At 60.2% G+C, this 56,448-nt stretch carries 55 protein-coding genes, 1 tRNA gene and 2 pseudogenes (2 of these 58 only partly in view); 25 read left to right on the plus strand and 33 right to left on the minus strand.

Going from position 1 to position 56,448, the window contains the following annotated elements:
* On the plus strand, window positions 1-1,485 hold the 3' portion of the coding sequence (locus D8780_RS10465) for a M23 family metallopeptidase (RefSeq protein ID WP_121646518.1). The gene continues 468 nt to the left of window position 1, outside the view; 1,485 of the gene's 1,953 nt are visible here — the last part of the coding sequence; its start codon lies off the left edge, out of view; it ends in the stop codon at window positions 1,483-1,485.
* 68 nt (window positions 1,486-1,553) lie between these two features.
* Here D8780_RS10465 and D8780_RS10470 read toward each other — a convergent pair whose 3' ends face one another.
* On the minus strand, window positions 1,554-2,933 hold the full coding sequence (locus tag D8780_RS10470; protein ID WP_121645532.1) for a L,D-transpeptidase: 1,380 nt from the start codon (window positions 2,931-2,933) through the stop codon (window positions 1,554-1,556).
* Window positions 2,934-3,177: 244 nt separating this feature from the next.
* Here D8780_RS10470 and D8780_RS10475 point away from each other — a divergent pair, with 244 nt between their 5' ends.
* Entirely contained in the window at window positions 3,178-5,193 is a 2,016-nt protein-coding gene (locus D8780_RS10475; RefSeq protein WP_121645533.1) for a putative bifunctional diguanylate cyclase/phosphodiesterase, read from the plus strand.
* 55 nt (window positions 5,194-5,248) lie between these two features.
* Here the strand turns inward: D8780_RS10475 and clpB are convergent, their stop codons facing one another.
* From clpB to D8780_RS10505, 6 genes are all read right to left on the minus strand, one after another.
* Entirely contained in the window at window positions 5,249-7,852 is a 2,604-nt protein-coding gene (gene clpB, locus D8780_RS10480) for an ATP-dependent chaperone ClpB (protein WP_121645534.1), read from the minus strand.
* A 283-nt stretch (window positions 7,853-8,135) separates the two neighbouring features.
* Entirely contained in the window at window positions 8,136-8,897 is a 762-nt protein-coding gene (locus tag D8780_RS10485; RefSeq protein ID WP_121645535.1) for a DUF4167 domain-containing protein, read from the minus strand.
* 323 nt (window positions 8,898-9,220) lie between these two features.
* Window positions 9,221-10,087: a peptide chain release factor N(5)-glutamine methyltransferase gene (gene prmC / locus D8780_RS10490; RefSeq protein WP_121645536.1), complete on the minus strand. Its 867-nt coding sequence runs from the start codon at window positions 10,085-10,087 to the stop codon at window positions 9,221-9,223.
* A complete protein-coding gene (gene prfA, locus D8780_RS10495) occupies window positions 10,084-11,157 on the minus strand; it encodes a peptide chain release factor 1 (protein ID WP_121645537.1) in 1,074 nt (357 codons plus the stop codon). Before prfA ends, prmC begins: the two co-directional genes overlap by 4 nt.
* 4 nt (window positions 11,158-11,161) lie before the next feature.
* Window positions 11,162-13,423, minus strand: a complete 2,262-nt coding sequence (ptsP, locus tag D8780_RS10500; protein ID WP_121645538.1) for a phosphoenolpyruvate--protein phosphotransferase — start codon at window positions 13,421-13,423, stop codon at window positions 11,162-11,164.
* Window positions 13,424-13,498: 75 nt separating this feature from the next.
* Window positions 13,499-14,773 carry an aspartate kinase gene (locus tag D8780_RS10505; protein ID WP_121645539.1) on the minus strand — a complete coding sequence of 425 codons (1,275 nt, stop codon included), beginning with the start codon at window positions 14,771-14,773 and terminating at the stop codon, window positions 13,499-13,501.
* A 213-nt stretch (window positions 14,774-14,986) separates the two neighbouring features.
* Between D8780_RS10505 and ubiG the strand changes: the two genes are divergently transcribed.
* On the plus strand, window positions 14,987-15,733 hold the full coding sequence (gene ubiG, locus D8780_RS10510) for a bifunctional 2-polyprenyl-6-hydroxyphenol methylase/3-demethylubiquinol 3-O-methyltransferase UbiG (RefSeq protein ID WP_121645540.1): 747 nt from the start codon (window positions 14,987-14,989) through the stop codon (window positions 15,731-15,733).
* Window positions 15,734-15,739: 6 nt separating this feature from the next.
* On the opposite strand, the gene D8780_RS10515 is transcribed toward ubiG, so the two are convergent.
* From D8780_RS10515 to D8780_RS10530, 4 genes are all read right to left on the minus strand, one after another.
* Entirely contained in the window at window positions 15,740-16,195 is a 456-nt protein-coding gene (locus tag D8780_RS10515; RefSeq protein WP_121645541.1) for a DUF1178 family protein, read from the minus strand.
* A 6-nt stretch (window positions 16,196-16,201) separates the two neighbouring features.
* Window positions 16,202-17,035 (minus strand): carbon-nitrogen hydrolase family protein, encoded by an 834-nt coding sequence (locus D8780_RS10520; protein ID WP_121645542.1) that lies wholly within the window; start codon window positions 17,033-17,035, stop codon window positions 16,202-16,204.
* A complete protein-coding gene (gene grxC, locus D8780_RS10525; protein WP_121645543.1) occupies window positions 17,032-17,304 on the minus strand; it encodes a glutaredoxin 3 in 273 nt (90 codons plus the stop codon). Before grxC ends, D8780_RS10520 begins: the two co-directional genes overlap by 4 nt.
* Window positions 17,305-17,380: 76 nt before the next feature.
* Complete coding sequence (locus tag D8780_RS10530) at window positions 17,381-18,223, minus strand: ComF family protein (RefSeq protein WP_245412322.1); 843 nt, start codon at window positions 18,221-18,223, stop codon at window positions 17,381-17,383.
* Window positions 18,224-18,340: 117 nt separating this feature from the next.
* On the opposite strand from D8780_RS10530, the gene D8780_RS10535 reads away from it, so the two are divergent.
* The gene (locus tag D8780_RS10535) at window positions 18,341-19,174 is read left to right on the plus strand and encodes a methyltransferase domain-containing protein (protein ID WP_121645544.1); all 834 of its coding nucleotides are present in this window, start codon (window positions 18,341-18,343) and stop codon (window positions 19,172-19,174) included.
* On the opposite strand, the gene D8780_RS10540 is transcribed toward D8780_RS10535, so the two are convergent.
* From D8780_RS10540 to D8780_RS10550, 3 genes are all read right to left on the minus strand, one after another.
* Complete coding sequence (locus D8780_RS10540; RefSeq protein ID WP_199699592.1) at window positions 19,175-19,345, minus strand: Flp family type IVb pilin; 171 nt, start codon at window positions 19,343-19,345, stop codon at window positions 19,175-19,177. It lies immediately after the preceding gene.
* A 43-nt stretch (window positions 19,346-19,388) separates the two neighbouring features.
* Window positions 19,389-19,721, minus strand: a complete 333-nt coding sequence (locus tag D8780_RS10545; protein WP_121645545.1) for a hypothetical protein — start codon at window positions 19,719-19,721, stop codon at window positions 19,389-19,391.
* A 97-nt stretch (window positions 19,722-19,818) separates the two neighbouring features.
* Entirely contained in the window at window positions 19,819-20,823 is a 1,005-nt protein-coding gene (locus D8780_RS10550) for a helix-turn-helix domain-containing protein (protein ID WP_121645546.1), read from the minus strand.
* A 135-nt stretch (window positions 20,824-20,958) separates the two neighbouring features.
* Here D8780_RS10550 and D8780_RS10555 point away from each other — a divergent pair, with 135 nt between their 5' ends.
* Window positions 20,959-21,972, plus strand: a complete 1,014-nt coding sequence (locus D8780_RS10555; protein ID WP_121645547.1) for an alpha/beta hydrolase family protein — start codon at window positions 20,959-20,961, stop codon at window positions 21,970-21,972.
* Between the two features lie 41 nt (window positions 21,973-22,013).
* On the opposite strand, the gene mutT is transcribed toward D8780_RS10555, so the two are convergent.
* The 4 genes from mutT to D8780_RS10575 all read right to left on the minus strand — a co-directional run bounded on the left by mutT (window position 22,014) and on the right by D8780_RS10575 (window position 25,484).
* Window positions 22,014-22,421 carry an 8-oxo-dGTP diphosphatase MutT gene (gene mutT, locus D8780_RS10560; protein WP_121645548.1) on the minus strand — a complete coding sequence of 136 codons (408 nt, stop codon included), beginning with the start codon at window positions 22,419-22,421 and terminating at the stop codon, window positions 22,014-22,016.
* Entirely contained in the window at window positions 22,418-23,197 is a 780-nt protein-coding gene (locus D8780_RS10565) for a GNAT family N-acetyltransferase (protein WP_121645549.1), read from the minus strand. The genes mutT and D8780_RS10565 overlap by 4 nt, the downstream gene beginning before the upstream one ends.
* Before the next feature lie 12 nt (window positions 23,198-23,209).
* Window positions 23,210-24,451 (minus strand): bifunctional glutamate N-acetyltransferase/amino-acid acetyltransferase ArgJ, encoded by a 1,242-nt coding sequence (gene argJ, locus D8780_RS10570; RefSeq protein ID WP_121645550.1) that lies wholly within the window; start codon window positions 24,449-24,451, stop codon window positions 23,210-23,212.
* A 163-nt stretch (window positions 24,452-24,614) separates the two neighbouring features.
* Entirely contained in the window at window positions 24,615-25,484 is an 870-nt protein-coding gene (locus D8780_RS10575) for a peptidylprolyl isomerase (protein WP_121645551.1), read from the minus strand.
* A 277-nt stretch (window positions 25,485-25,761) separates the two neighbouring features.
* Between D8780_RS10575 and secA the strand changes: the two are divergent.
* Window positions 25,762-28,234: pseudogene (gene secA, locus D8780_RS10580) on the plus strand (preprotein translocase subunit SecA); the annotation flags it as partial.
* A gap of 176 nt (window positions 28,235-28,410) precedes the next feature.
* Window positions 28,411-28,500, plus strand: a pseudogene (locus D8780_RS16055) (SEC-C metal-binding domain-containing protein); the annotation flags it as partial.
* Window positions 28,501-28,569: 69 nt separating this feature from the next.
* On the opposite strand, the gene wrbA reads toward D8780_RS16055, so the two are convergent.
* Window positions 28,570-29,169 carry an NAD(P)H:quinone oxidoreductase gene (wrbA, locus tag D8780_RS10585; RefSeq protein ID WP_121645553.1) on the minus strand — a complete coding sequence of 200 codons (600 nt, stop codon included), beginning with the start codon at window positions 29,167-29,169 and terminating at the stop codon, window positions 28,570-28,572.
* Window positions 29,170-29,402: 233 nt separating this feature from the next.
* Here wrbA and D8780_RS10590 point away from each other — a divergent pair, with 233 nt between their 5' ends.
* Together D8780_RS10590 and D8780_RS10595 are read left to right on the plus strand one after the other, a co-directional pair.
* Entirely contained in the window at window positions 29,403-30,833 is a 1,431-nt protein-coding gene (locus tag D8780_RS10590) for a lipopolysaccharide biosynthesis protein (RefSeq protein WP_121645554.1), read from the plus strand.
* Window positions 30,830-32,116 (plus strand): GNAT family N-acetyltransferase, encoded by a 1,287-nt coding sequence (locus D8780_RS10595; protein WP_121645555.1) that lies wholly within the window; start codon window positions 30,830-30,832, stop codon window positions 32,114-32,116. Before D8780_RS10590 ends, D8780_RS10595 begins: the two co-directional genes overlap by 4 nt.
* 7 nt (window positions 32,117-32,123) lie before the next feature.
* Here the strand turns inward: D8780_RS10595 and D8780_RS10600 are convergent, their stop codons facing one another.
* From D8780_RS10600 to D8780_RS10635, 8 genes are all read right to left on the minus strand, one after another.
* The gene (locus D8780_RS10600) at window positions 32,124-32,537 is read right to left on the minus strand and encodes a DUF4112 domain-containing protein (protein WP_121645556.1); all 414 of its coding nucleotides are present in this window, start codon (window positions 32,535-32,537) and stop codon (window positions 32,124-32,126) included.
* A 149-nt stretch (window positions 32,538-32,686) separates the two neighbouring features.
* Entirely contained in the window at window positions 32,687-32,890 is a 204-nt protein-coding gene (locus D8780_RS10605; protein WP_199699593.1) for a hypothetical protein, read from the minus strand.
* Window positions 32,891-32,910: 20 nt separating this feature from the next.
* A complete protein-coding gene (locus tag D8780_RS10610) occupies window positions 32,911-33,090 on the minus strand; it encodes a hypothetical protein (protein WP_121645558.1) in 180 nt (59 codons plus the stop codon).
* 1 nt (window position 33,091) lies between these two features.
* A complete protein-coding gene (locus D8780_RS10615) occupies window positions 33,092-34,981 on the minus strand; it encodes a nitric oxide reductase activation protein NorD (protein WP_121645559.1) in 1,890 nt (629 codons plus the stop codon).
* Window positions 34,982-34,986: 5 nt separating this feature from the next.
* The gene (locus D8780_RS10620; protein ID WP_121645560.1) at window positions 34,987-35,784 is read right to left on the minus strand and encodes a CbbQ/NirQ/NorQ/GpvN family protein; all 798 of its coding nucleotides are present in this window, start codon (window positions 35,782-35,784) and stop codon (window positions 34,987-34,989) included.
* Window positions 35,785-35,788: 4 nt separating this feature from the next.
* Window positions 35,789-37,159 carry a cbb3-type cytochrome c oxidase subunit I gene (locus tag D8780_RS10625; protein WP_121645561.1) on the minus strand — a complete coding sequence of 457 codons (1,371 nt, stop codon included), beginning with the start codon at window positions 37,157-37,159 and terminating at the stop codon, window positions 35,789-35,791.
* A gap of 11 nt (window positions 37,160-37,170) precedes the next feature.
* Window positions 37,171-37,623, minus strand: a complete 453-nt coding sequence (locus D8780_RS10630; protein ID WP_121645562.1) for a c-type cytochrome — start codon at window positions 37,621-37,623, stop codon at window positions 37,171-37,173.
* A 234-nt stretch (window positions 37,624-37,857) separates the two neighbouring features.
* A tRNA-Leu gene (locus tag D8780_RS10635) sits at window positions 37,858-37,942 on the minus strand.
* Between the two features lie 112 nt (window positions 37,943-38,054).
* On the opposite strand from D8780_RS10635, the gene D8780_RS10640 reads away from it, so the two are divergent.
* Together D8780_RS10640 and D8780_RS10645 are read left to right on the plus strand one after the other, a co-directional pair.
* The gene (locus tag D8780_RS10640) at window positions 38,055-38,636 is read left to right on the plus strand and encodes a YqaA family protein (protein WP_121645563.1); all 582 of its coding nucleotides are present in this window, start codon (window positions 38,055-38,057) and stop codon (window positions 38,634-38,636) included.
* Window positions 38,637-38,645: 9 nt separating this feature from the next.
* Window positions 38,646-39,146, plus strand: coding sequence for a disulfide bond formation protein B (locus tag D8780_RS10645; protein WP_121645564.1), 501 nt, complete (start codon window positions 38,646-38,648; stop codon window positions 39,144-39,146).
* A 6-nt stretch (window positions 39,147-39,152) separates the two neighbouring features.
* On the opposite strand, the gene D8780_RS10650 is transcribed toward D8780_RS10645, so the two are convergent.
* Window positions 39,153-39,710: an HNH endonuclease gene (locus D8780_RS10650; RefSeq protein ID WP_121645565.1), complete on the minus strand. Its 558-nt coding sequence runs from the start codon at window positions 39,708-39,710 to the stop codon at window positions 39,153-39,155.
* 195 nt (window positions 39,711-39,905) lie between these two features.
* A complete protein-coding gene (locus tag D8780_RS10655; protein ID WP_121645566.1) occupies window positions 39,906-40,547 on the minus strand; it encodes a DNA-3-methyladenine glycosylase family protein in 642 nt (213 codons plus the stop codon).
* A gap of 57 nt (window positions 40,548-40,604) precedes the next feature.
* Here D8780_RS10655 and gluQRS point away from each other — a divergent pair, with 57 nt between their 5' ends.
* A complete protein-coding gene (gene gluQRS / locus D8780_RS10660; RefSeq protein WP_121645567.1) occupies window positions 40,605-41,540 on the plus strand; it encodes a tRNA glutamyl-Q(34) synthetase GluQRS in 936 nt (311 codons plus the stop codon).
* Here gluQRS and D8780_RS10665 read toward each other — a convergent pair.
* Window positions 41,515-41,811: a hypothetical protein gene (locus D8780_RS10665; protein ID WP_121645568.1), complete on the minus strand. Its 297-nt coding sequence runs from the start codon at window positions 41,809-41,811 to the stop codon at window positions 41,515-41,517. The genes gluQRS and D8780_RS10665 overlap by 26 nt on opposite strands.
* A gap of 102 nt (window positions 41,812-41,913) precedes the next feature.
* On the opposite strand from D8780_RS10665, the gene D8780_RS10670 reads away from it, so the two are divergent.
* A complete protein-coding gene (locus tag D8780_RS10670) occupies window positions 41,914-42,804 on the plus strand; it encodes a DMT family transporter (protein WP_121645569.1) in 891 nt (296 codons plus the stop codon).
* On the opposite strand, the gene D8780_RS10675 is transcribed toward D8780_RS10670, so the two are convergent.
* Window positions 42,740-43,618, minus strand: a complete 879-nt coding sequence (locus D8780_RS10675) for a YihY/virulence factor BrkB family protein (protein WP_121645570.1) — start codon at window positions 43,616-43,618, stop codon at window positions 42,740-42,742. The two genes, D8780_RS10670 and D8780_RS10675, sit on opposite strands and share 65 nt — an antisense overlap.
* Window positions 43,619-43,794: 176 nt before the next feature.
* On the opposite strand from D8780_RS10675, the gene D8780_RS10680 reads away from it, so the two are divergent.
* The 9 genes from D8780_RS10680 to D8780_RS10720 all read left to right on the plus strand — a co-directional run bounded on the left by D8780_RS10680 (window position 43,795) and on the right by D8780_RS10720 (window position 51,484).
* Complete coding sequence (locus D8780_RS10680) at window positions 43,795-43,989, plus strand: twin transmembrane helix small protein (protein ID WP_121645571.1); 195 nt, start codon at window positions 43,795-43,797, stop codon at window positions 43,987-43,989.
* A 28-nt stretch (window positions 43,990-44,017) separates the two neighbouring features.
* Window positions 44,018-44,599 (plus strand): cob(I)yrinic acid a,c-diamide adenosyltransferase, encoded by a 582-nt coding sequence (locus D8780_RS10685; RefSeq protein ID WP_121645572.1) that lies wholly within the window; start codon window positions 44,018-44,020, stop codon window positions 44,597-44,599.
* A gap of 26 nt (window positions 44,600-44,625) precedes the next feature.
* Window positions 44,626-45,375, plus strand: coding sequence for a rhomboid family intramembrane serine protease (locus D8780_RS10690; protein WP_121645573.1), 750 nt, complete (start codon window positions 44,626-44,628; stop codon window positions 45,373-45,375).
* Window positions 45,376-45,648: 273 nt separating this feature from the next.
* Entirely contained in the window at window positions 45,649-46,398 is a 750-nt protein-coding gene (locus tag D8780_RS10695) for an electron transfer flavoprotein subunit beta/FixA family protein (protein ID WP_121645574.1), read from the plus strand.
* Between the two features lie 27 nt (window positions 46,399-46,425).
* Complete coding sequence (locus tag D8780_RS10700; protein WP_121645575.1) at window positions 46,426-47,355, plus strand: electron transfer flavoprotein subunit alpha/FixB family protein; 930 nt, start codon at window positions 46,426-46,428, stop codon at window positions 47,353-47,355.
* Between the two features lie 156 nt (window positions 47,356-47,511).
* Entirely contained in the window at window positions 47,512-48,390 is an 879-nt protein-coding gene (locus D8780_RS10705) for a 3-hydroxybutyryl-CoA dehydrogenase (RefSeq protein WP_121645576.1), read from the plus strand.
* Between the two features lie 19 nt (window positions 48,391-48,409).
* Complete coding sequence (locus D8780_RS10710; RefSeq protein WP_121645577.1) at window positions 48,410-48,880, plus strand: DUF4442 domain-containing protein; 471 nt, start codon at window positions 48,410-48,412, stop codon at window positions 48,878-48,880.
* A 32-nt stretch (window positions 48,881-48,912) separates the two neighbouring features.
* Window positions 48,913-50,229: a saccharopine dehydrogenase family protein gene (locus D8780_RS10715; protein ID WP_121645578.1), complete on the plus strand. Its 1,317-nt coding sequence runs from the start codon at window positions 48,913-48,915 to the stop codon at window positions 50,227-50,229.
* A 1-nt stretch (window position 50,230) separates the two neighbouring features.
* Window positions 50,231-51,484: a type III PLP-dependent enzyme domain-containing protein gene (locus D8780_RS10720; RefSeq protein WP_158598488.1), complete on the plus strand. Its 1,254-nt coding sequence runs from the start codon at window positions 50,231-50,233 to the stop codon at window positions 51,482-51,484.
* On the opposite strand, the gene D8780_RS10725 is transcribed toward D8780_RS10720, so the two are convergent.
* Entirely contained in the window at window positions 51,481-53,040 is a 1,560-nt protein-coding gene (locus D8780_RS10725; RefSeq protein WP_121645580.1) for a putative bifunctional diguanylate cyclase/phosphodiesterase, read from the minus strand. The two genes, D8780_RS10720 and D8780_RS10725, sit on opposite strands and share 4 nt — an antisense overlap.
* A gap of 240 nt (window positions 53,041-53,280) precedes the next feature.
* Window positions 53,281-53,952: a thiol:disulfide interchange protein TlpA gene (gene tlpA, locus D8780_RS10730; protein ID WP_121645581.1), complete on the minus strand. Its 672-nt coding sequence runs from the start codon at window positions 53,950-53,952 to the stop codon at window positions 53,281-53,283.
* A 35-nt stretch (window positions 53,953-53,987) separates the two neighbouring features.
* Between tlpA and argH the strand changes: the two genes are divergently transcribed.
* The 3 genes from argH to lysA all read left to right on the plus strand — a co-directional run.
* A complete protein-coding gene (gene argH, locus D8780_RS10735; RefSeq protein ID WP_121645582.1) occupies window positions 53,988-55,391 on the plus strand; it encodes an argininosuccinate lyase in 1,404 nt (467 codons plus the stop codon).
* 69 nt (window positions 55,392-55,460) lie between these two features.
* A complete protein-coding gene (locus tag D8780_RS10740; RefSeq protein WP_121645583.1) occupies window positions 55,461-55,760 on the plus strand; it encodes a hypothetical protein in 300 nt (99 codons plus the stop codon).
* 2 nt (window positions 55,761-55,762) lie between these two features.
* Window positions 55,763-56,448: the 5' portion of a diaminopimelate decarboxylase gene (gene lysA, locus D8780_RS10745; protein WP_121645584.1), read on the plus strand. Its footprint extends 580 nt past the window's final position; the window shows 686 of its 1,266 coding nt (coding positions 1-686); the start codon lies at window positions 55,763-55,765; its stop codon lies off the right edge, out of view.

The raw sequence follows: 56,448 nt of genomic DNA on the forward strand, positions 1-56,448 counted from the left end.
AGCGAACCGACGGGCGAAATCTACGGCGCAAAGATCGAGAACGCCGTGACATTGCGACTTTCGGACTTTCCTCTGGGCAAAAGTGAATACGACACCGATTCGGAATTGTCGGTAGAAGAGGTCGAGACGGTCGTACGCGACACGGGCGGCCTCCTGGTCGCCGAAGGAGATACACAGGTCGCGGCCCTCCCCTTCGTCAATCCGCAACGCTTCGGCGAGACGGATCCGATCAAGGCCTTGCTCGGCGCCATTCCGGACAATGCGCGGATCGTTCCGGAGAATGTCTCGATCGCCTATCAGGATCATATGGGCCGGCCGAGTTTCAGCGAGAGCATCCTGAAGGCCGAGCAAGAGGTACCGATCGGCACATTGCTGGCCCAGTCGGGCTATGACGGAGCCGACGCGAAAGGCATGTCTGAAGCCGTTTCCACCCTTCTTCGCGGCGACACACTGAAGGCCGGTTCCATTATTCGGGTCGGGCTGGAAGAAGACGGCTCCGACAGTCACATCGTCCGCATGTCGCTCTATGACGGCCGCGACCACATTCTCACGGTCGCGCTCGACGATCGGCGGCAATATGTGCCGGCGGAAGAGCCAAGCCGCACGCCCACTCTCGAACTCGCCTATGCGAGCGCCGAAGGCTCTTCACAGGCCCGGGCCTTGCCGACCCGCACCAATCTTCCGACCGCCTACGATGCCATCTGGCAGGCGACGAGCGGTGAAGGCCTGTCGCGTGAGATGACGCGGGAACTGCTCCGCATTCTCTCCGCTGACGTCGACTTTCAGGCGCCGATCCAGCCGGACGACCGGATAACCGTTCTCTATTCGCACCCCGAAGAGGATGGCGAGGCCTCGGAAGACAGCGTCCTGCTCTATGTGAATGTCGACATGAACGGCAAGGAGCGCGGCTTCTACCGGTTCACCACGCAGGATGGCGAGACGGATTTCTTTGACTCCGAGGGGCGCTCCGCTCGTCAGTTTCTGCTTCGCAACCCCTGCCCGAAAGGTCGGTTTACGTCGGGCTTCGGCATGCGGCGTCATCCCGTATTGGGCTATAGCCGGCTGCATAGTGGTGTCGACTGGGCGGCCCCGCGGGGCACACCCATCATCGCGTCGGGCAACGGCGTGATTGAAAAGGCGGGCTGGGCCGGTGGTTATGGCCGACAAACGGTCATCCGCCATGCCAATGGGTACAAATCGAGCTACAACCACCAGAGTGCGATTGCCAAGGGCGTAAAGCAGGGCGCGCGCGTTACCCAGGGCCAGATCATCGGCTATGTCGGCTCCACCGGCCTCTCCACGGGCCCGCACCTGCATTACGAAGTCATGGTCAATGGCTCGAAGGTGGACCCGATGCGCGTCCGACTGCCGAACGGCCTTGTCCTGAAGGAAGATGAGCTGGCGCGGTTCGCAACGGAACGATCGCGCATCGAGGCAATTCTCCGCCAGCGCGAATCGCAGCAGGTCGCGGCGGCCACCAACTAGGCAAACCCAGGCGAGCAACGCGGCGAAAGCGCGTCGCCCCGCCGCCCGAACATCCGCACCGGACGGTCTTACTCCTCGAACTGAACCACCGTGCCTGGCTCGACCATTTTGGCGAGTTCCGTCGCATCCCAGTTTGTGAGCCTGACGCAGCCATGGCTGGCGGTCTTGCCGATCTTGCTGGGTTCCGGCGTTCCATGAATGCCGTAAGTCGGCTTCGACAATGCGATCCAGATGGAGCCGACAGGGCCGTTCGGCCCCGGCGGAATTGTCAGGATCTTATCGTTCTCGCCCTGCTTGAAGTTCTTGTTCGGGTCGTAGGTGTAGTTCGGATTGAACGCGATCCGCTCGACCTTGACCGTGCCGGAGGGCGAAGGCGTATCGGACGAGCCGATTGTCGCGGGGTAACTTGCAACGAGACGGCCTGCGGAATCATAGGCGACGACCTGCTCCCGCCCTTTGTCTGCGACGATCCTCGCGACCTTTCCGGATGTCGCGGAACCGGTATTGGCTACCCGTATCGTTTGTCCCTGCCGGTCGAAATCGATGCCGGGATTGAGTGCGACGAGAAAATCCTCATCCATATGGAAACGCTCGGCGATGGCTTCCTTCGCCGAGGTGTAGCGCATCCCGGGCATTGCAGCCTTTTCACCGTAATCGCTGGGTATAGCAGCGACGTAAGGACCGGCGACATCTTCGGCCGTAATCGTGTAGTCCTCGAAGGCATCACCGCCCCGCTCCGCGAGGGCCGCGTCAATCGCCTCCTCATTGGTAAAATCGACTAGTTCGCCGGTGAGTTTTCGCCAGCTATCCATGGCATAGAGCATGTTCTGCCCTTTAACGCCGTCGATCACACCCGGGGATGCGCCGACGCGATCCAGCAGAATCTGCGCCTTCGCGACCGTCATTTTGCCAAGCGGCAGGTCCGCCGACGCTTTTGGCGCTTCCACTGTCGGATCGTCGACTGCGTCGGGCAGACCGGCATCTGCCGGGTCTTGGGTAGAGGCCATATCGGAAGGCAAGGGCTGCGGATCCTGCACCGGCTCGCTCTCGTTGGGCTCGGGAACGACCGGTACCTGATCGGCCACCGTTCCACGCCGCTGGCGCAGACGCTGTTCGGCCTGCTCCCTTTCCGCGCGCATGGCTTCGCGCATTTCACGCCGCTCGCGTTCAGCCTGTCGTTCGGAGCGAATGATATCGCGAATCTCCGATTCCCGATCCAGCCTTTGCCAGTTCTGGTCGGTGGGCGCGTCGTAATAGGGCTCGGGTGGAAGTTCCCGGACATCGGATGGCGGCTGGACAGTCAGGACCTCTCCGGTGGCCGGATCGAGAAAGATGCGCTCCCCGTTTCGGCCGATAACGACATCGGCCGGTATCTGCGCCTGCGCTGCTGGCATCATCAGCGCCAGAGGGATCGCGCTAGCGGCAAGAAGGAAGAGAGGTATGCGCATTGTTCGGACTCCGATTTCTCCGGGAATCATAGCCAAATTAATATGAACTGAGCATGAAAATGTCTGGCGGCGCCAGATTTTGACCGCTCAAATCAGCAACTTCGATAACTCACAATCGATGTAATTGTTCTCTGCGCCGAAAAGGATTCGCTAGCGGTGATGAAACAAGCTGTCCCGCTGTTAAGAAAAATTTACGTTATGTATTTCTAAATTAGGTATATTATCACAGATTGACAGGGTCTTCATGAGAGAGAGCTGGAGACATAAACCGTCCTTTTTTCTGAAGAATGGCTTCCTTCTGGCTATATTGGCCATTTTCACCTTTGAGGCGCTCTATTCCTATCGTTCGATCGACAGGCTTCTGGACGCGCACGGGCAATATACCGCCAGGCAGTGGGCGGACGCCTTCGTCCTTCAGGAGAATTTGACGAACACCCTTCTTTCCGGTGCGGAACTTTCCGACCAGGAACAACGATCCCTGACGCTGATCGCCAATGAGGGAAGTGTCTTCCGATTCAAGTTTTTCGATTTGGATGGAGAGCTGGTTTTCTCCTCCGAAGGAGAAACAGGCCCTAGCGAATCTCTCACCGCCCACGCCCCCACTGCAGCGTCGCGTCTGTTTGAAGGCGAACCCTACATTCGACTCGACGAAGGAGAGCCGGGATCCGACCTGCCGGCCTATTATGCAGAAGGATTTGTCCCGCTGTACCGATCAGGAGAGATTGCGGGCTTCGCGGAGGTCTATGTCGACCAGACCGAAAGCCGGTCTGTTCTACTGAATACGCTCTATCCCAGTCTCTGGCTGACCCTCTCACTTTGCATCGTCGCAATTCTGCATGTTCTTTATACGGCCTGGCTGATGCGCCGGGAGCAGAGTGCGAACGATCGCGCCCATCACCTCGCAAGACATGACGTCCTGACCGGGCTCCACAACAGAGATGTCTTCGTCGCGACGCTTCAGGAGCGGATTGCAGGCAAACGGAAGAGCGATCCGGGCATCGCCATTCACATGATCGATCTTGATGGCTTCAAGAACATCAATGACCGCCACGGCCATGGCATCGGTGACGAACTTCTTAGGACCGTTGCGGACGTCCTGCTTCGCAATATCCGGTCGGAGGACCTGCTCGCTCGTCTGGGGGGCGATGAGTTCGTGGCCATTCAGGCGAATGTTGACAACCGACAGCAGGCGATCGATTTCGCCAGCCGCATGGTCGCCTCCGTCCGTGAGATCAGGCAGGTCGGCAATGTAGAAATCCGGCTCAGCACCAGCGTCGGCACCTACCTTCTCGACAGCATGGTCGGTACCGAAACGGAAGACATCGTCCTGTCACGGGCAGATGCGGCGCTTTACCACGCCAAAGGCGAAGGGAAGGATCAGGTCGCTATCTTCGAACCTGAGATGGAGGACTTGGTCCGCTCTCGGCAGCTCTTACGAAGCCGGCTTGTGGAGGCAATCGAAAACGAAACGCTGGAAGTGTTTTACCAACCTCAGCACGAGGCCAAGACCGGGCGGCTTTGCGGCTTTGAAGCTCTGGCGCGGCTACAGGACGGCGAAGGCGGGTATGTCTCTCCCTATATTTTCATTCCACTGGCGGAAGAACTGCGCCTTATGCCCCGCCTTGGTGCCCTCATCCTCGAACAGTCTTGCCGCGATGCGGTTGAATGGCCAGACGACCTTTACCTCGCGGTCAATCTGTCGGTTCAGCAGTTTGAAAAAGGTCTGGTCGATGTTGTCAGGAATGCGTTGGAATCCTCGGGCCTTAATCCGCAACGCCTTGAGCTCGAAATCACCGAGAGCATGTTCATCCAGGACCATGACGTGCCCTCGATCGAGCGGCAATTGCATGAACTGAAGAAGCTCGGCGTACAGATCGCGATGGATGATTTCGGAACGGGCTATTCCAGCCTGAATTCACTCTGGCGCTTCCCTTTCGACAAACTCAAGGTCGATCGCTCGGTCGTTTCGCAGATCGATCAGAGCACGACGGTAAACTACATTCTCGATACGATAGCAGCCCTTGGACGCACGATGCGGCTGCGTGTCACCGCCGAAGGCGTCGAGACGGAAGCGCAGCGGACCCTGGCGATACAGGCAGGGTGCGACGAGATTCAGGGCTATTTCTACGCCGCGCCCATGGCAGGCAAACGTGTCAAAGAGCACATTTCGCAAGTCCTCGCCGGAAAGGCCGCGGGCGCTGACGATATCTCTAGCCCGCCCGCAGAAGCGAAGACAGCGGACGATGACCAATTGACCTGAAAAAAGGGCCGCCTTTTGAAGGCGGCCCATCTTCTCATCCATTCCATTCGCGCAATCACGCGGCTTCCTGCTTTGCCGCATCACTGGTCGTGAAAACCAGCCTGTCGGAGCCAGCGCCAACTTTTACGCGAGCGCCGTCGAAGATATCGCCCATGAGAATCTTCTCGGCGAGCGGATCCTGCAGTTCCTTCTGCATCACCCTTTTCAACGGCCTTGCGCCATAAGCGGGGTCGTACCCCTTCTCGGCCAGCCATTCGATGGCGTCCTCGCCCAGCTCGAGACGGATCTTGCGATCGGCCAGAAGCTTCTCCAGCCGCTCCAGCTGAATCTTGACGATTGCACCCATATCCGCTCGGCGAAGCCGATGGAAAAGAATGACCTCGTCGATCCGGTTCAGAAATTCCGGGCGGAACGCGGATCGAACCACACCCATCACCTGATCGCGAGCCTCGTCGACATCCTGATCCTCGCCGAGATTGACGAGAAATTCCGCTCCTAGATTGCTGGTCATGATGATCAGCGTGTTGCGGAAGTCCACGGTTCGTCCCTGGCTATCGGTCAGCCGGCCATCGTCCAGCACCTGCAGCAGCACGTTGAAGACGTCGGGATGGGCTTTTTCCACCTCGTCGAACAGCACGACCTGATAGGGCCGGCGCCGCACTGCCTCGGTCAGGACACCGCCTTCATCATAGCCGACATAGCCGGGAGGCGCGCCGATCAGCCGCGCGACGGAATGCTTCTCCATGAACTCGCTCATGTCGATGCGCACCATCGCGCTTTCATCATCGAACAGGAAGTTCGCCAGCGCCTTGGTCAGTTCCGTCTTGCCGACACCCGTCGGGCCGAGGAACATGAAGCTGCCGATCGGCCGGTTGATATCCTGCAATCCCGCGCGAGCACGCCGCACGGCTTTGGAGACCGCCTGCACCGCCTCGCCCTGGCCGACGACGCGCTTGGCGATCTCGTCTTCCATGCGCAGCAGCTTGTCACGCTCGCCTTCCAGCATCCGGTCGACCGGAATACCGGTCCAGCGGGAGACGACGGCGGCGACATGATCCGGCGTCACCGTCTCCTCGACCATCGAACTGGTGTCGCCTTCGCGCGCTTCGGCTTCGGCGAGCTTACGCTCCAGGTCCGGGATACGACCATAAGCCAGTTCGCCCGCCTTCTGGAATTCGCCGGAGCGCTGGGCGATCGCAAGATCGTTCCGAGCTTCGTCGAGTTGGCGCTTCAGATCGGCGGCAAGACCCAGCTTCTCCTTCTCGGCCATCCAGGCGCTCGTCAGGGAATCGCTCTCCTCTTCCAGATCGGAGAGTTCCTTCTCCAGCTTGGAGAGGCGATCCTTGGACGCCGCGTCCGTTTCCTTCTTCAACGCTTCACGCTCGATCTTCAACTGCATGATGCGCCGGTCGATCTCGTCCAGGGCTTCCGGCTTGCTGTCGACCTGCATGCGAAGGCGCGAAGCCCCCTCATCGACGAGGTCAATGGCCTTGTCCGGCAGGAACCGGTCCGTGATGTAGCGGTTCGAGAGCGTAGCTGCGGCAACCAGAGCCGAATCCGAGACACGCACCTTATGGTGCTGTTCGTATTTTTCCTTCAAGCCACGCAGGATCGAGACTGTATCTTCCACCGTGGGCTCGTTGACGAAAACGGGCTGGAAGCGGCGCGCCAGAGCTGCGTCCTTCTCGACATGCTTGCGATACTCATCGAGCGTCGTGGCGCCGACACAGTGAAGTTCGCCGCGCGCCAGAGCCGGCTTCAAAAGATTCGACGCATCCATCGCGCCGTCAGCCTTACCGGCTCCGACAAGCGTATGCATCTCGTCGATAAACAGCACGATCTGACCATGAGCGGCCTGCACTTCCGAAAGAACGGCCTTCAGCCGCTCCTCGAACTCGCCGCGATATTTCGCGCCGGCAATCAAGGCGCCCATGTCGAGTGCGAGCAGCCGCTTGTCGCGGAGACTCTCCGGCACGTCGCCACTAACGATGCGCAGTGCAAGCCCTTCGGCAATGGCTGTCTTACCGACACCCGGCTCGCCGATGAGAACGGGATTGTTCTTCGTGCGGCGGCTCAGCACCTGAATGGTACGGCGAATCTCGTCGTCACGGCCGATGACCGGATCGAGCCGGCCCGCCTTGGCGTCTTCCGTCAGATCGCGCGCATATTTCTTCAGAGCGTCATAAGCCTGTTCGGCGGATGCGCTGTCAGCGGTGCGGCCCTGACGTACTTCCTCGATCGCCTTGTTCAAGGCAATCGGAGTGACGCCGGCCTTTTTGAGCATATCGGCCGTCTTCGCACTCTTCTCGACCGCAAGCGCAGTGAGAAGCCGCTCGACCGTGACGAAGCTGTCACCGCCCTTCTTCGCAAGTTCTTCCGCCGTCGCCAGAACCTTGGCGAGCGGCTGGCTCATATAGAGCGAAGCGCCCGAGCCCTCGACCTGCGGCAGAGCGTTCAAAGCGGCGTCGACAGCCATGCGCACGGCTTTGGAATCGCCCCCGGCGCGATCGATCAGCGAGGTGGCAAAGCCTTCCTCGTCATCGACCAGCACTTTCAGGAGATGTTCGGGCAGAAGCTGCTGATTATTACGTGTAATCGCAGCCGTCTGCGCAGCCTGCACGAAACCCCGCACACGCTCGGTGTATTTTTCCATATTCATTTTTCGGTCTCCTTCCCCTCCCCGGCCCTTATGGCGCCGGCTCGGCAGATGAATGACTGGAAGCCCTTGAAGGCGCTTCCGGTTTCAAGACTGATATGGGTGTGGAGAAAGCCAATTCCAAGCGTCGCTCAGCGCTTTTATATCCCCTCACCGAGTGCCCCGTCAGCGAAACGCGGCAGAGCGCCAAACCGGTTACGAAAGCAGCTTAAGACGACTCGAATAGAAAAAGCCGCGGCGCGGACGCCACGGCTTATCAAATCATCTGCCGGTCGGACAGGAGCGATCAGCTATTGGCCGCAAGCGGCAGATCTCCGCCCTCATCCTTGCCTTCCGGAGACGCGCTTTCGTCGCTCTGAGCCGAACGGCGCGGGCGACGGGTCCGGCGGACCTTCGTCTCGCCATCCGGCTCGGCTTCGGCTTCCGTCTCCGCCTTCTTGCGGCGGGTCCGGCGCGGCTTGGGCGCCTCTTCCTCAGAGTCCGACTTTTTGGCGCCACGGCGATCGGCCTCGGCGGCTATCTCGGCCGGTGATTGTGCGGCCGCTGGCTGCGCAGGCGCATTGTCATCGGCGTCCGAATTATCGTCATCATCGGAGCTATCCGACCCATCGTCATTGTCCGCACGATCATCGCGGCGGTTGCGACGGTTTTCGCCGCGTCCGCGTCTCGGCTTGTCATCGGACGATTCGTTGCGGATCTCGGGACGATCGTCCTCATTATCCTCATCATCGCTATTGGCCGATTCGGACTCGCGCTGCGCATCGCGCTGGCGTTGCGCTTCCGCATTGGCGGCCATCGCTCCGGCGATGATGCGGTTATAATGTTCCGCATGCTGGAAATAGTTTTCGGCCATCACCCGATCGCCCGAGGACGTAGCGTCCCGCGCCAGGGCTGCGTATTTATCCGCGATCTGCTGGGCAGAACCGCGAATCTTCACGTCAGGGCCGTTACTCTCATAACTACGCGAAAGGGGATTGGGACCCTTGCGATTATTGCCACCACTATTATTCCGCCCACGATTGCGGCGGTTTTGCTGGTTTGGCCTCATCGATAACTCTTCTTTGAATTCATCCTACATCGGGATGGGAACCGGCCTTTGCCGGCCTTCGCTGCCGCAACGGCGAAGCCGCGCGTCAAGCCATGGCAACTGTCCGACACAGCGCATCCGACAGTCTGTTGATCCGTTACTCTCGGGTCTCTCGCCGGAAGCCCCCAGCCTTGCAACGCGTATAAGTCGCGATTGCCGACGAAACCGCCGTCTTCATTCCTGCTTGCGCTTTGAAAGCCGGAGACGGCAGAAGCGACGTGCTTCATTCATCCGGTGCCTCGAACTTAATCACTTTTTCGGACTTTGCCAAGCCCCAAGGGCATTTAGCCCTCTTTTCGCGTTGTTTTGAACAGCATAGCGCGCAGCACGCCATTCAGATCAGGACGGGTTTCGAGGCAATCGAACCCGCGCGCCGCAAAGATCGCAGCGACATCGGCCTGCTGACCGATGCCGATCTCGACCACGACGGCACCCTCCGGATCAAGATATCCGGCGGCGTCCTTTGCGATCGCGCGATACGCATCGAGCCCGTCACCGCCGCCGTCGAGCGCAAGGTGCGGATCGTGCCGACGCACCTCTTCGTCAAGCTCGCCGATGATTCGGCTCTCGATATAGGGCGGATTGGAAACGATCAGGGAAAAATGGCCGCGGACATTCGAAAACCAGTTGGACTGAACTGTCGAAAAGCGCTCCTCCAGCCCATTCGTCCCGGCATTGCGCATTGCCGTCTCAAGCGCGCCCGCGCTGAGATCGACACCCAAGGCTCTCAGATCTTCGCGTTCTGCGAGCAGTGCCAAGGCAATGGCCCCCGTGCCCGTGCCGAGATCAAGGACCGTCGGCGCCTGATCGTGATCATCGATGCTATCCAAAGCCGATAGTGCGAGTTCAACCAGTGCCTCGGTGTCATTCCGGGGTTCGAGCGTATCCGGCGAAAGCGCAAGATGGAGGCCGTGAAATTCCCGCCAGCCGAGAATCCGATGGATCGGCACGCCGGAAGCCCGTGCATGGGCGCGGTCCATCACCTCCTGGCACGCCGTCTCTTTCACATCGCGATTGGGATCAGAGATCCATTCGGCCGTGTCGAGCTGCAAGGTCCCGAGAACGAGCTTTCTCGCCTCGTCGGCGGCATTCACGATATCCGCATCACTGATGATACCGCGCACCGCCGTCAGCAGCGCCTGCAGCTTCATGTCATTTCTGCCAGCAGCGCCGCCTGGTGATCGGCGATCAGCGCGTCGATCAGTTCATCCAGTTCGCCCTGGATCACCCGATCAAGCTTGTAGAGGGTCAGATTGATGCGGTGATCCGTCACTCTGCCCTGCGGAAAGTTATAGGTACGAATCCGCTCCGAACGGTCGCCCGAGCCGACCTGCGCCCGCCGCGATTCGCTCCGCTCCGCATCCGCCTGGCTGCGTTTGGCGTCATAAAGACGCGCGCGTAGGATCTGCATGGCGCGGGCACGGTTCTGGTGCTGGCTCTTCTCCGACTGCGTGACCACGATCCCGGTCGGCAAGTGCGTAATTCGAACGGCGCTGTCCGTTGTGTTGACGTGCTGGCCGCCGGCCCCGGAGGAGCGCATCGTATCGATACGGATATCATTGTCGTTGATCTCGACATCCACCTCTTCGGCCTGCGGCAGGACGGCAACGGTTGCGGCGGAGGTGTGGATGCGTCCGCCGGCCTCGGTGGCGGGCACACGCTGCACGCGATGAACGCCGGATTCGAATTTCATCTTTGCAAAGACGCCACGGCCGGATACCTCGGCGATAATCTCCTTGTATCCGCCGGCCTCGCCTTCCGACACGGAGTCGATCGCAACCTTCCACCCCTGCTCGGCTGCGTAACGCTCATACATGCGAAAGAGATCGCCGGCGAAGAGCGCGGCCTCGTCCCCACCCGTTCCCGCGCGGATTTCAAGGATGACATTGCGCGCATCCGCTTCGTCCTTCGGCAACATCTGCAGCCGGAGGTCATTCGTCAGCGCCTCGATTTTGTTGTCGAGTGTATTCGCCTCGGCGTCGGCCATGCGGCGCATCTCGCCATCGCTGCCCGCGTCGGCCAGCAATTCATCGATCCCCTTGCGCTCCTGCTCCACCTCGCGAAGCTGGCGGATCGCCGCGACGACCGGCTCCAGCTCGGCGTAATCCGCCGCCGCCTTGCCATATCGCTCGGGCGCGGGGCCGGCGGCCAGTTCCGCCTCCAGCATCTGGAAACGTTTCTCGACAGCATCGAGGCGGGCGGTGGGAAGGCTCTCCGTCATGATCCTACAGCGTCAACCCGCTCTCATTGGCGTAATCCTTCAGAAACGCCCGGATATCCTGCCTTTCCGCGTGATCGATCGCCGTGTTCAACCGCTCCGTCAGATCGTCGAGACGGACATCCCGCAGACAGGCCTTCACCGGACCGATCGAGGCGGCACTCATCGAAAGCGTACGAAAACCGATGCCGACAAGCGCGAGGGCGGTCAACGGCCGGGACGCCATCTCCCCGCACAGGGAAAGCGGAATGGACAGGCGTTCACAATCGCGGACAATATGGCGCAAAGCCCTCAGAAAGGTGCATGACAGCACGTCGAAGCGATCACCCACGACCGGGTTGCCGCGATCGGTCGCCATGATGAACTGGAACAAATCGTTCGAACCAACGGAAATGAAGTCGACCAGACCCTTCAAGCGGTCGAGCTGCCAGATCAGCGAAGGCACTTCCAGCATGATTCCGACGGAAATTTCCGAAGGCAGCCCATAGCCATGACGCTCCAGATGGCTCTTCTCCCGCTCGATAAGGTCCCGTGCCTGTTCGATTTCGGACGCCTCGGTCACCATGGGAAGCATGAGTGAAAGCTTCTGCCCTCGGGCCGCCCGCAGCAGCGCACGGATCTGCGTCCGGAAAAGCCCGGCCCGGTCCAGCGTCAGACGAATGGCGCGCCAGCCCATGGCGGGGTTTTCTTCATTCGGAGCGTTGCGGAAGTAAGGCAGCACCTTGTCGCCACCAATATCGAGTGTGCGGAAGAGAATCGACTTGCCATCAGCCTTGTCGATCACCTCGCGATAAAGCTCTTCCTGGCGGTCGGCCCGGGGAAAGGTCGAAGCGACCATGAACTGGAGTTCCGTACGGAACAGGCCAATTCCATCGGCGCCGCATGCTTCAAGCTGCGACATGTCGACCACGAGGCCAGCATTCATCATGAGTCGAATGTCGACGCCGTCGACGGTGCGGGCCGGCTTGTCGAGCAGCGCCTGATACAATTCCTGTCGCTTGGCGCGGAAGCGAACCTTCTCCGCATAAAGGCTTTCCAGGTCCGCCGGCGGACGCAGATGCACGCGGCCCTCATCGCCATCGACGATGATCGCATCCCCGTTCTCACTCATCGACACGACGCCGCGCGTCTGACCGGTCACGGGGATTCCCATGGCCCGCGCCACGATCGAGATATGGCTGGTGATCGCGCCATCCTCCAGGACGAGACCACGAATGCGATCGCGCGGATAATCCAGCAACTCGGCGGCGCCCATGGTGCGCGCGACAATGACGTTGTCGTCAGCCGCCAGAAGTTCTTCACGTCCCCCGCCGACAAGCTGGCGCAGCAGGCGGTTCGCCAGATCGTCGAAATCGTTCATGCGCTCGCGGATATAGGGATCCGTGACATGGATCATTCGCGCACGCGTATCGTTCTGAACCTTCTCGACGGCGCCCTCTGCCGTCAGCCCGTTCTGAACCGCTTCTTCGAGTCGCCTGACCCAGCCCGTATCGTGGGCGAACATGCGATAGGCTTCCAGCACGGCCCTGTGTTCGCCGTCAGCCGCGATTTCCTCGCGGTTCAGCATGTCATCGATGGAAACGCGCAAATGGCCCAGCGCATCGTGCAGCCGGCCCGATTCGATATCGACATCTTCAGCAAAGAGATTGGTGACAACGATGCGTGGCTCGTGCAGCACCACATAGCCGAGACCGACCCCGTCCGAGATCCCCACGCCTTCGAAGGTCGCAGGACGACGCATGTCCAGTTCGATACCGGCCCGGGACAGATTGGCCAGATCGCCACTCGCCATCATCTCGGCAAGCACCATCGAAACCGTCTGCAGCGCTTCCAGTTCTTCCTCGCGATAGACACGCTTCGTCTTGTTCTGGACGGTCAGAACGCCAAGCGTACGTCCGGCGCGCAGCACTGGCACGCCCAAGAAGGATGAAAATGCCTCCTCGCCGGTTTCCGGCAGGTAGCGGAAGGCGGGGTGTTTTTCGGCTTCCGGCAGGTTCAGTGTACGGGCTGTCGCTGCGATGGTGCCGACCAAGCCGTGACCGACGCGAAGCGACGCCAAGTGGACCGCCGACGGATTAAGGCCCTCGGTCGCATAGAGCTCGAGCACTTCGTCGGCGCGCAGCACGTAAAGCGAGCAGACTTCGGCCACCATGTTGCGGGCGATTTCCGCCACAATCCGGTCGAGCCGCGTCTGCGCGTCCAGAGGCTCGGCCATCAGTTCGCGCAGACGGCGAAGCAGGACCCTGGGGCCGACCGCAAAGTCTGTCATGACTTTTCTCCCCTCCTGCTAGCGCCTTGTCAGCCGTCGATGATCCGGCTCGACTTGGCGAGCCGAGATCGATGTTTACTTACCGTCCAGACCGTAGGCCGCATGCAGCGTACGCACCGCAAGCTCCGTGTAGGCCCCGTCAATCAGGATCGAAATCTTGATCTCGGACGTGGTGATCGCTCGAATATTGATATTACGTCCGGCCATCGCCTTGAAAGATGTTGCCGCGACACCGGTATGACTGCGCATACCGATACCGATCACGGAAACCTTGGTCAGGCCGCCCTCGCTTTGAATGGCGTCGAAGCCCACCGTTTCCTTCGCGTCGGACAGGATTTTGACGGCGCGTTCCAGATCGCCTGACGGCACGGTGAAGGTGATATCGGTGGTCGCGCCATCTTCCGAGATATTCTGCACGATCATGTCGACATTGATATTGGCTTCGGCCAGGGGGCCGAAAATGCCAGCCGAGACGCCTGGCCGGTCGGCGACGCGCCGCAGAGAGATCTGGGCCTCGTCCTTGGCGTAGGCAATACCGGTTACCGTTTCCTGTTCCACGATCTCATCCTCGTCGCAAATCAGCGTTCCTGGCGGGTTATCGAAATCGCCCATTCCGGGCGCATCGGGGTCTTCGAAGGACGAACGCACGAAGGTCCGCACGCCCTGTGTCATCGCGAGTTCGACCGACCGCACCTGTAGTACCTTGGCGCCGAGGCTGGCCATTTCCAGCATTTCTTCGAAAGTCACTTTCGGCAGACGGCGGGCCCGCGGCTCGATCCTCGGATCGGTCGTATAGACACCGTCTACGTCAGTGTAGATATCGCAGCGATCGGCCTTGACCGCCGCGGCAATCGCGACCGCCGACGTGTCCGAACCGCCGCGTCCAAGCGTGGCGATTCGGCCATCGGGACCGATGCCCTGAAATCCGGCGACAACAGCAACCTGACCCTGGCTCATGCGTTCCATCAGCCGCGCGCCTTCGATCGAGTCGATACGCGCGGCGCCATGGGCATTATCGGTCTTCAGAGCGATCTGCCAGCCTTGCCAGGATCGTGCATCGACACCCATCGACTGAAGAGCAATGGCGAGCAGACCGCTTGTCACCTGTTCGCCCGAGGCGACAACGGCGTCATATTCGCGCGCATCGTAAAAGGAAGCGTCTGCACCGGCGACTTTCGGCATCTTCTCGACCCAGCCGACAAGTTCGTTGGTCTTGCCGGCCATTGCCGAGACCACGACAGCCACCTCATGGCCAGCATCGACCTCCCGTTTCACATGGCGTGCAACCACATGAATACGATCGAGATCGGCAACCGACGTGCCTCCAAATTTCATTACAATGCGCGCCATGGCGAGCGGTACTCTCCCTTTGTATCAGGGTGCCGGCAGGCAGCGTCGGGCCATATCCCCCTTCAGACGCCGCCCCACGTGAAAGCGCGCCGGTGGGCAGGCCGGCGCGATCCGCGGTTCCATAGCCAAAAGGGGCCTTCGAAGCAAGGTCGACGGCTTGACTTGCAGCCACGACTTCCCGATGTCACTGCTGACAAGCACAGGATGCGTAGAATGAATGCGACAAGCGCCACGACCATCGACTCGGCCGAAATCGACCACTTCTCTTCGCTAGCGGCGGAATGGTGGAACCCGACGGGCAAGTTTCGTCCGCTTCACAAGTTCAACCCGGTCCGCTTGCGCTATATCCGCGACGAGGTAGGCCGCCAGTTCGGCCGCGACCTGAATGCGGAAAAGCCATTCGAAGGCTTGCGCTTTCTGGATATTGGTTGTGGCGGCGGCCTCCTGAGCGAGCCGATGCGGCGGCTTGGTGCCGAAGTTGTCGGGGCGGACGCCTCGGAAACCAATATCAAGGTGGCAAGCATCCACGCCGAACAAACGGGCCTCGACATCGACTATCGGGCGACGACCGCCGAAGCGCTGGCCGATGCGGGAGAGCAGTTCGACGTCATTCTCAACATGGAAGTGGTCGAACACGTCGCCAATGTCGACCTCTATCTGAGGCGCTGCGCGGAGATGGTGAAGCCGGGCGGCCTGATGTTCGTTGCCACGATCAACCGAACGATGAAGGCCTATGCGCTGGCAATCGTCGGCGCGGAATACGTCCTTCGCTGGCTGCCCAAGGGCACCCACTCCTATGAGAAACTTGTGCGGCCCATGGAAATCCACGGCCCGCTTTCCGATCGGGGATTGCTGCGCCGGGAGATCACCGGCGTCGTCTACAGTCCTCTCGCCGACCGCTGGGAGCCGAGTCGCGACACAGACGTCAATTATATGGTTCTCTACGAACGGCCGGAATAAAAGTAGTCAATTCTGGTCTTCAGGAATATCCGGTATCGGAAGGACGGGCACGCCGTCCTCCAGGAGCGATTTGACGTCTTCGGACTTGGCAGAACCGTAGATCTTCCGTTCTTCCGCTTCGCCAAAGTGGATGCGCCGCGCCTCCTCGGCGAAGTTTTCGCCCACATTGGTGGCGCCGGATTTCATCTCGCGGACCATCTCCGCCATCTTGCGCATCATCTCGGCTTGGGGACTGTCCGGGACGAGGCCGACCGACTGCGGTTCAGGCGAAGCGGCCGCCAAGGCCTGACTCTTCTTAGTCGCCTTCACTGCCGGTGCCATCAGGGACTTCGTTACCGATGTCGAATGACAGAACGGGCAACTGACAAAGCCCTTGCTGTTTTGCGAGTCGAAATCGTCCGAAGAGCGAAACCATCCGTCGAAATCATGTCCGTCGATACAGCGCAGAGCGTAATGAATCATCGATGTTCAGCCGGTCACCTGGAGGGTGAAATCCCTGCCATTGCTAAGATTGGGAATGGCCGCTCGCTGCGCGGCAACGGCGCTCATATCGATATCTGCCATGAGGACGCAAGGCTCATCGTGTCCCGCATCGGCAATGATAGCTCCATCGGGCGCGACAATGAGCGAGTGGCCATAGGTTTCTCGCCCATCCTCGTGCTGTCCGCCCTGGGCTGCAGCAATGACGAACGCGCCGTTTTCGATGGCGCGGGCGCGCAGCAACGTATGCCAGTGCTTCTCACCCGTCTGCCTGGTGAAGGCTGCGGGCACGGTGAGAATATCGGCGCCGGCCTGCGCCTGCGTTTTAAAGAGATGCGGAAAGCGCAGATCGTAGCAAACCGAAAGCCCGATCGTACCGAGCGCTGTTTTCGCCACCACCGCTGCCTCGCCGGGGCTATAGGTCCGTGATTCCCGCCAGCTCTCGCCATCGGCCAGATCGACGTCGAACATGTGGATTTTGTCATAGCGAGCCAGAAGCGACCCGTCCGGCCCGAAGAGAAAAGCTCGATTGGCGACCTTCCCGTCATCGAGCAAAATAGCCGTCGAACCGATATGCAGATGGATCGACAGTTCAGCGGCCAGGCCCGCAGCTTGCGCGACAAGCGGATCGCTCTGCTCGGCACGAACCTTTTGCAAAAGGCTGTCACGGCTCCGTTCCAGCATGCCCGTCATTTCGGGCGTCTGAACATAATGAGCCCCCTGCCCGGCCGCTTGGCGCACCATTTGGTCAAAATCCCGCAAATTGTCCTGCGGATCCCGGCCCGATCGCATCTGCACGCAGGCGGCAGTCAATACGGTCATGACGAAGCGTCTTCGCCTTTCAGGATGGGATCGAGCTTGCCCTGACGATCCAGGGCATGAATGTCGTCGCTTCCTCCGAGATGGCGATCACCGACAAACACCTGCGGATAGGTCGATGCGCCGCCGGCGCGCTGGATCATTTCCGATCGACGTTCTGGATGCTCCGTCACGTCGATCTCTTCGAAGGCGACGCCCTTGCTTTTCAAAAGGCGTACGGCGCGGGTGGAATAGCCGCAAAACTGACGGGTGTAGATATCGATCTGCGGCATTGCGAACTCCTGGGAATGGTCGAATTATTTTCGCACCGCATATAGGTCGCCTTGCCTTCACGCCAAAGGGTAGCATTCAAGCCACCCGCCCCTCCGGCAGGACCCGCGAGAAGGTGAGAACGTCCACACTGCCCGCCCCGCCCCTCAGAACCGCCCGGCTGGCCGCCGTCACAGTTGCGCCGGTGGTGTAGACATCGTCGATCAGCAGCACCTTCCGCCCCGACAGTAGAGGGAGAGCTGCGTCCGGCACAATGAATGCACCCCGCACATTCTCACGACGTTGGCCGCGGGTAAGCCCGACCTGCCTTGGCGTCGCGCGTCTGCGAACGAGGAGTTCGGGATGGAAGGGATTGCCGCTCTGATTCGCAATGGCGCGCGCCAGTTCCGCACTCTGATTGAAACGCCGGCCAAGAAGCCGCCGGCGATGCAGGGGCACGGCCACGATCAACTGACAGTCCGCGAGCAGTTCATCTCCCGCACGCACCATCCATGCAGCCATCCATCGTGCCAGATCGGTCCGATCCCGATATTTCAGGGCCGATACCAGGCCTCGCGCCGGCCCGTCATGCACCACCGCAGCGCGCGCCCGCTCAAAGACCGGCGGAGCCGCCAGGGCTTCGGCGGACACGATCCCGCCTCCCATCTCGACCGAAAAGGGCGTACCGAGCACAGGACAAAGCGGGGTCTCGATGGCGCGCAGCTGTGGCCAGCACCCCGCACAGAAGGTGCCCGGCGCGCTGACCTCCCTTCCGCACTCCAGACAGGCCGGAGGGAAGAGCATGCGGGTAAGCCCATCACCCACCCGGATGACAACGCGACTTAGCTGCTTCGCCGCCGATGGTTTCCGCTCCATCGGTTCGCCGCAGGGGAGGTCGGCGGTCCCATCGACCGGCAGCCACACATCGGGATGATCTTTCATCGTCTCCTCCGGGCCGAAAGGCAGGGCCGTCTTGCGACCGAGCCTTCGCGCCTCTAGCTAGAGCCGACAGAGTTTCGCATCATCGTCGATGCGCGGCAATCATCGGAGACTCCAAGCATGTTCGACAGCCATCAGGTCCGCGCCCGACGGAAACGCGCCGACGCGATGGCAGTAGAGGGCGCCGACTTTCTTGCCAGGCTTGTGTTGGACGATCTCGATGAACGCCTCGCGACCGTCATACGAACCTTCGACGAGGTGAAACTGCTTGGAGATAGAGCATCCGTCGATCTGGCAGCGGTCCTGAAGCAACATGGCCACGGATCGAAATCGATCGAAGCCATCGAGTTCACCGGCGACGATCCCGCACGTCTAGGCGAACAAACGACGGACCTTATCGTGTCCTTCCTTGATCTTCAGGACGTCTCCGATCCGGCAGCCTATCTCGCCAGTTGCAGGCGCGCCCTTCGGCCCGACGGTCTTTTTCTAGGGGCCTTTGTCGGCGGTGAGAGCCTGGGCGGACTACGCGAAGCGCTTCTCATTGCAGAAACGGAACAGAAGGGAGGCGCCAGCCCTCGGGTGCATCCGGCCATCGCGCTACGCGATGCGGGCGCCCTCCTCCAACACACCGGCTTCGCCTTGCCTGTCATCGACAGGGAAACCACCACGGTTCGCTATGATAGCCTTTTCAATCTGATGCTCGATTTACGCGCGATGGGTGCCACCAATGCGCTGGCCAAGCGCAGTAGACAGGGGGTGACGCGCACGCTTCTCGGCCGGGCAGCCGAAATCTATCAGCAGCGCAATGGCGATGAGGACGGACGGGTCCGTGCCGTGTTCGAGATCATCTGGCTGAGTGGCTGGGCGCCCGACAGCAGCCAGCAGAAACCTCTGAAGCCGGGTTCGGCAAAGGTCAGCCTTGCGAGCGCGCTGGGCGAACTGGACGGTGAGTGATCACATACCACTGATGGAGGAAGACACCGACATCATGATGGAGAGCGCCCGCCCGCCGCTGGTCTGAAGTGTCAGAAAGAGGGCCACCGCAAGCAAAGCGCAGAGCAGACCATATTCGATGATCGTAGCGCCTTGGCTGTTACCGAGGAAATTGCGTAGCAATTCGATCATCTTGGTCCTTCCCGCCTTGCCGGGTAGCAGTCGGAGAGGGCGATTAACATTCACTTGGTGTCCCGCCGGCGGAAGGCAGACAGAGAATTTCCGGCAAGGGCGAAAGAACACTTCGACGCAGAATGAATGTCGTCCCGCTGCGGGGCGAGGATGTCACGGAACCCGTCGATATCCTGTCGAGATTTTGAAAAGCGGGAGACTGAGGCCGCTGTGCATATTGCATCGCCTTTTTCTCGGCGACCGGTGCGAGGAACAGCGCAAGCATGACACCGGCCGTGCCGAAAAGCAGTGCAGCGCGCAGAATGCCGAAACTCATCCGCATGACCGTCGACTCGGTCCGATCATTCAGCGGCGTAAGATCGACACCCCTGTTCATCACGCAACTCCAGAATTTCACGCGAACAGACGGGCTCGCAATACTCTTGCAGAAGATCGCACCGTTACATGAATAGGCCGTTAATCACTGGCAAACGTCAGGGAGCAGCATGTGCCCCCTGCCACTCGCTGGGCGACAGGCCGGTAATGCGTCGAAATTCACGGTTGAAGTTGGACTTGGTGGCAAACCCGCTCGCATAAATGGTTTCGGTGACAGGCGTGCCCTGACGCAACAGCACGCAGGCATGGCGAATTCGATAGTCATTGACGTATCGGGAGACGTTCTCACCCGTATGGCGATTGATCGTCGCGGATAGTGCCTTGATCGGAACGTGGATGCGATGCGCCAGACGCGTCAGCGTCAGATCGGCATCCAGGTAAAGCTCCTCGTCTCTCAACAGGTGATCGAGACGCTCCATCATCTGCCTGTCTTCGGCATCGGTTTCGGGAAGCGAAGACGCAGGCTCGTCGTCGAATGTCTCACTCGCCTCTCCCAAGCCGTCGCTCGTCAGGCCCAGCGCGGCAATTGCAAGGAGGGCCAGCGAGGAAAACGAACTGACGATCAAAGCGCGCAGATCAGGGCGATCATTTGCCATCGCGACGGCAACCAGACCGTCACTGAGGGCCGAAAGAATCAAGGCCGCAGCCAATGCCTGCCAGACATGGACCGGCACACCCCCGCTCTCTATCCGAGCGAGCGGCAGGTCGCCCGACTGGCGCTTCAACACGAGCAGAATGGCAACGCCGTAGCCAACAAAAATTGCAATCACGACTGCATCGACAGTCATCGGCGCGAAAGCGACGCAAAAGGCGGTGAAGGCGGGCGCGAGGAAGTGCGCTGCATCCTGCTTCGGACGAAGGGTTCGAAAGAGCGAGGTCCGAAAGGCGACCCAGGCGAGCGGCGGGATGAATGTCGCTGTCACCGGCGCGATCGGTCTGATGGCGACCCCGTAATAATGGACCAGCGATATCACCAGTCCCTGCAAAGCGCAGGCGGCGAGCAGGGCCCAGTACACGTAAAGCCGTGAGCCTTTGATCATCAGACGAAGAAGCAGATAGGCGACGATAAGCGAGACGATGAGGGGGATGGGTAGGGTAATCATGAAAAGCCTGAAACGCAGAAGTCTCCACTTCTTCGTTCTTTAACCGGTTCGTGACGACCTGAAACCCGTTTCAGGACGCGTATTTCTGCCAATTGCGCAATGTCGGCTATCCACATCACGAAAAGGAAACTGCCGATGCGAACTTTTATCGCCGCCACACTAGCTCTCATCATGACAAATGCAGCCTCAGCCGACCCCGTCGCCGGTTACGACCGGCTGGACGTTCGCGTCTCACACCGCGCTTATCCCGTCGGAGCGTCCGTCTGGTATCCGGCCGGCCGCGAAACCTACGTGATCAAAATCGGTGACAACCCCATATTCAAGGGCACACCCGCCTATGTGGGCGCAGCAGTCGCTGAGGGCCGCTTCCCTCTCATCCTCTTTTCCCATGGCTCGGGCGGCAACATGGATAACGCCGCATGGCTCTCTTCCGCCCTCGCCGCAAAGGGCGCGATGGTCCTCGCCGTCAATCATCCCGGCAGCACTTCGGGCGACTCTTCACCGCGTCGATCGGTCCATCTGGACGAAAGGGCCTCCGACCTTTCCGGCGCGCTGGATGCCCTCCTCGCCGACCCGGCCTTTGCGCCTCATATCGATCGCAGCCGCATCGTCGCGGTCGGCTTTTCGCTGGGAGGCGCGACGGCACTCAATCTGGCAGGTCTGCGCTATCAGAAAGCACCGGAGCATCCCTACTGCGAAGGTACGGCAAATCGGGATGACTGCATTTTCTTCGCCAATGGCGGCATCGACTTCACGGATCTGCCTGATGGCTTCAGCGCCGATATGCGCGATGAGAGAGTGACTGGGGCCGTCGCCATCGACCCCGCCTTTACGGAAATCGCCGATCGGCGCAGCGTAGATGAAATGCAGCTTCCCATCGCTCTCATCAACCTAGGAGACGAGCATCGCCTCGCTCCGGTGGACGTCAGCGAAAATGGCAGCGATCTCGTCCATCGTCTGCCTGATGCGACATACTCAGTCCTTGCGCCAGCAGTGCATTTCACGTTTCTGGCCCCATGCAAGGATGCCGGCGCTGAACTACTCGCGGCGGACGATGACGACCCTGTCTGCGACGACCCTGCCGGGACCGATCGTGAGAAGGTTCATCGGCAGATCGCCGAAAAGATCGCTCATTTCGTTGGCCTGTAGGACCATGGCACCGCGGGTCGCCGTGCCAGACATCCGCCGCCTCAGAGAAGATCCTGCAGGATCGGGATAAGCGGTTCATCGGCCGGAGGCATTGCATAATCACGCAGCGCCTTCGGCCGAACCCATTTGATGGCTTGGCCTTCCCGGCCCCGCGGCGTTCCCGAAAAGCGCCGACAGACGTAAAGCGGCATCAGAAGATGGAAATCGTCATAAGCGTGAGAGGCAAAGGTCAGCGGGGCAAGGCACGCTGTCTGCGTCACGACGCCGAGTTCCTCATCAAGCTCCCGGATGAGAGCCTCCTCCGGCCGTTCACCCTGCTCCACCTTGCCACCGGGAAACTCCCAGAGACCCGCCAGCGCCTTGCCTTCCGGCCGCTGCGTCAGGAGCACGCGACCGTCTGCATCGACCAATGCACAGGCGACGACGAGAAGAAGACGCGGGTCACTCACGCACCGTCCTCCGGTGCGCGCATATAGAAATAATCATAGACGGGCTCGAAGCCGAGCGAGCGCGACAGCGCCACCGAAGCCTTGTTTTCGACTTCCACCTGTTCCCAGACACCGGCGGCCTTGCGTTTCTTCGCCCAGGAAAGAACGCCACGCATCAGCTCTCCGCCGAGCCCCTCGCCCCTAAGGTCCTCGCTGACATTCAACTCGAAACAGCCGATCATGTCGCCCTGGCGCACACAGATGACGCTGGCCACCGGCCCGGCATCCTTCTCCAGAAGAAAAAGGAAGTTTGGCGGCTCGATCCTCGACAGGACAGCCCGGAGGTTGTCACCGCGCCGGATGGATTGTGCGCCGATCACCTCATGCGCGGCGACAAATTCGTCTGCCTTCACGCGGCGCAATCCCGGCGCATCGAGATCGTCCCAATCCCCGACGTCGCGTGAGTAGATCGAAACCCGACTCTCCGGCGTCCAGTCCCGCTCGGACAGCGCATCGACGATGCGCTGCGATGCAAGGGGTGCGATCAGAAAGCGCGGCGTCTTGCCAGCGCGTCCAAAACGTTCGACCGCCCTATCGATCCGCGATGCGATGTCCGCATCGTCGCTTGGATCGAGCGGCGTGACGCAGTTCTGCCGTTTCGCCGCGCAGTCGCTCGATAGCCGCAGCGCCCAAGCGCCATCATAATGCAGGGTTTCAGCAGGCCACGCCTGCGCACCGGCCGCCGTGAAACGGCGCGCAACGGTCAGAGGAGCCGTGGGGACCGTATATCGTGCCATGAAAAGCGCCTGTCAGCTTCTATAATCGCCGTTGATCGCGACATATTCCTTCGTCAGGTCACAGGTCCAGATCGTAGCAGACCCGTTGCCGATATTGAGATCGGCCGTAATGACGATCGTGTCGTTCTTCATGTAATCGGATGTTTCCGCTTCGGAGTAGGACGGATCACGCTCCCCTTCAAAAGCCACGCGAATATCGCCGAAATAGACGGCCAGCCGGTCTCGATCGGCCGGTTCACCGGCCTTTCCGACAGCCATGACCACCCGGCCCCAATTCGCATCCTCGCCCGCCACGGCGGTCTTCACGAGAGGCGAATTGGCAATCGAAAGGGCGACCTTGCGAGCGGAATCCGCACTCTGCGCCCCCTTTACCCGGACCTCAATCTCCTTGCGCGCGCCTTCACCGTCGCGGACGATCTGGCGGGCCAGATCTTTCAGCATGGCGTCGAGCGCCTGACGGAACGGGCCCAGGCGCTCATCATCGGCTTCGGTGATGCGCGGCGCGCCGTTCTCTGCCGCGGCGCCGGTCGCAAAGAGAAGGAGGGTGTCGGACGTCGAAGTGTCACTGTCCACGGTGACCGAGTTAAAGCTGCCTCCTACGCTTTCGGCAATAAGAACCTGGAGAACCGGAGCGTCGATCGGCGCATCCGTTGCCACGAAGGACAGCATGGTCGCCATATCCGGCGCGATCATGCCGGCGCCTTTGGCAATTCCGTTCAACGTCACGATATGGTCGCCGAGCGCGACCGTCGCGGTAGCGTATTTGGGATAGGTATCGGTTGTCATGATGGCTTCGCCGGCTTCCAGCCAGCGATCGGTTTGCGCACTCTCCACCATGCCGTCGAGAAGACCGGAGAACCGGTCCGCTGCCAGAGGCTCGCCAATCACCCCGGTCGAAGCGAGAAAGACTTCTGTTGGCGAACAGCCGATCGCCTTCGCGGCCGCAAAGGCAGTCACTTCCGTCGCTTCGCGGCCTTTGCGGCCGGTAAAGGCGTTTGCATTGCCGGAATTGACAACGAGAATCCGAGCCGTGCCGTGCTTCAGATTGGCCCGGCAGAAATCGACCGGCGCAGACGGGCAGCGCGACTTTGTAAAGGTGCCCGCAACCTGCGTGCCTTCCGCAAAAGCCATGATCATCAGATCCGTTCGGCCGCGATATTTGATCCCGGCCTCCTCGGTGGCGATGGTCACGCCTTCTATGGGAGGCATGGCAGGTGTCGTTTTCGGCGCGAGCGGAGAAACTGGGTGGCTCATATATGAACTTTCAATGAAGGCCGGTCATGGCCAATATGGCGGCAAGACTTGCCCGAGCGGGAAACAACATGCAAGCCGAAGCGGCCGAAAGCGGCCAAAGAAAAAGCCGGCACAGTTTGATGCCGGCTTCTTCATTTCCAATAAGATAGAACAGGCCGAAGGCTTACTGCTCTTCCGTGCTCTTGCTCTCTTCCAGCGCGTTCAGCTCCTCCTCGAGAGCCGGATCACCGACCTCGATTTTGGCCGCCGCACGCGCGTCCTTCACCGTCTCGGTGTAACGCTTGACCAGCAATTCGCTGCGAAGCTGATCCTTGATCTGCTCGAAGGCCGGCGGCTCGGCGTTACGCTTATCCTCGACCTTGATGACGTGATAGCCGAACTGCGTCTTTACCGGCTCCTCGGTAATGGAGCCCGGTTCAAGCGCGAAGGCAGCCTCTTCGAACTCAGGCACCATCTGGCCGGCACGGAAGTAGCCGAGATCGCCGCCGCTCGGGCCCGATGGGCCGGTGCTCTTTTCCTTGGCCACCGTTTCGAAATCGGCGCCGCCTTCAATCTCTTGGATGACCTGGCGGGCTTCGTCTTCGGTTTTCACGAGAATATGACGCGCATGGACTTCCTGCTGTTCCGGCATGTCCGAGACACGCTCATCGTAAAGCGCCTTGAGGTCTTCGTCCGTGATCTCCTCGGCCAGTTCCTTCTGCATGTAGAAGCCGTGCAGCGCACGCTCGGTCATGAAGGCGATGCTGCTCTGGAACTCTTCGTCCTTGTCGAGGTCCGCTTCGCGCGCCTTGTCCGCCATCAGCCTGATCTCGATCAGGGCGGCGAGGGCCGCCGCGTCGCGCTTGTCTTCCGGGATACGTGCGAATTGCGGGCCGAGTTCGCCCATCGCCATTTCAAGCTGCTGACGGGTGATGGGCGATCCGTTGATCGTCGCAACCGTCTCGGCTTCGTCCTGGGCCAGAACTGGCGAGGACAGACCAGCGGCCAGAACGGCGCCGGCGAGAAAGGTTCGGGCGGGACGGAATAAAAACATGAAAGGCTCCGGATTGATTGAATGGCCCTGTCGAGAGCATCCCGAACGGGACCATTCCCGGACCATCGCCCGCCTTGTGCGAGCGTTGACATCACATAGGGCCACTCTTATCTCTCCGCCACCAGCGCGTCCACCCGGCCTACGGGCCTTTTGGATTGCGATTTGGAAAGGTTTTCAGCGTCACCGCGGCCCCGCGCGGCAGGCCACGCCCGCCCTTACACGGCGGCGGCAAAAGGCCGGACGCAACAGGAAGAGGCGCGGGGCGGAAAGGACCAAGATGGTCAGTCTCGGCGGTTTCGCGACAAAACTCTTTGGATCATCCAATGATCGTCGCATCAAGAAGCTTCATCCTCTCGTCGACAAAGTAAACGGTCTCGAAGACGAGATTGCTGTTCTCTCCGACGACGAACTCAAGGCAAAGACGGATGAATTCCGTAAGCGGCTGGAGGATGGAGAATCGCTCGACGATCTCTTGCCGGAAGCATTCGCCGTCGCCCGGGAAGCATCCAAGCGTGTTCTGGGCATGCGGCCATTCGATGTTCAGATCATCGGCGCCAAGATTCTGCACGAAGGTTCGATCGCGGAGATGAGAACAGGCGAAGGCAAGACGCTGGTCGCGACCCTTGCCGTCTATCTGAACGCGCTGGAAGGCAAAGGCGTTCACGTCGTCACCGTGAACGATTATCTGGCCAGCCGTGACGCCGAGCAGATGGGGCGCCTTTACGGCTTCCTCGGCATGAGTACGGGCGTCATCGTTCATGGAATGAACGACGATCAGCGCCGCGAGGCTTACACCTGCGACATCACCTATGGCACCAACAACGAACTCGGCTTCGACTATCTGCGCGACAACATGAAATATGAGCGTGGGCAGATGGTTCAACGCGGCCATCGCTACGCCATCGTCGACGAGGTAGACTCCATCCTGATCGATGAAGCCCGGACGCCGCTCATCATTTCCGGCCCGCTCGATGACAAGTCGGACCTCTACGTCAAAGTGAACGCCCTCATTCCGAACCTGACCGAGGAGGATTTCGAGGTCGACGAGAAGCAACGCACCGCGACCTTTACGGAGGAAGGCACGGAGAAGATGGAGAACCTGCTCCGCGACGCCGGCCTGATGCAGGGTAATGGGCTTTACGATGTGGAGAATGTGGCGCTCGTCCACCACGCCAACAACGCGCTGCGCGCCCACAAGCTCTTCACCCGCGACAAGGACTACATGGTCAATCGCGGCGAGATCGTCATCGTCGACGAGTTTACCGGCCGCCAGATGCCGGGGCGCCGGTTCTCCGAGGGCCTCCACCAGGCGCTGGAAGCCAAGGAGCAGGTCGATATCCAGCCGGAAAACCAGACGCTGGCCTCGGTTACCTTCCAGAATTATTTCCGCATGTATGACAAGCTGGCAGGCATGACCGGCACAGCCGTGACCGAGGCGGAGGAGTTCGGCAATATTTACGGTCTGGACGTCGCCGAAGTGCCGACCAACCTGCCGATCATTCGCGCCGACGAGGATGATGAGGTCTACCGTACGGCAGAGGAAAAATTCGCCGCGATCGTCGAAGAGATCAAGGCGGCCAAGGAAAAGGGGCAGCCGACCCTCGTCGGCACGACCTCGATCGAAAAGAGCGAATATTTGGCCCAGCGGCTGAGAGAAGCCGGCTTGAAAGAGTTTGAAGTTCTGAATGCGCGCCAGCACGAACGCGAAGCGTTCATCGTCGCGCAGGCCGGTGTTCCGGGATCGATCACCATCGCGACGAACATGGCGGGCCGCGGTACCGATATTCAGCTTGGCGGCAATCTTGAAATGCGTCTCGCCGAAGAGCTCAAAGAGATGCCGGAGGGCGAAGAGCGGAAAGCCGCCGAAGAGCGCATCCGCAACGAAGTCGCCGAATTGAAGAAGAAGGCGCTTGAGGCCGGTGGTCTCTATGTGCTGGCCACCGAACGCCATGAAAGCCGGCGCATCGACAATCAGCTGCGCGGCCGCTCCGGCCGTCAGGGCGATCCGGGCCGCTCGAAATTCTATCTGTCCCTTCAGGACGATCTGATGCGCATCTTCGGCTCCGAACGCATGGATGGCATGCTTCAGAAGCTCGGGCTTCAGGAAGGCGAAGCAATTATCCATCCGTGGATCAACAAGGCCCTGGAGAAGGCGCAGAAGAAGGTCGAAGCCCGCAACTTCGATATTCGCAAGAACCTTCTCAAATACGACGATGTGATGAACGACCAGCGCAAGGTCGTTTTCGAGCAGCGCCTCGACCTGATGGATGGCGAGGACCTGACCGAGACGATCAATGAGATGCGTGAAGAAGTCGTCGAGGATATGGTCCAGCGGCACATTCCCGAGAACGCCTATGCGGAGAGCTGGGACATTACGGGTCTGAAGCAGGAAGTCGAGGAAGCGCTGAACCTGGATCTGCCCATTCAGGAATGGGTCGAGGAAGACGGCATCGCCGAAGATGATATTCGCGAACGCATTCTTGCAGCGGCCAAGGCCGCGGCGGATGAGCGGTCAGACCGTTTCGGGCCGGATGTCCGCACCTATGTGGAGAAGAGCATTCTCCTGCAGACCCTCGATCATCTGTGGCGGGAGCATCTGGTTAATCTCGACCATCTTCGCTCGGTAATCGGGTTTCGCGGTTATGCCCAGCGCGACCCGCTTCAGGAATACAAGGGAGAAGCCTTCGAACTCTTCCAGGGCATGCTTGGTAATCTGCGCCGCATGACGACGCAGCAGCTCATGCGTATCCAGATCCGCGCGACCAGCGAGCAGGAAGAGCAGCTCGAGGGCGACGGGGTTCCCGAAGGAGCCGAGCCTCACCATCTGGACATGATGACCGGTGAAGACGATGCGGGCGACGAAGGGGGTTCCATGCGGTGGTCGGACGCTCACGCGGTCTCTGCCAGCGACGATGAAACCGCTGATCCGGACGGATGGGGCAAGGTGGGCCGCAATGAGCCCTGCCCTTGCGGTTCAGGCAAGAAATTCAAGCATTGCCACGGGGCGTTCGTCTGAAAGCGCTTTCCGCAAACAAAAAACCCCGCCTCTGAGCGGGGTTTTTCTTTATCGGTTTGACGCGTTGGCTCAGGATACGAGCTTGGCCGCGATCTCGGCAACGTGCTTGCCCTGAAAACGGGCACCGGCCAATTCGGTTTCGCTTGGCTGACGCTGTCCCTGTCCGCCGGCAATGGTGGTCGCGCCATAGGGGCTTCCACCGGCAACTTCGTCCAGCGTCAACTGGCCCGGGAAGGAATAGGGCAGCCCGACGACCACCATGCCAAGGTGGAGCAGCGAGGTGTGGAAGGAGGTCAGTGTCGTTTCCTGGCCACCATGCTGCGATGCGGTGGACGTGAAGACCGAACCGACCTTGCCGACCAGCTTGCCTTCCGCCCAAAGTCCGCCGGTCTGATCGAGAAACTGGCGCATCTGCGCGCACATATTGCCGTAACGCGTGGGTGTGCCGAAAATCACCGCATCGTAATCGGCAAGATCACCCGGCTCCGCCAGTTCGCCAACGAGGTCCGTTTTAAAACCGGCGCTTTCGACAACGTGCTGGGGTGCGGTTTCGGCGACATGCTTGATTGTGACATCGGCTCCGGCTTCACGCGCGCCATCCGCGATGGCCTGCGCCATCGTTTCCACATGTCCATAGCTCGAATAATAAAGCACGAGCACTTTAGCCATTGATTTTCCTTTCGCTTCATTGGCCGGCCGGTGCCGGTATGGGAATGCGGGGCTGGCTAAACCGAATGGCGCGTGCGCGCGAGACATGCTTCGGCAAACGGATCGTTCAATGATCCGGGGGTATTCACCTTGACCGAAGCAGCCAGACGTTGAGCAGCTGCCGGCCCTTCAACAGCCTATTAAGTCTTATCGCCTACATATTGGGGCAGTGATTGAAAATCTGGGTAACGAACTTGCGACTATCCGCCGAACTGACAGCGGAGCGTATTCTTCCGGCGCGCCTCGGCGCGGCCGCACGGCCCTTTGCGCAAAAACTCGACCACATTCTCTATGGAGAAGGCGAAAAAGCGCGCGCCGGCCGCGTTGCGCTTACGACCTTTGCCGTGCGCCTCGCAGCTGCGGTGCTGGCCTATTTCAGTCAGGTTCTGCTGGCCCGCTGGATGGGAAGCTTCGAATACGGTGTCTTCACCTTCGTATGGGTGACGATGATCATCCTCGGCAATCTCGCCTGTCTCGGTTTTCACACCGCGATCATCCGCTTTGCGCCGCAATATCAGGAAGAGCAGGACAATTCACGACTGAAGGGCATTCTCCGTTTCGGACAGTGGATGTCTTTTCTGCTGCCTCTCTTCGTTGGCCTTGCTGGCATGGCGATCGTCTGGGCATCACGCGGCCTGATGGATGGCTACTGGGTGCTGCCCTTTATCGTGGCCTTCGCATCCGTGCCGTTTCTGGGGCTGAGTGACTTTCACCAAGGCCTGGCGCGTTCTCAGGGCTGGGGCCTTTTGTCGATGGTGCCCACCTTCCTGATCCGTCCCTTTTTCATTGTTGCGGGCACAGCGCTGGCGCTTTGGCTGGGCATGGAACCCGTGGCACTGACGGCTGTCGGTGCTGCGGTGATTGCAACCTTTCTTGCCACCGCCATCCAACAGGCCATCGTCCCCCGTCGCCTGCTCGGGGGGATCCAGACCTCGGTACCACGCTACGAGCCGCGTCTGTGGTTTGGCGTGGCTTTGCCCATATTTCTGGTGGAAGGCTTCTTTGCGCTGCTCACCAATGCCGACGTTCTGATGGTCGGTCTGGTGCTCCAGCCACAAGACGTCGCGGTCTACTTTGCCACGGTCAAGACGATCGTCCTCGTCCACTTCGTCTATTTCGCCGTCAAGGCAGCCGTCGCCCAGCGTTATGTTCGTCTGGCCAGCCGCGCCGACAGCGCGGAAGAGCTGGCCGCATTTGCGCGCGAAACAGTCGTCTGGACGTTCTGGCCTTCACTCCTGATGAGCGCCATTGTTCTGGCGATGGGACCTTTCCTGCTCGCCCTCTTTGGCGAAAACTTTATCCAGGGCTATCCGCTTTTGTTCGTCCTGTTGGCTGGCGTCTGCTGCCGCGCCGCTGTGGGTCCGGCCGAAAGCCTTTTGTCGATGACCGGCCATCAGAATATCTGTGCCACGCTTTATGCAGCGGTCCTGGCCGTCAACATAGCGCTAAACATCATTCTTCTGCCGATTATCGGCCTTTGGGGCGCAGCGATCGCGACGGCCATCGCGATCGCTTTCGAGGCCTGTATGCTGGCCTATGTGGTTCGTGATCGCTTCGGTTTCTGGATGGTGGTCCAAGGTTTGCCGAATTTCCGCACGGTCATGCCGCCGGGAACTCAGCCATGACCGTCACGACCCATCCGGTACTCGAGGCAAGCGAGCGGGCGAAATTGAGCGATCAGGTTCTCGATACGCTCATGGCCCTTCCGGGCTGGAAGCCGAAGCATCATGCCATGCTCGCCTCCGAACTGCCGGAGGTCGATCGCCGCCTCTCGATCTATCCGGCTTCAGCCGGTTTCGAACTGCTGGATGAACTCGATTATCTGGCCTCACGGTCGATCGAGCGGAACGTGTTCTTCGAGCCGCGCTACCTTGCGCCGGCCATGCCACGCCTGGATGATCGGGAGGTGTTTCTCGCCGTCCTTCGCGACGAAGACAAGACGCGCTCACGTCTACGTTTCCTGCTGCCCTATTCGATCGAGCGGCCCGGCCTCGGGATCGGGCCTAGCGTCATTCGCGGGTGGACGACGCCGTTCGGCCCGGCAGGCGCACCGCTTATCGATAGCGACGAGCCGGTCCAGATCATGAACGCCGCCTTTTCTCTTCTGGCGCAGAAGAATCTCAAACTGCCAAACGTCATGGTACTGCCGGACATGCCTTTGGACGGACCCGCTGCCGCGGCAATACGCACCGCAGCGATCTCTTCCGATCTGCCGATCAGCATCATGGAAGGCGAAGCACGACCCGTCCTCCAGGCGACAGGCGATCCCGACGAGTATTTCGCCAAGGCAATCAGCGGCCACCATCGCCGAAATTACAACAGGCTGCGCCGCCGTCTTCAGGAACGCGGCACGGTGAGTTTCGACATTATACGTCAGCCGGACGAAATCCGGCAGGCGACGGAAACCTTTCTCACGCTCGAACTGATGAGCTGGAAGGGAAAAGTCCGTTCCGCAATGGCTTCGGATCGCTATCAGGCCGCCTTTGCCCGGGAAGCGATCTACAGGCTCGCGGAACGCGACATGGTCCGTATCGCGACGCTGAAGCTGGATGGTGAAACCATCGCCTCGCTCATCGTGCTGCTGGCGGGCGGCACGGCCTATACGTGGAAAACGGCCTTCGACGAAACACTCAAGGACTTTTCACCCGGTGTCCTTCTGATGATCGACACGACCGAATATCTGATCGACGATCCAAACATCGTTCAGGCTGATAGCTGCGCCACGGAGAACCACTCCGTTATGAGCCGCCTTTGGAATGAAAAGAGGACCTACGGCACCTTCGTCGTGGGATTGACGCCGGGCTCCGATCGCGCCGTCAACCAGACGTCGCGCCAATTGCATCTCTATCGCGGTACGAGAAACATCGCCCGCGATCTGCGTGACCGCATTCGAAGGGTCCGTCGCTGAAACCGAACTATTTGTCGGGGGTGACGTCCTTCATCAGACGTTCGTCAATATTATCGAGATGCGTCAGCTCTTCATGGCCGAAATGGTCGAGGATCATGTTGAGATTGCGCCTGTTGGCCTTGTAGACGGCATCGAACACGTCGCCCACGATCGGAACGGCGCCGATCACGTAATCAAGTCCGACATTGCCCAGCATGCGGGTCAGCTTGTGCCCTGGAATACCGAGCTTGCGTGCTTCGTTGACGATCCAGAGCGAAACCACGACCGCCGCTGTGTCACCGACACCCGGCACCAGGCCGACGATGGAGTCGGCTCCCAACCGGAAGCCACCGGGCAGGCGGATGGCTGTGTCCATGAGACGGGCCGCGCGGGCCACCCTGCGCAATCGCCGCGTCCGCTCCAGCCGTTCGGTTTCGTCCATCGCTGCCAACTCCCTTTCTTTGTGCACCCATATGGGCGGGATTGGAGAAGCGACCACCGGGCAGCAGATATCCGTCCTTCAAGGCAGAATAGGAAGTAAGAGGGCACGCCGATCACCGGCTTGGCTGGCAAAAGGATGGTCCACGAGTATCAGATTGGGCGATCCTGTTCCGCATGTTCCATCAGACCGACAATATAACGGGCAAAGATCCAGCTGGAGGGCAGGCCAAGCACGATACCCCCAATGGCGGCCCAGACCGGCGAGATGACGGGCAAACCGGCCCAGGAGCCGATCAGTGAAGCGAAGAAGAGGTTGACACCCACAGCGCCCGCCCCGAAAGGCCAGAGGATCATGGCAAGGTGCGCCGTTCTGCTCATGGCCGGCGACGCACGGTGTAATGAACAAGCGCGAGACCGGCGACCAGAGCCGCCGCCGCCAGCGCGAACCAGAATTCAGCCGTTGCCGATTGCGCCTGGGGGATCGGCCGGTCGAATTCGGCGGCCAGCACATTTGCGGGTAGCAGTATGAATGCTGTCGTCAGATAGCGAAGCATATCAGTTCTCCACGGTCAGTCTTCGATAAATCTCCGGCAAAGCCATGGTCAGCCGCTGCGGATGAGGCAGAAGGTGAAACCCGCCTCGCCCGAAAATCCGAGCGAACCAGTCCTGCCCGTCCTCATCCACCACGATGCCATGCACGATCTGCCCGTTGCGGCGTGCTTCGGCCACGGCTACGCGGCTATCCTCAATGCCGTGCTGCCCCTCATAATGATCCAGATCATTGGGCTTGCCATCGGTAAGGACGATCAGGAGCCGACGGGCCGACTTTTCTTCGGAAAGATGGTGGCTGGCATGGCGGATGGCCGCGCCCAGACGCGTGTAATAGCCGGGCTTCAAAGCGCCGATACGGTCGGTTGCCGCCTGGTTCATGGGCTGGTCGAACCCTTTGATCCTCGTCACAAACACCCGATTACGGCGCAGCGAGGAAAACCCCCAAATGCCAAGCCTGTCGCCTGCTGCATCGATCCCGCCGGCCAGAACGGCCAATGCTTCGCGGGCGACTTCAATGACGGATATATCGCCGACTGTTGCCTCCGTTGAACGGGACGTATCGATCAGGAAGGCGACCGAAAGATCGCGTTCCACCTGTCGCGACGATTGCCAGATGCGATCGCTGCCCTGTCCTGTCGCGGCGAGATCGGCGCGAGCTGCAATCAGTGCGTCGATATCAAGTTCGGTGCCATCGATCTGGCAAGGCTGCATGATGCGGCGCGGTCGCAAGACCTCAAACTGCCGGCGAACAGCGCGCAGACGTTTCGCATCCGGTTGAAAGGTCAGATCCGTCGCCGGGGCGACCTCGGCTTCCAGCACGCGGCAATGGTCATCCATGTAGCTGCGTGAGCGATAATTCCATTCGGGATAGGTGTATTGAGCAGACAAGCGCTCATGGTCGGCATCGGCTGGCGAAAGGTCCAGATGCAGACGAAGCCGTGTCGCGGCCCGCTTGTCGTTCCGTGTAAGCGTGATGTTGTCCTGATCGTCGGCCGCTTTCTGTGCGTTCTCGTCATCATCATCATCGACACTTCGGTTGAGGTTCATCGATTCCACCCAACTGAGAATCGATTCGAAGCGGTGAACGATCAGGTTGTCCTTGCGATTCGCCTGATCGAGATCGCGGCGGAAGGCCATTTTACGCGATGCGGTCGGCGCGTTCGGAGGCGGACTTCCCGCCTCGTCCGTGGTCTCCTGCGAAGGCGCACCGCTACAAGGCGATGAGAGATGCAGCCAGAGCGGAACGGGCACGAACGACATCCGCCCTCCGCCTCCCCCGTCATCCATGCGGGTCATGGGATTTACCGTTTCACCGGCGAGGCGGCTGCGGATAACCGCTTCGACCACAGCTTCTTTCGGCGGCAGCGAAAACCGCGGGCGATTGGCCAGAACCTTCGCGACCATCTCGGTGTAACGGCCAAAAAGACCCGGGCATAGGTCGCGGACACGTTCGGTGAGCGCCGTATTAATCGCAATCTGCAACTCGTCGCAGTCAGACTGCGGCAGATCCTCGAACCGGCAGACGGCCGCCATGGCGGTCAGCCAAAAATAGGCGGCGCGGTTCTGCGAAGGGTCGTCGAAACAGTCGAGTTGGGGGGGCAGTCTCAGGCACTCGCCATCGAACCCCGCCTGATAGAATGTTTCGCGGCCTGTGCCGATGCGACGCCGAAGAGAGCGGCGATGGCGCACCGGCAACGGAGCCGCTTCGCGCAGTTCGGTTCCCTTTGCTCCGCCAAGAGCCCGGAAGAAGATGGCAAGGCCAGGCTGCAACGATGAAAGTGCCACCACAGCATCCGGAAAGACGGGCGACAAGCCGAGGCGGCTCGCATAATCATGCCAGAGATTTCCGACAGTCTCTTCCGGCTCCATCAAGTCGAATGGGCTGATGATCATGGCCGCTAACCGTAGATGGTGGCGACGAGTTCGCGGAGCGCGGTCTTGACGTCCTCGTCATCGGTCAAGGGCTCGATCACCGCCACGTCCAATGAACGTTCCACGGCCATACCGGAAGCCATCAGCGTGGCGGCATAGATCAGAAGGCGCGTCGAGACACCCTCCTCGAGATCCATGCCGGAGAGGTTGCGGATATGGCCGCCCAGCCGGACCAGCGGAGCGACTCTGGCTGTGTCGAGACCACTCTCCTGCGCAACGACGGCGATCTCGTCCTCCGGAGCGGGAAAGTCGAACGTGCACGAGAGAAAGCGCTGCCGTGTGGAGGGTTTCATTCGCTTCAGAACGTTCTGATAGCCGGGATTGTAGCTCGCCACGAGCATGAAACCGGCAGGCGCCCGCAACTCCTCACCCGTCCTGTCGATCATCAGCGTGCGCCGATTGTCGGTCAGCGGGTGAAGAACGACCGTAACGTCCTTTCTCGCCTCCACGATCTCGTCGAGATAGCAGATCGCCCCTTCACGAACGGCACGGGTGAGCGGGCCATCCACCCATTCGGTCTCGCCGCCGCGCAGGAGATACCGGCCGATCAGATCGGCAGCCGAAAGATCGTCGTGACAGGCCACCGTGTAGAGCGGGCGCTGCAGCCGGGCGGCCATATGTTCGACGAACCGGGTTTTCCCGCAGCCGGTCGGCCCCTTCAAAAGAAGGGGCAAACCGTTTGTGTGAGCCATTTCGAAAATGGTGCATTCATTGCCGGTCGGCCGGTAATAGGGAATGCTGTCTTTCTGCATTGCAAGGCTCATGAGGTCACTCCGCCGGCAGAGGATCGGAGCGCGACGGCGCGGGATTCGACGAGCCAGGCTTGATGACCTCTTTACGCCGGACCACGAGAAGCGCGTAGATGAAGAGGCAGGCTCCAATCACCACGGCGAGGCCGGAGCCCCAGCGCATCACGTAGAAGATCGTCAGACTGTCCTGCACCTCCATGTAGCTCTCGCCAAGCACGCGTTGCATATGGGTCTGGATCGTCCCCGCGAAGGTCAGCGTGAACGTCATGAACGCCATGCCGCCGGTCATCAGCCAGAATGCGGCCATGTTCAGCACCTGGTTATAGGGCTGGCGCTCTCTCAACAGCGGCATGGCGTAGGAGAACATGGCCAGGTTGAGAGCGACGTAGGCACCATAGAAGGCGAGGTGTCCGTGAGCCGCGGTAATCTGCGTGCCATGGCTGTAGAAATTCACCCCGTGCAGCGTGTGAAGAAAGCCCCAGACGCCGGCGCCGAAGAAAGCGACGGTGCTGGCACCCAGCGACCAGAGGAGGGCCGCCTTGTTCGGGTGATTGCGCCGGCCTTTCCAGACCATGACGAAGGCGAAGGACATCATCAGGAAGAAGGGTGCGACTTCGAAAGTGGAGAAGATGGAGCCAAGCCACTGCCAGTAACCCGGCGTGCCGATCCAGTAATAATGGTGGCCCGTTCCCAGAATGCCGGAGAACAGCGCGGTTGCCACGATGACGTAAAGCCACTTCTCAACTACCTCCCGGTCGACGCCCGTCAGCTTCAGCAGGATGAAGGCGAGAATCGAGGCCATCACCAGTTCCCAGGTCGCTTCGACCCACAGATGAACCACGAACCACCAGTACATCTTGTCCAGGCTCAGATTCTCCGGATTGACGAAGGCGAAGATCCACAGCAGCGACAAAAGCCAGAGCCCCATCAGAAGAACGTTCGTGATGGCGGTCTTGCGGCCCTGCAGAACGGTCATCGTGACGTTGACGAGGAACATGACCGCCGCAACGAGAATGCCGATCCGAACCCAGAGCGGCTGCTCCAGAAATTCACGCCCGCCATGGACCTTGAAGCCATAGCTGATCACGGCGCCGAGCGTGCCCACCACCAGGATGACCAGCTGGATATAGGCCAGTTTCGGCGACCAGATTTCGCGTTCGCTTTCCTCCGGGATAAGGAAATAAGCCGCACCGAAAAAGCCGAGCAGAAGCCAGACGATCAATGCGTTCGTATGGACCATGCGCAGAATGTGGAACGGCAGGATGTCCGACAGGAAATGAGGCGAGACATAGACCCATCCTGCGGTGAGCCCCATCAGAACCTGAACGGCAAACAGGGCGAGCGCGCACAATATGTACGGGTAGGCGATTTTTTGAGTCTGATATTTCATTTCTCTGATCCTCAACCGGCATCGTTGGGCGGCCAGCCCTGAAGATTCGTCTGATCTGCCCAGCGCAGAAATTCCGCCAGGCCGCGCTTGTCTTCTTCGGTCAGTTCGAAATGCGGCATCTGTCGGCGCCCCTCGATTCCGCTGGGCTGCGCCTCGATCCAGGCATCCAGAATTTCGTAGGCGGCTTCGGGGTCGTCCTGCACACCCCAGCGGGTCATCACATTGCCGAGCTCGGGCGCGAAGTAGGCCCCCTCGCCGTGCAATGTGTGGCAGTTGATGCAGCTATTGCGCTCCCAGACCGCTTTGCCGTGCGCTACGGCCTCGGTCAGGGGTGCGCCGGCTGTTGATGTGTTGACGATGTAGTAGTGGCTATGAACAGCCAGGGCGATGAACACGGCGACGAAGAAGAGCGAGCCTCCGTAGAATATGTTCCGTGCCCGCGATTTGGTGAGCACCTCGGCCATCGCTGGCCTCCTTTTCCGGTTGCGACTGCCGGCTTTCTAGTCAGAGCTCAGGAAGACGAGTTTGCGCTACCGCAACCTTCACAGCGATCGCAGGGACAAGGAGGCGAAAGAACCTGCCGACGGAAGCACCGGGCGGCAGTCAGCGGTAGAATCAAGATGCGATAGGCATCGTGCGAGCGCACACCCTACAAACCGTGCACGGCTTACGCAGGAAATGTTCAATGGATGCGGAAATGGTGCCCCTGGCCGGACTCGAACCAGCACGCCTTGCGGCAATCGATTTTGAGTCGATCGCGTCTACCAATTCCGCCACAGGGGCAACGCGCCGGCAACTATATGGGCCGGGGGTCCTTCGTCAACCGGCTTGATGCTGGACACGCGGCCTTGCAGACAATAGGGCAGAGACCCGACACGTCTCGACGGATAGATCGATGCTGCGACGCCTCTATGACTGGACGATGGGATTGGCCCGGACACGCCATGCCGACAAGGCTCTGGCTGCCGTCAGTTTTGCCGAAAGTTCGATCTTTCCGATTCCGCCCGACGCATTGCTCATCCCAATGGTTTTGGGCCGGCGCGACCGCTGGATCTATCTTGCGGCGATCTGCACCATTGCCTCGGTCCTCGGCGCTTTTCTCGGCTACGCGATCGGCGCCTTTTTCATGGAGATCGTCGGCGATCCGATCCTCCGGTTCTACGGCAAGGCCGACAGTTTCGAGCGCATTCAGGAACTTTATAATGAATGGGGCGGCTGGGGCGTGCTGTTCGCCGCGGTCACCCCCTTCCCCTACAAGGTGCTGACGATTTTCTCCGGCGCGACAGGGCTGAATATCGCGGTCTTCACCGTCGTCTCCATCATCGGGCGCTCCGCGCGCTTTTTCCTTGTCGCCTGGCTTCTGGGCCGCTACGGCGAACCCTTACAACAATTCATCGAGCGCTGGCTGAATTGGCTTTTCCTCGCCTTCATGCTCCTGCTGATCGGTGGTTTCCTGTCGATCAAGTTCCTGTTCTAGGGGAGTCGCATGCTTTCCAATCGTAATCTCGCAGTCCTGATCGGAGTCGGCATGGCGCTGACCGTCGGCACCGCCCTCGCCTTCGAACATCTTGGCGGGTACATTCCCTGCGCACTCTGTCTGGAACAGCGGACCGCCTATTATACCGGCGTGCCTTTCATGATCGGCACCGCCATCGCCGCCCCTCACATCAGACGGCCACGGCTTGTTCAGGCGATGTTCGGCATCGGTGCATTGCTGATGATCTGGACCATGGGCCTCGGCATTTATCATTCCGGCGTCGAATGGGGCCTTTGGGCCGGTCCCACAGACTGCTCCGGCGCGTCGAGCACCGTCAGCCAGGCGGGCAATCTTCTGGAATCGCTCGGCCAGCGGCCACCGTCCTGCGATCAGGCGGCCGGCCGCTTTCTCGGCATTTCCTTTGCCGGCTGGAACGTGGTCGCCGCCGCACTGCTGACGCTGGCCTGCCTTTACGGCGCCTTCCGTCGTCAGCCGGCTCCGAGGGCCTGAGGCTGGTCAGGGCTCCAGTTCGGTATCCCAATAGAGATAATCGAGCCAGCTTTCATGAAGATAGTTGGGCGGGAAAGACCGCCCTCTTTCGTGCAGTTGGTGCGTGGTCGGCTTGAACGGCGTCTGCCGCGGCCACATCCGCGCATGATCGGGCATCAGCCCACCCTTCCTCAGATTGCAGGGCGAACAGGCCGCCACGACGTTCTCCCACGTCGTCTGTCCGCCGCACCGGCGCGGCACGACATGGTCGAAGGTCAGTTCGTGCGGGTTGCCGCAATACTGACATTCGAACCGGTCTCGCAGGAAAAGATTGAACCGTGTGAAGGCCGGCCAGGTCGCCGGTTTCACATAGCTTTTCAGGCAGACAACACTGGGCAGCTTCATGGAGAGCGAGGGTGATGAAACGCTCTGCTCATATTCCGCGACGATCGTGACACGGTCGAGGAACACCGCCTTGATGGCGTCTTGCCAGGACCAGATCGACAAGGGGTAATAGCTCAAAGGCCGGTAATCGGCATTGAGAACGAGCGCTGGAAGCGCTTCAGGACGCACATGCACCGTCACGGCAGGCGGCTCCTTTCATTTTCGAGTCCCATTGCAAGAACGGACCGAAAGGCGAACATCTTTGATGTCGAAGGACAGTTAAGCGCCTAATTTCGTGATTGTGAAGACAGTTCAGCACGGCCCGAACCCCGTTTATCCACCGCTTTCTCCACCGGCCATACACAGTTCAGGCAACACCTTTGTAACAGCCGGACCTCAAACCGGCGCGCCTCCACCGGTTCTTGTCGCACCGTACCACGCCCAAAGAAGACGTGCAGCTACGCTGCGGTTCGGGGACCACTTGCCAGCCAGCGCGGAAAGCGTCTTTTCATCGGGCCGTTCGGGCAGACCGAGCGCCTCATGCGCCGCCGCCTGAAGCGCCAGATCGCGCGCAGGGAAGATGTCGGGATGCCCCGCCGCGAATAAAAGCCAGCATTCCGCCGTCCAGCGGCCGATCCCCGGGATCGGCGTCAGCGCGTCAACAGCGTCCTCTGCGTCGAGTCTAAGGACCGCATCCAGCCGCAGACCGTCACACTCGGCTTCCGCAACGGCCCGCAGGGTTCTGATTTTCGGTCGGGAGAGACCCGCAGCCCGGAGAATTTCATCAGGCGTATCGAGAAGAACGGCGCCGGTAAGCGGCGTCACCGCCGCCTGCAACCGCCCGAAAATCGTGTCGGCCGCAGCCTTCGAAACCTGCTGTGCGATAACCACACCCGCCAGTCCCGCATAACCGCCGGGGGTTTTGCGTTGAGGCAGTGGGCCGGCAATTGCCGCCAACGACGCCAAGGTAGGATCGGCCTGCAAAAGGGCCTCCAGCGAACGGGCGATGGCTTTTTCGGAATTCAGGATGACCGTCATGACACTCCTGTTCTATGCAAAGCTCTAACACCTGTCTTCCTTAACCTGGCCAAGCCTATGACGAACGCGCCCGCGAACCAGCCGATTTTCCGCTTCGCCCCCTCCCCTAACGGCGCGTTGCATCTTGGCCATGCGCGGTCAGCGATTCTGAATAACCAGGCGGCCCGCGTGGCCGGGGGCCGCCTGCTGCTCAGGATGGAGGATATTGACCGGACACGCTGTTCGCCGGAACTGGAGCAGGCCATCCTGGACGATCTGGTCTGGCTGGGGATCGACTTCGAAGAAGGGATCCGCCGCCAGTCCGATCATTTCGCAAGCTACAAGGAAAGGCTGGAACAACTCTCCAACCTCGGCCTCGTCTACCCGTCTTTTACAACGCGAGGCGAATTACGGCGGCTTGTGGCAGATGTCGAGGCGGCTGGCGGCGATTGGCCACGCGACCCCGACGGAACACCCCATCCGCCACTTTCTGAAAAGACGCGGACCACAGCAGAGCGGCATAAGCTGATCGAAACCGGCCATCCCTATGCATGGCGTCTCGATATGAAAGCGGCCTTGCAGCGTTTGGGATGGAAGGAGGTCTCATGGCGCGAAAGCGCTACGCCGCTCGAAAAACCGCAGACGGCACGTTTTGATGCAAGACTCTGGGGCGATGTCGTTCTGGCGCGCAAGGATATTCCAACGAGCTATCATCTCGCGGTTGTTCTGGACGATGCACAGCAGGGCGTGTCTCACATCATCCGCGGACGCGATCTCTATCCGGCGACGGCCATTCATCGGGTGTTGCAGGCGCTTCTAGCCCTCCCCGAGCCTATCTATCACCATCATGCGCTGGTGCTCGACGAAGATGGCCGCAAGCTTTCCAAGAGCATCGGAAGCGCAGCTCTATCGGCGCAGCGCCTGGGTGGTTATGAACCTCAGGAAACGATAGCGCTGGCTCTTGGCGCCAAAGAAGCGGTAAAGCCGGTCACCCTTCCGAAAACATACGGCTGAGGGCCGCCTTGAGGATGACCATGAACATGATAAGGCCGAAAGCACCCGCCAAGCCAATAAAAATCACGGATGGCAGGGTGTAGATGCGAAAGCCCAGTTCCGGCAGCCCCTTGATCGCGCCAAAGAAACCAAACATGAGGATGGCCGTGTTGCCGAAGGGCCCGAATGCGTCCTCGTCCAGCATGCTATGAAGAGCAAAGCCAGCGACCAGAAGGATGCAGGCGATGAGGGTCGAACCGATGATCAGTGTTGGCGTATCGATGAGCGGCATGGCGGGTCCCTTCCGGATGTTGACCCCTGAAACGCGAAATCTATCCCGAATGACTTTTCGTCACGCTTAAAAATACAGTTGCAATACGATTAAAGGACGAACATGCGTTTTAACGCGGCATTGGCGCCGATCGCCTTCGTGGTCCTCTGGTCGACGGGTTTCGTCAGTGCCCGTTATGCCATGCCCTATTCGGAGCCCTTCGGCTTCCTCACTGTTCGCTATATCCTGTCCGCAGCAGCCTTGCTGGGCCTGGCGCTCATCATCGGCGCTCCCGCCCTGTCCTGGCGCCACCGCCGTGATTCGATGATCGCCGGAATGCTGCTGCATGCCGTCTATCTGGGCATGCTCTTCTGGGCGATCGATCACGGCATGCCGGCCGGCCTCTCGGCGCTTATCGTCGGACTTCAGCCCATTTTCACGGCCTTCATGGCAGCGGGAACGATCGGCGAAGACATTACGCCGCGCCATTGGCTGGGCCTTGTGATCGGCATGATCGGTATAGCCATGGTTCTCGGGCCGCGCGTCGGCGTACTCGGTTCGGGCGTAAATGGCTGGACTGTCGGCGCCTGCGTCATCGCCGTCACGGGGATGAGCGCCGGCACGGTTTGGCAGAAAGGCCGGCTGAAGGGCGCAAGCCCGATCACCGCGACGATATGGCAGTTCGTCGGTGCTGCCCTCTTGACCCTACCTTTCGCGCTCTTCGTTGAAGAACACGAGGTCACGATCACGACCCCGCTGGTTCTCTCCATGATCTGGCTCGTCCTGGTGCTTTCCGTAGGTACCATCATGCTCCTGATGTGGATGATCGAGCACGGAGCGGTCAGCCGCGTCGCGGCGCTGTTTTACCTGGTGCCCGCCTGTACGGCGCTGATCGCATTCATCCTGTTTGGCGAGCCGCTCTCGCCGATCCAGATCGTCGGAATGGCCGTTACCGCTCTCGCCGTCGCGATGGCAGCTGGAAAGGTAGGCCGCCGGCGGCCCGCAATGCCCTGAACCGCATGATCGCCGCATTCAGTTCGGCCCCGATGATGAAGATCGCCGAGACCATATAGAGAAACACAAGAGCGACGATGATCGAGGCCAGCCCCGCATAGGTCGTCGAGTAACGGCCAAAATTTTCGAGATAGGTTGCAAAGACCCACGATCCGACCACCCAGAACAGGATCGTCAGCACCATGCCGGGCATAATGTCGACGAGCCGCCTTTTTCCTTCGGGAAGGTAGACGTGGCAGATCGCAAGACCGACGATCAGCACGAAAATGGCGATCATGATGCGCAAGGCATCGAACGCGAAAACTTCGGGCACGATATCGGGCGCACGGCGCAGCAGAACGGAGTGAACGATAGGCGCCGCGACAAGCAGCAGGCTGACGATCGTCAGGCACAGCGTGGCCAGAAGGACAAAGCCGAAACTCTGCAGCCGCAATGAAATGAGAGAGCGGCTTTCCACCTGCCGGTAGGCCCGGTTGAGCGATGTACGAAGCGCCTCCACCCCGTTTGACGCGAAGAAGAGGGCAAGCAAGACACCGATCGTCAGCAGATCGCCGCGCTCGCCTGACAGAACCGCCTGCACTTCCTTCGTCACCGGCTCGGCAATACTGTGCGGCCAGGTCTCGAAGAGAAGCGGCACGGCGTATTGCGCAAAATAGTCCGCTCCCAGAAAGCCGGCCAATGAGGCCGCGAAAATCAGGAAGGGAAAAATCGCCATGATCGTCGACAGGGCCACATGACTTGCGAACGCCCAGCCATCATCATTGTTGAAGTGGCTGATCGCGTCCCAGGCTATGACCCGAACGGTTTGCCACATGGAATGAACCTCTTGCTTTTCATGCCTCGTCTATATGGAAGACTATTGCGTAAAATCAGCACGAACATGAAAAGCGGCGTCATCGGCGCGCGCAAAAGCGGCGTCGGACTGCCGATACGGGGATGAAATCTCCCTGCGGCTTCCCACATGCAAGCCGGACAGAACAGGAAAGACCGATGGCCACAGTTTTCCAGATTGCAGCTCTTATCGCCATGCTCGCTGTCGCGATTGTCTTGCTTCGCGGCCTGTGGAACATGATGCGGGCCGGCGACAGCAACACCAGTCAGAAACTGATGCAGATGCGGGTATTCATACAGTTCATCGCAATCGTGCTGATCGTCGGCGCACTCTATTTCGCCCGCCCCGCCTGATTGGCGTTTCTGACAGGTTGAAAGCAAAATGGTTCGACTGAACAAGATCTATACGAAGACCGGCGATGACGGCACCACCGGTCTCGGCTCCGGCGAGCGCCGCAAGAAATACGATGCGCGGGTCGAGGCCTACGGCACCGTGGACGAAGCCAATGCCACGATCGGTATGGCGCGGCTCTACACGGGCCTGAACCATGGTGACATCGACCAGGTTCTCGCGCGCATTCAGAATGACCTCTTCGACCTCGGAGCGGATCTCTCCACTCCGCCATCGGATAAGGAACTGGGTTACGAGCCTTTGCGCATCGTCCCGAGTCAGGTCGAGCGGCTCGAAAATGATATCGACGCCTTCAATGCGCGCCTCTCGCCGTTGAAAAGTTTCATTCTTCCGGCCGGTTCGCCGGCGGCCACCACGCTGCATCTGGCGCGGACGATCGTACGGCGAGCCGAGCGGCTGACGGTTCAGGCCCGGGACGAAGCCGGCGAAACCATCAGCGAGGAAGCGATCCGCTATCTCAACCGGCTGTCGGATTTTCTTTTCGTCGCTGCGCGCATCTGTAACGATGATGGCCAGAGAGACGTGCTGTGGGTTCCGGGTGCCAGCCGCTGACGATCTGAAAGGCGGCGGAAACCTCGATGTTCATACCTCTCCACGACGCCAATGATCTCATCTACATCAAGCGCCAATATGTGACGTTGTGCCTGATTGCCGCCAATACGGCGATCTGGCTTGTGACAGGCACGATGGGCAATGATGTGCTGATGGCCTATTCGACAATGCTGGGCTTCACCCCGGCTCTCGGACAGGACGTTTTGCCGGACGCAAGCGGCCTCGGACCACTCGGTGGGACGATCACATACCTCAGCTATGCCTTCCTGCATGGCGACATCTTCCATCTCGGCGGCAACATGCTGTTTCTCTGGGTGTTCGGCGACAATGTCGAAGACGCGATGGGCCATTTCCGCTTTCTCGTCTTCTACCTCCTCTGCGCCATTGGCGCGGCGCTCTTCCATGGCGTCGTGCTACCGGCATCATCGATCCCGTTGATTGGTGCGTCGGGCGCGATCGCCGGAGTTGTCGCCGCCTATGTCATTCTACATCCAAGGGTAAAGATCTGGGCTCTCGTTTTCGCCCGCATACCGATACGGCTCCGCGCCCAATGGCTCCTCGGCGCATGGATCGTGCTGCAAGTTGTCATGTTTATTCTCTTGCCTGACGATGCCGTCTCGTGGGCCGCTCATCTTGGCGGCATCATGACCGGCGCCCTCCTCGTCCTGCCGTTCAAACGAAAGGACCAGCCGATCCTCGATCGCCGTATCGAGCCGCCACACGCCGCGGTCCTGAAAAACCAGCCGGTCGGCGGTCGCAAGGGTCCCTGGACCTAGAGCGCGATCCACGGTGTGGCCTGTCATCATCGGTTCGTCTGAAAGACGCAGGTTTTTCATTACTTCCGCAGCGATGAAGCATCGGAAGCCGCGTCGTCCGTGCGAAAAGACAAACTTTGACGTTTACGTCAAAATCTGCTTAGTGACTCATGGACATACCGCGGGGTATGGCAGTCTTGGCGATTGTGATCGCCGGAGGATTGGATTTCTAGGACCGTTGGCCCAGATAGACGGGCCAAGCCTTAAAGATACTGGACGAATTGGGAGAAGCTTATGAAGATCCTGGTGCCCGTAAAACGGGTGATCGACTACAATGTGAAGGTCCGCGTGAAGTCTGACGGTTCGGGCGTCGAGACCGCCAACGTCAAGATGAGCATGAACCCGTTTGACGAGATCGCCGTCGAAGAGGCCATCCGGCTGAAAGAGGCCGGCACCGCCGAAGAGGTGGTGGTGGTCTCCATCGGGCCGGACAAGGCCCAGGAAACGCTGCGCACCGCTCTCGCCATGGGCGCCGACCGGGCCATTCTTGTCAAGACCGATGAAACCGTCGAGCCGCTGGGCGTCGCGAAACTCCTGAAGGGTGTCGTCGACGAGGAAAGCCCGAAGATGGTCATTCTGGGCAAGCAGGCGATCGATGACGATTCCAACCAGACCGGCCAGATGCTCGCCGCGCTTCTCGGATGGGGCCAAGGCACCTTCGCAAACGAAGTGAAGATCGAAGGCGAGAAAGCCGAAATCACCCGTGAGGTCGACGGCGGCCTGCAGACGGTGAGCCTAGACCTGCCGGCCATCATCACGACCGATCTTCGGCTGAACGAACCGCGCTACGCGTCGCTGCCGAATATCATGAAGGCCAAGAAGAAGCCTCTCGATACCAAGTCGCCCGACGATTACGGCGTCGATATCGCTGCGCGCCTCAAGGTTCTCAAGACCGAAGAACCGCCGGAACGTTCGGCCGGCGATATTCTCGAGAATGTCGATCAGCTTGTCGACAAGCTGAAAAACGACGCCGGCGTGCTTTGAGCGCGGACAGAACGGGAGATTATTGAAATGGCACTTCTACTTATTGCCGATCACGACAACGCCGCCCTGTCCGATCAGACGGCCAAGGCGCTTACTGCGGCCAAGGAAATCGGTGGTGACATCGATATTCTGGTTGCCGGCAAGGGCGCGCAGCCTGTGGCCGATGCGGCCGCGAAACTGGATGGCGTCCGCAAGGTGCTCCTCGCGGAAAGCGACCAGCTTGAACATCGTCTGGCCGAGCCTCTTGCCGCGCTGATCGAGAGCCTGGCTGGCGATTACGACTATCTGATTGCCCCGTCGACGACCACGGGCAAGAACGTCATGCCGCGTGTCGCAGCCCTGCTCGACGTGATGCAGATTTCCGACGTGATGAGCGTCGAGGGGGATGATACCTTCAAGCGCCCGATTTATGCGGGCAACGCGATCCAGACCGTTCAGTCCTCGGATGCCAAGAAGGTGCTGACCGTTCGTGGCGCATCCTTCCAGGCAACTGGCGAAGGCGGCTCCGCCTCTGTCGAATCGATCGACGCGGTCGACGGCCCTGCTGTCTCGTCCTTCGTTTCGGAAAAGATTGCCGAAAGCGATCGGCCGGAACTGACCTCCGCCAAGATTATTCTGTCTGGCGGACGCGCCCTCGGTAGCAAGGAAAAGTTCGATGAGATCATCCTGCCGCTCGCCGACAAGCTCGGCGCAGCCGTCGGCGCTTCGCGCGCGGCGGTGGATGCCGGCTACGCGCCGAACGACTGGCAGGTCGGGCAGACCGGTAAGGTCGTCGCGCCGGAGCTTTACATCGCTGCTGGTATTTCCGGCGCGATCCAGCACCTGGCGGGCATGAAGGACAGTCGCATCATCGTCGCCATCAATAAGGACGAGGATGCGCCGATCTTCCAGGTGGCCGATTACGGACTGGTCGGCGATCTGTTCGAAATCCTGCCGGAACTCCAGCAGAAGATCTGACCATCTTCACCCGGCCTGGGCCATAAGTGATCGTAGACCAGGCCGGTAACACAGCGTCGGCCCCGCCATATTTTTCGGGGCCGACCGCCGGGAGCGCGAACCAGCAAGCCAGAGATGGCAGCCACTCGCTAAAAAAGACCAGCATTCGGGGACACCATGCCAGATTTGAAGAAGATCGGAGTGATCGGCGCGGGCCAGATGGGCGCGGGAATCGCCCAGGTCGCCGCTCTCGTCGGTTATGACGTGACTTTGTCGGATGTGGAGCAAAGCAACGCCGATGCGGGCCTGTCCGGTATTGGCAAGAGGCTTGATCGACTGGTGGACAACGGCAAGATCGAGCAGAAGGCACGCGATCAGGCCGTGTCGCGTGTCACGCCCGTCGCCGGCCTCAAGGCGCTTCGCGACTGCGATCTCGTAATCGAGGCCGCGACGGAAAATGAAGAGATCAAGCAGGCGATCTTCAAGGAGCTTTGTGCCGACCTGAAGCCGGAAGCGCTTCTGGCCTCCAACACCTCCTCCATCTCCATCACTCGCCTTGCGAGCCGCTCCGACCGCCCCGAGAAGTTTGTCGGCATCCACTTCATGAACCCCGTGCCGGTCATGAAGCTAGTCGAGGTGATTCGTGGCATCGCGACGGCTGACGAGACGTTTTCGGCGGCAAAGGATTTTGCGCAGAGCCTCGGCAAGACCGTAACGGTCGCGGAGGATTATCCAGCCTTCATCGTCAACCGCATTCTGCTGCCGATGATCAACGAGGCCATATTCACGCTCTATGAGGGTGTCGGATCGGTCGAGGCGATCGATACGGCGATGCGCCTGGGCGCGAACCATCCTATGGGCCCGCTCGAACTGGCCGATTTCATTGGGCTCGATACCTGCCTCTCGATCATGCAGGTTCTTTACGAAGGCCTGGCAGACAGCAAATATCGCCCCTGCCCGCTTCTGGTGAAATATGTCGAGGCAGGCTGGCTCGGTCGCAAGACCGGTCGCGGCTTCTACGATTATTCCGGAGAAAAGCCGGTCCCGACCCGCTGAGCCGGGCGGACCGCACATCATGAAACCAGCAATGCTCCGGCGCGGCATGAATTTCTGGCCGCCCTTCTTTTTTGCAGGCATTCGCGTCACGCATATTGCTGAGGACTGGCGGACCGTTGACGTTGAACTGCGCCAGCGACGCCTGAACATGAACTATGTCGGCGTTCACTTTGGCGGATCGATCTTTTCCATGACCGATCCGTTTCTCATGTTGATGCTGATGAACATTCTGCCGCGCGATTACACGATCTGGGACAAATCGGCCCGGATCGATTTTCTGAAACCGGGCAAGGGAACGCTGCGGACGAAAATCCGTGTCACGGACGAAATGCTTGAGGAGGTCCGAGCGGCGACACCGAATGAGAGTGACGTTTTTCGGCCCACCTGGAGCATTTTGGTGGAGGATGCCGAGGGAGTGACGGTGGCAAAGATCGACAAGACGTTACATATACGCCGCCGGAAGGACGAGCGCCGCCGGCTAGGTGGATAGTTCAACGGCAAAAAACAGGGAAGAAGGGCCAGATGACGGGACCCAATCTCTTGATTATCGGCGCCGGTGGCGTCGGCGACGTGGTGGCGAACAAGGCCGTTCAGTTCCGCGATCGCTTCGGAACAATCACATGGTCGGCGCGTACGGCAGAGAAGCTGGCCGCGAAAGCAGCCAAGGTGAATGCCCGGTATGGCGCAACCGAAGGCAAGCCATTCATCACGACCGAAGCGGTCGACGCGCGTGATAGCGCTGCCGTTAAAAAGCTCATCGAAAGCACGGGGGCTTCAATCGTCCTCAACGTCGCTTCGCCCTACTGCAACGAGGCTATCCTTCACGCCTGTCTCGAAACAGGCGCAAAATATCTCGACACGGCTCTCGCCGAGCACGAATTCACGATCGACATTCCGCCGAACTGGTACGAGCGCATCGAATGGCCGCTGCGGCCCGAATTCAAGGCGAAGGGCGTTACCGCCCTGCTGGGCATGGGTTTCGACCCGGGTGTCGTGAACATCTTCTGCGCATGGGCGCGAAAGCACCATCTCGACCAGATCGACTCGATCGATATCATCGACGTGAATGCGGGCAATCACGGCAAATATTTCGCGACCAATTTCGACCCCGACGTCAATTTGCGGGAAGTGACCGAAGAGGTCATCACCTGGGACGAAGGTGAGTGGAAGTTCATTCCCCACCACAGCGTCTGGCAGGACGTGACTCTGCCGATCGTCGGCGAGCAGCGCGTCTACTCCATGGGCCATGACGAATTGCAGAGCCTTGCCGTCAATTTCCCGGATACGCCGCGCATCAGTTTCTGGATGGGCTTCGGCGAGCATTACATGAAGGTTCTGGAGGTGCTCGACACGCTCGGCCTGACCTCTTCCGTGCCCGTCGAGGTGGATGGCGCGATGGTCGCGCCGAACCGTTTGGTAAAGGCGCTCCTGCCCGATCCGGCTTCACTCGCGGAAAATTACATGGGCAAGATCGTGATCGGCGTCGATGTGCGCGGCAGGAAGGACGGTGAGGACAAGCGTCTCTTTATCTGGTCGACGCTGGATCACAAGGAAAACTACGAGGAAGTCGGCGCCCAATCGATCAGCTATTCGACGGGTGTGCCGGTCATGACGGCGGCCCTCCTGATGGCGGACGGCACGTGGGATCCAAAAACCATGGTCAATGTCGAGGAGATGGATCCCGATCCCTTCCTCGCGCTGATGCCGGACGTCGGCTGCCCATGGCAGGCGGACGAACTGCCGACGGATGATACGTGGCCCTATGCAGAGGGGCAGAGCGCTTCGGCCTCCGCTCCGCTTTCGGCTCAGAAAGCCGCGACCGATCGCGGCGCAACCTGAGATGACCACCCCGCGCGGCTCCGAGGGCGAGGCGCAGATGCGCGCCTTGCCGCAGGGCAATTTTCACCGCTTCGATCCGGTCGCCGTCCCCTCCCCGTGCCTCGTGCTGGACACGGCGCGGCTGGAAGAGAATGGCCGGCGTCTCGCCAGGCTGCGCGACGAGGCGGACTGCAAGGTTCTGCTGGCCCTAAAAGCCTTCGCCATCCCGGCCTGCGCGCCGATCCTCGATCGCTATCTCGACGGCACCGCCGCCTCGGGCCTCTGGGAGGCGAAGCTCGGACGCGAGGCGTTCGGCGGCGAAGTTCACACCTACGCGCCCGGTCTCAAGCCGGCAGATCTGCCGGATATGGTCGCCAACACCGACGCGCTGATCTTCAACAGTCTCAGCCAGTATGAGCGCTTCGCACCGCTGCTCGCCGAGACGGAAGGGGCGGGGAATCTGCATCTTGGGCTGCGCATCAATCCGCGCCATCAGGAGGTGGAGAACGCGCTCTACGATCCCGCCGGACCATGGAGCCGCCTCGGCATTGACGGCAGAGCCCTTTCGCCAGACGATCTCGAACCGTTTTCCTTCCTGCATATTCACGCGCTCTGCGACCATGGCTTCGATGCCTTTGCGCGCATGGTCGCCGCTGTCGAGAAACGTCTCGGCCATCTCTTTCCGGCCATTGAAGAGATCAATCTGGGCGGCGGCGTTCTGTGGACGGATGACAGTTTTCCGCTCGACGATGCCATTGCTTTTTTGAAGGATTTTCAGAGACGAACCGGCCTTCACGTAACCCTTGAGCCGGGCACGGCCGTCGCGCTCCATGCCGGCGCCATGGTCGCAGAAGTGCTGGACTTCATGACGGCGCAACAGGGCGTCGGCGCTCCGGTCATCATCACCGATCTGTCGGCGACCTGCCATTTGCCGGACGCGCTGGAAGCGCCGTTCACACCCGATTGCCTCGGCGCAGAAAGCCTGCCACGCACGCTGAGACCGAGCGAGGTCAATGATCCGAACATTGCGCGGGTCGGCGGTCCGACCTGCCTCGCCGGCGATACGATCGGCACCTATCGGTTCGACGCGCTTCCCTCCATCGGCGACCGGCTCGTCTTCGCGGATCTGGGATACTATACGACCGTCAAGAGCACGACCTTCAACGGCACGCCTCTACCCTCCATCGTCCTGTGGGACAGTGGATCGGGCAGCTTGGAACCGGTTGCAGACTTCTCTTGGGATATGTTTGCAGAGCGGCTCGGCTGGCGGTCCTAGCTCGCGATCCTCAGCATATTGCCATCTTCATCGGGCTCCCCGACCTGCTGAAGCCATTCCTCAAATGCATCGGACGATAGCGCCTTGCTGAACAGAAAGCCCTGGCCGATATCGCAGCCGACCTTGTGCATTTCCAGATATTGATCGTTCTGCTCGATCCCTTCAGCCGTTGTCGCCAGTTTCAGCGTGCGGCTGAGCGAAACGATGGCCTGAACGACGCTCATGCTCCGTTCGTCCGCCATGCACTGCATGACGAAGCTGCGATCGATCTTGACGCGGTCGATCTTCAGGCTCGCCAATTGCGAGAGACTGGAATAGCCGGTCCCGAAATCGTCCAGCGCGATGCGAACGCCGAGCGCCTTGAGTTCCGCGATCGCATCGAGCGCGACCTCGGTGTTCTGAACGAAAGTGCTTTCCGTGATTTCCAGTTCGAGCCGGCTTGGCCGAAGTCCCGTCTCATCCAGGATCGACGCCACGCGGTAGGCCAATGCGGGATTATCAAGCTGCGTTGCCGAAAGGTTGAAGGACAGAGTTACTCTGTCATCCCAGTTTTTTGCGTCACGGCATGCACGCCGCAAAAGGCTTTCAAACAGTTCGTCGATCAGGCCAAGCTTCTCGGCCTGGGGAATGAATGTGCTCGGCGGAATTTGCGTGCCGTCCGCCTTGAACCATCGCGCCAAGGCCTCACAGCCGGCAATTCGGCCGTTTTCGAGTTCAACCAGCGGCTGATAATAAGGCTCGATCTCTTCATTGCGCACCGCTTCGCGCAAAGCCCGCTCCGCAGCGGCCGCTTCCTGAAGGTCGCTCAGGAACCATGGATGATAGACTTCGAAGCAGGTGTCGGAGCGCTTCTTCGCCTGATACATCGCAAGGTCTGCCATGTAGAGAAGGTCTTTGGCACACTCGGCATGCTGCGGCATTGACGCCAGTCCGATCGATGCACCGATGAAAAATTCATCGCCCTCGACGCGAATCGGCTTCTTCAAGGCTTTGAGAATGTCTCCGGCAATCCTGCTGGCTTCTTCAGCCGTTCCGTCGGCATAGAGCACCGTAAATTCATCGCCGCCATATCGTGTCACAATGGTTTTCGGCCTGACGTCTCCGATCCGCCGGGCGACCTCCTGGAGAATAGCGTCACCCTTCTGGTGGCCGCGAAGATCGTTGATCGACTTGAAGTTATTGAGATCCACCATCATCGCCGCGAGCGGACGATCGAACGGAAAGTCCTTGAGATAGGCCTCCAGATACCGGCGATTATAGACACCGGTCAGCGCGTCGCGATCGGCGCTCCATCGTGCCTGGCTCTCCGCCGCGTACCGCCGACGGGATTCGCCTCCTAGATCGATCAGACGACGGGCGGCATAAATGAAGCCCATCAGCCCAGCCATCAGAACAGCAAAGATAATTTCATCGAGCTCCCAGTGCTCATGACGCGCCAGATACATGAGAATGCGGTCGAACAGGTCGAAATGAAAGCTGACGAGCCAAATGGCGAGCCCTGCCATCACAAGGGCAACCGCGTCTTGCCATGCACGTCTTTTGAGTTCGGCGTTCATCGCGTCTTTCCAAACTGACAGTCGGCAGGTAGCCGAGTGCGTGAGCCCATGCCGTCATGGAAAGAGCTGCCTCGCAGTTTCGGGAGAGGACGTCATGTCCAGGATGCCGCACCCACGGCTCCATCGTCAGGTATGCCCCCCCTCGCGTTAAATGCAGTTAAACGAATACGACGCAATTTTACCGATCAGCTGATACGAACAGACTGCAACCGGAAAACGAGGCGACCCGCAGAGGTTTGATCAGCTCGCCTCTGTCACCACGTCGACCATTCGTATCGCTTCGTCGCTCGACCAGTCCGCCGGACCGTTAATCTGCGCACGAAGACAACCGTCACCGTCAACGAGGACTGTGACAGGGAGGCCGAGTGCGAGGCCTCGGGCCCTCATTGCATTGAAGATGTCGGTCGAACTGTCATGATAGAGCGGCAGCGCCTTGACTGCGGTCTCCTCCAGAAACTCACGCGGCTTTTCGAGAGACCCGGTATCGATATTCACCGCGACCACCTCGAAATCTTCACCGGCCCTGGCTGTCTGCAAACGGTCGAGGGCCGGCATTTCTTCGCGGCACGGCACGCACCAGGTCGCCCAGAGATTGAGCAGCACCGTTTTTCCGGAAAAATCGGCGAGCGTCATCGCCTCTCCGTTCGGACCATTGAAGACAAGGTCGGAAAGGTTCTGTGGCTCGCTTGCCAGAACGCCCGCCACCTCTCCGGCGCGGGCGTTTTCGATCGCTTGCGCAAGAGCCTCGTTTTCATTGCAGCTTACGGCAGCGCGGTCGGAGCCCGCCGACACGCTGCCATTGCCAGGAAAGGCACCAAACACGTATAGCACCGCCGTGAAGATCAGCAGAATGAGAAAGCCGATAAAGACATAACGTCCCATCGGGCGGCGCGGGCGGGGTTCTTCGTCCATGAGTTCAAATACTCCTCTTAAGGAAACGGGCAGATATGAGCGGCGAGAAAAATAGCAATCAGATGTGGGGCGGCCGTTTCGCCTCCGGGCCGGATGCAGTGATGGACGCGATCAACGCCTCCATCGATTTCGACCGGGCTCTGTACCGTGAGGATATAGAGGGTTCGCTGGCCCATGCCGAGATGCTCGCTGCGCAAGGCATCATTTCCGACGAGGATCACGCGGCGATCAGAGACGGGCTGGCGAAGATCGAAAAGGAGATCGAGGAAGGGACCTTTCAGTTCTCCCGCCAACTCGAAGACATTCACATGAATATCGAAGCGCGGCTATCGGCGCTGATCGGTCCGGCTGCCGGTCGTTTGCATACCGGGCGCTCGCGCAACGATCAGGTGGCGCTCGATTTCCGTTTGTGGGTCAAGCGCGAATTGAAGCGGATCGACGGCGCGTTGGCCAAGCTCATCGAAACTTTCCTCGCGAGGGCCGAGGAGCACGCAGAAACCTATCTCCCCGGTTTCACCCATCTGCAAACCGCCCAGCCGGTGACATTCGGCCATCATTGCATGGCCTATGTCGAAATGTTCGGCCGCGATCGTTCGCGGGTGACCGACTGCATCGAGCGACTGGATGAAAGCCCGCTCGGCGCGGCCGCTCTCGCCGGCACCTCACTGCCGATCGATCGCCACAGTACAGCGCAGCGACTGGGTTTTCGTGAACCCACACGCAACAGTCTCGATACCGTATCCGACCGCGATTTCGCGCTCGAATTCCTGTCGCTGTCCGCCATTTGCGGCATGCACCTGTCACGCCTTGCCGAAGAGATCGTCATCTGGTCGACCCCGCAATTCGGCTTTATCCGACTTTCGGACTCCTTCTCCACCGGCTCCTCCATCATGCCGCAGAAGAAGAATCCGGACGCCGCCGAACTGATTCGGGCGAAGACCGGACGCCTCAATGGCGCGCTGATCACGCTTCTGACGGTCATGAAGGGCCTGCCGCTCGCCTATTCGAAGGACATGCAGGAAGACAAGGAAGCGGTCTTCGATGCCGCCGAAACGCTGGACCTGATGATCGCGGCGATGACGGGCATGGTCTCCGATATGGAGGTGCGCGTCGAGAACATGGCCGCCGCCGCGGGATCGGGCTTTGCCACCGCGACGGACCTCGCCGACTGGCTCGTCCGCCAGGTCAATCTGCCCTTTCGGCAGGCCCATCATGTGACGGGACGTGCTGTCGCGCTGGCCGAGGAGCGCGGCGTCGACCTCGCGGACCTGCCGCTCGCCGACCTTCAGGCCATCGATCCGGCAATCACCGAGGACGTTTACAAGGTGCTGACGGTGGAAAGCTGCGCGAAGGCGCGCACCTCTTACGGCGGCACCGCACCGGACAATGTTCGCCAGCAGATCGCCTTCTGGCGGGACCGCCTTAAGAATGAGCCATAACCGTTCATGCCGGGCCTTCAACCAATGGGCGTTTCCGGCTAGAAAAGCGTGATCCAGGGGAACCCGTTCATGATGCGCCTGCCTTCTCTGACCCTTCTGACCCTGATCGCGGGCGCGTTGGCCGTTTCCGCATGTGGTCGCCGCGCTGATCTTGAAAAGCCAACGGCGTCGGCCCCGGCCGTGGAGGAAGATCAGCGCATTGCCGGCCCGCTGGCCGTGCCTCTTGGCCGCGAAGACGCGACAGCCGCGCGAACCGCGGCAGCCCAACTCGAGGACGGCACACTGGAAACCCAGGAAAGTCTCGACACCAGCCGCGACGATTCCGAGAAGCCCAGCAGACCCTTCTTTCTCGATAGACTCGTGGAATAATCGTGAATCATTTTGAATATATCGACGGCGTTCTCCACGCCGAGAACGTGCCTGTTCCCCTGATCGCCGAGCAGGTCGGCACACCCGTCTATATTTATGCCGCGGCCACGTTACGCCGCCACTATCGCGTCTTCGCGGAAGCCTTTTCCGATATAGACAGCCTCATCTGCTATGCGATGAAGGCCAATTCCAATCAGGCCGTCCTCAAACTTCTGGCCGAGGAAGGCGCTGGCGCCGATGTGGTTTCGGAAGGCGAATTGCGCCGCGCCCTGGCTGCCGGCATTCCGCCGGAGCGCATCGTCTTTTCCGGTGTCGCGAAAACCGCGCGGGAGATGGACTTCGCTCTTGCCACGGGCATTCACTGCTTCAATGTCGAAAGCGAGCCCGAGCTCGAATTGCTGTCGTCGCGCGCCGCCGCGAGTGGCACGACAGCGTCGATCTCGCTTCGCATCAATCCTGACGTCGACGCCAAGACCCATGCGAAGATTTCAACGGGAAAGGCCGAGAACAAGTTCGGCATACCCTATGCACGGGCTCGCGAGGTCTATCGCCGCGCCGCAGCCATGCCAGGTATCCGCGTCATCGGGATCGACATGCATATCGGTAGCCAGATCACCGAGCTTGCACCTTTCGACGCTGCAGCGACGGTGCTGAGTAATCTGGTGCGCGACCTGCGGGAAGATGGCCA

The organism is Notoacmeibacter ruber (assembly GCF_003668555.1).
Lineage (GTDB): Bacteria > Pseudomonadota > Alphaproteobacteria > Rhizobiales > Rhizobiaceae > Notoacmeibacter > Notoacmeibacter ruber.

Coding starts and splice junctions, on each gene's coding strand:
- D8780_RS10470 (WP_121645532.1), bottom strand. CDS start 2,933: ATGCGCATACCTCTCTTCCTTCTTGCCGCTAGCGCGATCCCTCTGGCG.
- D8780_RS10475 (WP_121645533.1), top strand. CDS start 3,178: ATGAGAGAGAGCTGGAGACATAAACCGTCCTTTTTTCTGAAGAATGGC.
- clpB (WP_121645534.1), bottom strand. CDS start 7,852: ATGAATATGGAAAAATACACCGAGCGTGTGCGGGGTTTCGTGCAGGCT.
- D8780_RS10485 (WP_121645535.1), bottom strand. CDS start 8,897: ATGAGGCCAAACCAGCAAAACCGCCGCAATCGTGGGCGGAATAATAGT.
- prmC (WP_121645536.1), bottom strand. CDS start 10,087: ATGAAGCTGCAGGCGCTGCTGACGGCGGTGCGCGGTATCATCAGTGAT.
- prfA (WP_121645537.1), bottom strand. CDS start 11,157: ATGACGGAGAGCCTTCCCACCGCCCGCCTCGATGCTGTCGAGAAACGT.
- ptsP (WP_121645538.1), bottom strand. CDS start 13,423: ATGACAGACTTTGCGGTCGGCCCCAGGGTCCTGCTTCGCCGTCTGCGC.
- D8780_RS10505 (WP_121645539.1), bottom strand. CDS start 14,773: ATGGCGCGCATTGTAATGAAATTTGGAGGCACGTCGGTTGCCGATCTC.
- ubiG (WP_121645540.1), top strand. CDS start 14,987: ATGAATGCGACAAGCGCCACGACCATCGACTCGGCCGAAATCGACCAC.
- D8780_RS10515 (WP_121645541.1), bottom strand. CDS start 16,195: ATGATTCATTACGCTCTGCGCTGTATCGACGGACATGATTTCGACGGA.
- D8780_RS10520 (WP_121645542.1), bottom strand. CDS start 17,035: ATGACCGTATTGACTGCCGCCTGCGTGCAGATGCGATCGGGCCGGGAT.
- grxC (WP_121645543.1), bottom strand. CDS start 17,304: ATGCCGCAGATCGATATCTACACCCGTCAGTTTTGCGGCTATTCCACC.
- D8780_RS10530 (WP_245412322.1), bottom strand. CDS start 18,223: ATGAAAGATCATCCCGATGTGTGGCTGCCGGTCGATGGGACCGCCGAC.
- D8780_RS10535 (WP_121645544.1), top strand. CDS start 18,341: ATGTTCGACAGCCATCAGGTCCGCGCCCGACGGAAACGCGCCGACGCG.
- D8780_RS10540 (WP_199699592.1), bottom strand. CDS start 19,345: ATGATCGAATTGCTACGCAATTTCCTCGGTAACAGCCAAGGCGCTACG.
- D8780_RS10545 (WP_121645545.1), bottom strand. CDS start 19,721: ATGAACAGGGGTGTCGATCTTACGCCGCTGAATGATCGGACCGAGTCG.
- D8780_RS10550 (WP_121645546.1), bottom strand. CDS start 20,823: ATGATTACCCTACCCATCCCCCTCATCGTCTCGCTTATCGTCGCCTAT.
- D8780_RS10555 (WP_121645547.1), top strand. CDS start 20,959: ATGCGAACTTTTATCGCCGCCACACTAGCTCTCATCATGACAAATGCA.
- D8780_RS10565 (WP_121645549.1), bottom strand. CDS start 23,197: ATGGCACGATATACGGTCCCCACGGCTCCTCTGACCGTTGCGCGCCGT.
- argJ (WP_121645550.1), bottom strand. CDS start 24,451: ATGAGCCACCCAGTTTCTCCGCTCGCGCCGAAAACGACACCTGCCATG.
- D8780_RS10575 (WP_121645551.1), bottom strand. CDS start 25,484: ATGTTTTTATTCCGTCCCGCCCGAACCTTTCTCGCCGGCGCCGTTCTG.
- wrbA (WP_121645553.1), bottom strand. CDS start 29,169: ATGGCTAAAGTGCTCGTGCTTTATTATTCGAGCTATGGACATGTGGAA.
- D8780_RS10595 (WP_121645555.1), top strand. CDS start 30,830: ATGACCGTCACGACCCATCCGGTACTCGAGGCAAGCGAGCGGGCGAAA.
- D8780_RS10600 (WP_121645556.1), bottom strand. CDS start 32,537: ATGGACGAAACCGAACGGCTGGAGCGGACGCGGCGATTGCGCAGGGTG.
- D8780_RS10605 (WP_199699593.1), bottom strand. CDS start 32,890: ATGATCCTCTGGCCTTTCGGGGCGGGCGCTGTGGGTGTCAACCTCTTC.
- D8780_RS10610 (WP_121645558.1), bottom strand. CDS start 33,090: ATGCTTCGCTATCTGACGACAGCATTCATACTGCTACCCGCAAATGTG.
- D8780_RS10615 (WP_121645559.1), bottom strand. CDS start 34,981: ATGATCATCAGCCCATTCGACTTGATGGAGCCGGAAGAGACTGTCGGA.
- D8780_RS10620 (WP_121645560.1), bottom strand. CDS start 35,784: ATGAGCCTTGCAATGCAGAAAGACAGCATTCCCTATTACCGGCCGACC.
- D8780_RS10625 (WP_121645561.1), bottom strand. CDS start 37,159: ATGAAATATCAGACTCAAAAAATCGCCTACCCGTACATATTGTGCGCG.
- D8780_RS10630 (WP_121645562.1), bottom strand. CDS start 37,623: ATGGCCGAGGTGCTCACCAAATCGCGGGCACGGAACATATTCTACGGA.
- D8780_RS10640 (WP_121645563.1), top strand. CDS start 38,055: ATGCTGCGACGCCTCTATGACTGGACGATGGGATTGGCCCGGACACGC.
- D8780_RS10645 (WP_121645564.1), top strand. CDS start 38,646: ATGCTTTCCAATCGTAATCTCGCAGTCCTGATCGGAGTCGGCATGGCG.
- D8780_RS10655 (WP_121645566.1), bottom strand. CDS start 40,547: ATGACGGTCATCCTGAATTCCGAAAAAGCCATCGCCCGTTCGCTGGAG.
- gluQRS (WP_121645567.1), top strand. CDS start 40,605: ATGACGAACGCGCCCGCGAACCAGCCGATTTTCCGCTTCGCCCCCTCC.
- D8780_RS10665 (WP_121645568.1), bottom strand. CDS start 41,811: ATGCCGCTCATCGATACGCCAACACTGATCATCGGTTCGACCCTCATC.
- D8780_RS10670 (WP_121645569.1), top strand. CDS start 41,914: ATGCGTTTTAACGCGGCATTGGCGCCGATCGCCTTCGTGGTCCTCTGG.
- D8780_RS10675 (WP_121645570.1), bottom strand. CDS start 43,618: ATGTGGCAAACCGTTCGGGTCATAGCCTGGGACGCGATCAGCCACTTC.
- D8780_RS10680 (WP_121645571.1), top strand. CDS start 43,795: ATGGCCACAGTTTTCCAGATTGCAGCTCTTATCGCCATGCTCGCTGTC.
- D8780_RS10685 (WP_121645572.1), top strand. CDS start 44,018: ATGGTTCGACTGAACAAGATCTATACGAAGACCGGCGATGACGGCACC.
- D8780_RS10690 (WP_121645573.1), top strand. CDS start 44,626: ATGTTCATACCTCTCCACGACGCCAATGATCTCATCTACATCAAGCGC.
- D8780_RS10695 (WP_121645574.1), top strand. CDS start 45,649: ATGAAGATCCTGGTGCCCGTAAAACGGGTGATCGACTACAATGTGAAG.
- D8780_RS10700 (WP_121645575.1), top strand. CDS start 46,426: ATGGCACTTCTACTTATTGCCGATCACGACAACGCCGCCCTGTCCGAT.
- D8780_RS10705 (WP_121645576.1), top strand. CDS start 47,512: ATGCCAGATTTGAAGAAGATCGGAGTGATCGGCGCGGGCCAGATGGGC.
- D8780_RS10710 (WP_121645577.1), top strand. CDS start 48,410: ATGAAACCAGCAATGCTCCGGCGCGGCATGAATTTCTGGCCGCCCTTC.
- D8780_RS10715 (WP_121645578.1), top strand. CDS start 48,913: ATGACGGGACCCAATCTCTTGATTATCGGCGCCGGTGGCGTCGGCGAC.
- D8780_RS10720 (WP_158598488.1), top strand. CDS start 50,231: ATGACCACCCCGCGCGGCTCCGAGGGCGAGGCGCAGATGCGCGCCTTG.
- D8780_RS10725 (WP_121645580.1), bottom strand. CDS start 53,040: ATGAACGCCGAACTCAAAAGACGTGCATGGCAAGACGCGGTTGCCCTT.
- tlpA (WP_121645581.1), bottom strand. CDS start 53,952: ATGGACGAAGAACCCCGCCCGCGCCGCCCGATGGGACGTTATGTCTTT.
- argH (WP_121645582.1), top strand. CDS start 53,988: ATGAGCGGCGAGAAAAATAGCAATCAGATGTGGGGCGGCCGTTTCGCC.
- D8780_RS10740 (WP_121645583.1), top strand. CDS start 55,461: ATGATGCGCCTGCCTTCTCTGACCCTTCTGACCCTGATCGCGGGCGCG.